Source organism: Aerococcus agrisoli, from assembly GCF_003797145.1.
Lineage (GTDB): Bacteria > Bacillota > Bacilli > Lactobacillales > Aerococcaceae > Aerococcus > Aerococcus agrisoli.
In genome coordinates this window covers 1-44055 of sequence record NZ_RKMG01000018.1, presented here as the reverse complement: position 1 = coordinate 44055, position 44055 = coordinate 1, and the positions used below count along the sequence as shown (strand labels likewise).

Genomic DNA, 44055 nt, shown 5'->3' with positions numbered 1-44055 from the left:
CACCAAAAGTCTGAGACCCTTTTATTTTAGAAAGCCTTCAAAAGCCGTATTCATAGGTGTCTTGACAACTTGTATATACAAAAATGTACTTCTTTATGAAATTAATTTTTTGTATCCGCTTACCAAGAATCGTATTTTTATGGGATTTATGCGAATGAACCTTAAGAAATGTTAAAGTACAATGAAACCGTTTTTGTTTTTTGCAATGATAATTGTGGAATATGTAAACGCTTTGCGTTATAGTTGCATTGTAATGAAAGCGCTTAGTTGCACTGGATTTGATTATATTCTAGGAGGATTTTACATGAGTGAACAAGAAAAATACATTATGGCAATTGATCAGGGGACAACGAGTTCTCGTGCGGTAATTTATAACCATAAGGCTGAGCCAATCGCGAGTAGCCAAAAAGAATTTGAACAAATCTTCCCTAAATCTGGTTGGGTTGAACATAACGCCAATGAAATCTGGAATTCTGTTCAAGCAGTAATTGCTGGAGCATTCATCGAAGGTGGCGTTCGACCAGATCAAATCGCTGGTATCGGTATTACCAACCAACGTGAAACTACAGTTGTTTGGGACAAAGAAACTGGTAAACCTATTTACAATGCAATCGTTTGGCAATCTCGTCAATCAGCGCCAATTAGCCAAAGCTTAATTGAGCAAGGTTTGAAAGACGATATTCAACAACGCACAGGTTTAGTTGTCGATGCTTACTTCTCTGCAACAAAAATTCGTTGGATTTTAGATCACGTTGAAGGTGCTCAAGAACGTGCTGAAAAAGGTGAGTTACTTTTCGGTACAATTGATACTTGGATTTTATGGAAACTAACTAATGGTGAAGTGCATGTAACTGACTATTCAAACGCATCACGTACGATGTTAATGAACATCTCTACTTTGGAATGGGACGACGAAATGTTACGTCTATTAAACATTCCAAAAGTAATGTTACCTGAAATCCGTTCAAACTCTGAAGTATACGGTCATACAGTTGGCTTCCACTTCTATGGTCATGAAGTACCAATTTCTGGTATGGTAGGGGACCAACAAGGGGCATTATTTGGACAATTAGCAACTGAACAAGGTACAGTGAAATCTACTTATGGTACTGGTGCTTTTATCGTTATGAATGCTGGTAATGAGTTAAAAATTTCTAAAAATAACTTATTAACGACTGTTGGTTATGTTATTGGCGATGAAGTAACTTACGCTTTAGAAGGTTCTGTATTCGTTGCTGGTTCTGCAATTCAATGGATCCGTGATGGTCTTGAATTAATCGGTAACGCAGCTGAATCAGAAGCTTTAGCTAACCAATCGCAAAATGAAGATGAAGTATACTTAGTACCTGCTTTTACTGGTTTGGGTGCACCATACTGGGATTCAGATGCGCGTGGTGCGGCTTTCGGTATCACACGTGGTACAACTAAAGCTGACTTTGTAAAAGCTACGCTACAATCAATTGCTTACCAAGTACGTGACATTACTGATACAATGAAGAAAGATACTGGTATTGATGTACCTTTACTAAAAGTTGATGGTGGTGCCGCTATGAACGGCTACTTAATGCAATTCCAATCTGACATCACTGGTATTGAAATTGCCCGTGCTGCCAACCTTGAAACAACTGCTTTAGGTGCAGCATTCTTAGCTGGTTTAGCTGTTGGTTACTGGAAAGATATTGATGAGCTAAAATCATTTAACAAACCAGCCCAAACATTTGAACCGAAAATGAATGATTCTAAGAAAAAACGCTTATACGGTGGTTGGGTAAATGCTGTTCGTGCGACACGTGCTTACTCTCAATACTTCAACGAGGAAGAAACAGAAAACAAGGATTAGTACGACCAGGAGGAATGACAAAATATGTCAAAATTATCATATAAAAGTAGACAAGCAACAATTGAAGCATTAAAAGAAAACCAATATGATTTGTTCATTATCGGTGGTGGTATTACTGGTGCGGGTGTAGCGATTCAAGCTGCCGCATCAGGCTTAAAAACAGCTTTAGTAGACATGCAAGATTTTGCTGAAGGTACATCTAGTCGTTCAACAAAATTAGTCCATGGTGGTATTCGTTACTTGAAAAACTTCGACTTAGAAGTGGTTTCTGATACAGTTACTGAACGTGCTACAGTGCATAACATTGCACCACATATTCCGCAACCAGACCCAATGTTGATGCCGTTATACGATGAGCCAAAAGTTACCTTTAACCCATTACGTTTACAAATTGCTATGGATATTTATGATTCATTAGCAGGTGTAAAAGATACCAAATACGCCAATGAAATGTTAACGAAAGAAGAAGTTTTAGCACGTCAACCTGATTTAATGCAAGAAGGTTTAATCGGTGGTGGTAAATACTTAGACTTTAACAACAATGATTCACGTTTAGTTATTGAAAACATCAAACAAGCCAATGATGATGGTGCTGACTTATTAAGTCATGCTAAAGTAACCGGTTTTGAATATGAAGACGGCAAAATCGTCGCAGTTCACGTTGAAGATAAAGTTTCAGGTGAAAGTTTTACAGTAAAAGCACATATCGTGATCAATACAACTGGTCCTTGGTCTGATACTATCCGTCAATTAGATGGTGAAGATGATAAACCAGCACAAATGCGTCCAACGAAAGGTGTTCACTTTGTTGTTGACCGCGCTAAATTAGACGTAACTCAACCAATTTACTTTGATACTGGGGAACAAGATGGCCGTATGGTATTCGTTTTACCAAGAGAAAATAAAACGTACTTTGGTACAACAGATACTGACTATACTGGCGACTTTGAACATCCAACAGTTACACAAGAAGACGTGGACTACTTGTTAAAAGTGGTTAACCACCGTTTCCCTAAAGCTGGATTAACAATCGACGACATTGAAGCTTCTTGGGCTGGATTACGTCCATTGATTGACTCAAATAACGCATCTGACTACAATGGTGGTGACTCAGGTCGTTTATCAGAACGTACATTTGATGAATTAGTTGAATTATTCGATGGTTACCGTGAAAAAACAGTTGATCGTTCAACTGTAGAAGATAAATTGCAAAGTATTTCTTCTAATACTTCAGAACGTGGCGATGCTAGTCCATCTAGCGTATCTCGTGGTTCAGATTTATCAGTTTCTGCAAGTGGTCTATTCACCTTAGCGGGTGGTAAATTGACTGACTACCGTAAAATGGCAAAAGGGGCTATGGAAAAAGTAATTCCTGCCTTAACAGAATTGACTGGTAAAAACTTCACATTAGTTCAATCAGCAACATATCCTGTTTCAGGTGGACAATTTGACCCAAGTGCTTATGATACTGCTATGGATCAATTTGCCAACATCGGTGCTGCAAGAGGTCTTGCTTACGGGGATGCCTTGAAATTAGCCAAATTGTACGGTTCAAATATGTACCGTGTATTAGCTTACTTACCAGTTGCTAAAGACTATGCTGAGAAATATCGATTACCGATTGATGTAGCAGTTAGCCTAATCTATGCAATTGAAGAAGAAGCAGTATACACACCATTAGACTTCTTTGCTCGTCGTACAACCTTAATGTTATTCCAACACGATAAAATGCTTGCTGTTAAAGATGGCGTACGCCAAGTAATCGCAGAATATCTTGATTTAGATGCTGATGTTGCAGAAGCGCAAGCTAAAGCATTAGACGAAGAAATTGCCAAATCAGAATTACAATATCTAAAATAGTCATTTTTAAAGACATATGTACAATTACAGTGTATAATGAAGAGTAAAATTTTTTTGAGGAGGAAGAAAAATGCAAGGTTTTATCGGAGAATTAATCGGTACTTTCTTATTAGTACTATTAGGTTGTGGGGTTAACGCTGGTGTTAACTTAAACAAATCAAATTCACACAACTCAGGTTGGATTGTAATCACTATGGGTTGGGCATTCGCTGTTACAATCGGTGTTTACGCTTCTGGTTTCTTATCAGCAGCACACTTAAACCCAGCAGTAACAATCGCATTTGCAGTTAATGGTTCATTTGCTTGGGGCGAAGTTGTTCCTTACATCGCTGGTCAAATGGTTGGTGCTATCTTAGGTGCCGTAACAGTTTGGTTAGCTTACCACGAACAATTCGAAGCAACTGAAGACAAAGGTGCTATCTTAGGTACATTTGCTACTGGTCCACAAGTACAAAATACTGTATGGAACTTAGTAACTGAAATCATTGGTACAGCTGTTTTAGTTATTGGTGTTATGGCATTAGGTGCTAACCAATTAGCAGACGGTTTAAACCCAATTCTAGTTGGTGCTATCGTAGCAGCAGTTGGTCTATCATTAGGTGGTCCTACTGGTTACGCAATCAACCCAGCTCGTGACTTAGGTCCTCGTATTGCACATGCATTCTTACCAATTTCTGGTAAAGGTGACTCTAACTGGTCTTACGCATTAGTGCCAATCGTTGGTCCAATCATCGGTGCTATTGTTGCAGCATTACTATACAACACAGTATTACCATTATAATTTCAAAATAATGTAAAAAAAGCGTCAGCCTTCGAAAAGGTTGGCGCTTTTTTAGTATGCATATTTTAGTGAATGGGGTGGATGTCTTTTTCTAAATAAACAACATCTAGCCATTGATCAAACTTATAGCCCATATTTTTACAACGGCCATATTCCGTGAATCCATGTTTTTGATGGAATTTTAAAGATGTTTCATTTGTACCTGTTACCAGGGAAATGATTTTATAAATAGCAGGGTAATTTGCTAAAATTTCATCCTCTAAGGCGTGGTATAACTTACCACCAATACCATGTGCTTTGACATGAGGGTCCAGATAGATAGAAATCTCTTTTGTAGGGCTGTAGCCTTCATATGAACCAGAATCACTTGTATAAGCATATCCAATCACTTTGTCATCAAATGTAGCGACAAGGAAAGGATTCGTACCTTGGCGTTCCTTAATTTGTTCTTCCTTTAAAGATACGTCTGTTAGGTCAATTCTAAATGAATAGGTAGTCGTTTGAATATAGTAGTTATAAATATCAGTCAATGCAGGTGCATCTGACAATACAGCTTCACGAATATTTACTTGGTCAGCAGTAATGGTTTGTGCGTTTGAAATTATTTCTGTCATTAAAATCTTCCTAACTTATCAATATGGTAATACTGTTTTATTTTACCACGGGAAAGGAATGATGACTAATATGAATTATTGTTGGCGATTGATAGGAATAGGTTATCAAAGGTGGACATAGAAAAGGTATTTTAAATATGCTTATCGCTTTAAATAATATATGTTATGTAAACTAAAATATCAATAAACAAAAGCGAAGCTTTATACAGCAAGATTTATTACCTTTAGGAACATATGTTTGGTATAATGAATTCTATGATAAATGTAATGTCTAAGGAGTTTTATTATGGACCAAGAATTTCATCCAGATGATTTCTATCATCGCTACGCTGAGTATTTATCTCAGAAGCAATCTAAGACTAAAGAATCTTATTTAAAAAACATTCGACCCTTTTTAACTTATCTCGACAAGCAATCCATCACCAATCCTACATATCATGATGTTGAACGTTATTTTGATGATTTAATTAATCAACCTAGTCAAACACACATCTTAATTAATGATGTCGATTATGATGAATTATCTGATGAACAACGACGCGCTTTAGATCAATTTCGTTATAAGGATCGTACCATTAAGTCATATCGTAACATGCTGAATCAGTTCTTTAAATGGCTTGAACGTGAAGGTTTATATGAAAATATCGTTCAACGTGCTAATAATAACATCCCAGTACCACATGGTCATGCTAAGGATGCCTTAGATATTGAGGATGTTGAGAAATTACTCGCTTATTTAAAGGATGCTAATGATACACTTGTTGGCAAACGTGATTATGCCATTGTATTACTTGCTGTGACCACTGGTTTACGTACAATTGAGCTGAGCCGTGCTAATTTTGAAGATATACAACGTCGTGGCCTAAATACGGTTATCTATGTTCAAGGTAAAGGACGTCGTGAAAAAGATGAATTTGTCATTATTCCGCGTAAAACTAAGGAAGTTATCCGTGATTATACCAATTTTAGAGAAAATCAAGGCTACATGATTAACAATGATTTAGCGCCATTATTTGCGTCTCATGGTAATCGTAATAAAGGCGGACGTATGTCTACCAGGTCGATTTCTAGACTGATTTCAGCTGCTTATGAAGCCGTTGGTATCCATTCGTCTAAGATTACGCCACACAGCCTACGACATACTGCAGCTACCTTAAGCTTAATTAATGGTGGTAACTTACGTGAAACGCAAAAAATGCTACGACATTCTAGTGTACGTACCACAGAAATCTATGCTCAGGACTTAAATGAAGACTTAAATACATCTAGCCAACTCATTGAAGATCTGATTGATCAATCAAAAATCCTTAAAATGAACGAAGATATAGCCAAACATGATGATTCAGAATAAGCCAAAGCCCCCTCTCCTAAAAGTTGATTTGAGGGGGCTTTTATATATGCAAAAAGATTAACCGTGTCAAAGCTTGCTATAATAGGCTTTTCGATGCAGTCATATTGAGAGGGCTATTTTTACCTCCTTCTATGTCCGCTAAGGGTAATTAGCAGACATAGAAAATAAACAAAAAGCAAATAAAAACAATTTCTTTTTACATAAATTAGCAACCTAATACATTTGCTAATTTAATTTGACCGCATTTGAAATGTTATAAATGTAATTTTTAAATCATGTTACCCTATTATCTAATGATAAAGCAACTTCAAAATTATACGATATCCAGTACAGATGTTGCCCCATTTTCCATATTTCCCACCATTTTATTTATTTTCCGAAATAATGGCAATTTCATTTTATTTCCGTTATAATGGCAATTCAAGGAGGAGTTTATATGACTACACCCTACATCGCACTTATCGGCGACCTAGTAGCTTCAAAATCAATTGAAAATCGTGATGATATGCAGAGTAAAATCCAAACAGTCTTTGACCAGTTAAATCAGACTTATCAAGCGCACTTCGTATCTAAACTGACACTTACCCTTGGCGATGAGTTTCAAGTGCTTATGCAGCCCAATAAAGCTGTCTGGCAGCTGATTGACGACCTACAACGCCTAATTCCCCACCCCATACGTTTTGGCATTGGCTACGGCGAAATAACGACTGAAATCAATCCTGATATTAGCCTAGGTGCGGATGGACCAGCTTATTGGCATGCGCGTAAGGCAATTAACCAACTAAAAGACCACAATTGGAATGGCATTTTACGGCAACAATTTATTGGCCGAGGCGATCAAGATGACACAATCAATACCATCTTGTTGCTAACTGACACCATTCGCGCAAATTGGACCCAAACCCAAGCCTACGTTTTTAATGGCTTATTAGCAGAAGGCATATACCAAGGCAATTTTAGCCAGCGCGACCTAGCACCCAAATTAGATTTATCAGAATCAGCCTTGAGCAAACGATTAAATTCCGGTCACATCAAAATCTACTTACAAGGACGAACAAATCTCGGCCAATTATTGGAGGTGGCAAATGATGAACAATAACGAAATCACCTTGCTACTATTCATCGCCCATTTCCTAGCCGACTATCATTTGCAAAGCGAAACGTTAGCTATGGATAAAAGTAGTAACTACCGGTCATTAGCAAAACACTTGGGTATCCATGCAATCGTCTTATTGACAGCATGCCTCATTACCCTCAACGTCGAGTTACTTTCGCTATTTGCCAGCGTTTGGCTTAGTCATGTAATTATTGACCACATTAAAATTTATCTTCAAGCACGGGTACAAGCAACCCTTAACACTGATAAATATTTTTATATTGCTGATCAAATCTTACATATTGTAGCCATTCTATACTTGAGTAACGTGGTATTTGCAGATCTAAATCATGAAATTACTTTTTTACCAACCATCTATATTCAGTGGTTACTACTACTTGTAATGGTGACAAAACCAGCCAACGTGACTTTTAAAATGTTATTCAGTCAATATCAAAATTATGAGATTTCACCGAAACAATCGACTACGGTTGCCGGTGCAGGTGCCATGATTGGAAATTTAGAACGCATTTTGTCGGCGGTATTTTTATCCCTAAATGCCCTGTCATCAATTGGTTTGATCTATACGGCTAAATCGATTGCCCGATTCAAGTTAATTGAAGAAAGCCAAGGATTTGCTGAATATTACTTGATAGGTACCCTGTATAGTATTCTGTTTGTATTAATTTCGTATTACCTAATTTTTTAATCGCAACAAAAAACATCCATCTCAATGCCAAATGGCACAAGATGGATGTTTTTCTTATTGTTTGAATAGTCGAATATTATAAGAAGTATGGGTCGTTCATTGGCTCAATGACTGACTTAGGATCGTCGTAGTTTGTATCGCGTCCTTCAGCTGGTAAATCTTTGGCAGATTCTGGATCAGCTGGTGTAGAAGGTACGTTTAAGTCTTCATAACCACGTGCATTGTCGATTTCGTTTTGTTCACGAGAATCATGTGTCATTGGTGTTAAATCAACATCATTGATATCAATACCTAAGGCTTTGGCTACACCTTCACCATAAGCTGGGTCTGCTTGGTAGCAGTGGTTGATATGACGATATTTAATTTGCCATGTTGAGTCACCCATATTACGCGCTGTATTTTCAAATAATACAAGTTGTTGTTCTGGCGTCATACGACGGAAGAATTCACCAGGTTGAGTGAAGTAATCGTTGTCGTCTTCACGGTAATCGTAGTAACCTGGTTCACCAGCATCTTGTTTAGGATCATGGTTTTGTGGATTATCTTTCCATGCACCGTATGAGTTTGGTGAAGTATTTTGTTCGCCACCTTCATGCATCATACGACCTAAACCACGTCTATGGTATGGGTTGAAGTCTTTCACACCACGTGGGTAGTTGACCGGGATTTGGAAGTAGTTTGTACCTAGACGGTAACGAGCAGCATCTTGGTATGAGAATAGACGTGCTTGTAACATACGGTCTGGTGAAGGACCTACACCTGGTACCATGTTAGATGGTTCAAAGGCAGCTTGTTCAACATCCATATGGTAGTTTTCAGGGTTTTTATTTAATTCAAAGTAACCAACTTCTTGTAATGGGAATTGGTCTTTGTACCAAACTTTTGTTAAGTCAAATGGGTTATAGTCTAAATTACGTGCTTCTTCTTCAGTCATTAATTGTACATACATTGTCCAACGAGGATATTGACCTTGTTCAATGGCGTTAAATAAATCACGTTGATGTGATTCACGGTCATTCGCAACAACTGCTGCTGCTTCTTGGTCAGTTAAGTTTAAGATACCTTGTTGAGAACGGAAGTAGAATTTCACCCAGATACGTTCATTGTCTTCGTTAATGAATGAGTATGCATGTGATGATGAACCGTGCATGTATCGATATGAAGATGGAATACCACGGTCAGACATTACTTTCGTTACTTGGAATAATGCTTCAGGTAATGAAGTCCAGAAATCCCAGTTTGTATTAGGGCTTCTCAAGTTAGATCTTGGGTCACGTTTAATAGCATGGTTTAAGTCCGGGAAACGTTTTGCATCACGGATAAAGAATACCGGTGTATTGTTCCCTACTAAGTCCCAGTTACCTTCTTCTGTGTAGAATTTAAGCGCGAAACCACGGATATCACGTTCTGCATCCCCAGCACCTTTTTCACCAGCAACTGAAGAGAAACGCGCGAACATTTCTGTTTCTTTCCCTACTTCTGAGAAGATTTTTGCTTTTGTATATTTTGTAATGTCATGCGTTACAGTAAAGGTACCGAAAGCACCAGAACCCTTAGCATGCATGATACGTTCTGGAATATTTTCTCTTGAAAAATGGCCAAGTTTTTCTTGTAACCAAACGTCCTCTAATAAACTTGGGCCGCGTTTACCAGCTGTTTTCGTATCTAAATCGTCAGTAACGGGAATCCCAGCATGTGTATGCATTTGGCCGTTATGACCGGATGTCTGCTGATTACGACTTTCTTGTTCAGGTCCTAATTGGTTCTTGTCCATTGGATTTTTCATAATGAATTCCTCCTAGAATTTGTAATTTTCAGACTTTCTTTCGAAGAATGGCAACAAGGCTATCTTCATATATCCACTATAACATAAGGATATATCTTAAAGGTTGAATTTAGTTTGGATTATTGCAAATGAATGAAAAAAGCAATGGCAGAATTGTAAGATTCCACCACTGCTTTTGTATGCTTTTATTGATATATTAAAATGCTATTTTGCCTTTAATCCATTTTGATAAAACAATTCTTGTTCATCTTCTGGCACCATTGAACCACCAGTTGCCCAGGCAATGTGTGTCATATTGTCAATTTTATCAGTAAGGTCATGTGCTTCAAGGTATTTACGCCCTGCTTCTGTATTGAATAAACGTTCAGGACCGACTAGACCAGCAGTTGCTGCGGGTTCTACAAAAATATCTTCAACATCTTTCAGCGTGGATAGCATACGGTTAGCTTCTTCATCTGTTAAAGTGTAGCCACCATTGAAAATATTTTGCATCAATTCTGCAACAATTTGAGAGGTTCTTGGGACAGCTAAGCCATCCATTACTGTTAAACCATCGATACCAAAATCATAGACTGAAATTTCAGCAAATTTTTGTGAAATCAACCCTAATAACATTGAAGGTACATGTGTTGGTTGCGCAAAGAAACAGTGTACATTATCACCATAAATTTGTTTTAACCCATATGTTACCCCACCAGGGCTGCCGCCGACACCACATGGTAGATAAACCATTAATGGGTGGTCTTCATCCACAACAATGTCTTGATCGATTAATTGTTGTTTTACACGGGATCCTGCTGTTGTGTAGCCAAGGAATAATTGGATGGAATGTTCATCATCGATGAAGTATGCGTATGGATCTGTTTCTGCGGCTTGACGCCCCTTGTTTACGGCTTCTGTAAAGTTGGTTTTATGTTCAAACACTTGGACACCATGACTTCTTAGATAGTCTTTTTTCCATTGTTTGGCTTCATGTGACATATGCACTTGCACATTAAAACCAATTTTCGCAGACATGACACCTGAAGAAATACCAAGGTTACCTGTTGTACCTACGACAACGGTATATTGTTTGAAGAAGTCTTGGAAAGCTGGAGAAGCAAATTGTGTGTAGTCGTCCTCGTAGCTATTTAAAAGCCCTTCCTCAAAGGCTAAAGCTTCCGCATGGTGTAATACCTCATAAATTGCCCCACGAGCTTTAATCGTACCAGCAATTGGTAATAAATCGTCACGTTTCAGTAAGAATTTTCCAGGAAAAGAAAATTCATATACATCTTCCAATGTTGATTTAAAATCTGAAATTTCTGAGATTGGCGATTCGATTAGACCATCCAAAGCTTTTGTATCTTCAAAAACAGTTTGGATGAAAGGTGCGAAACGTTTTAATCGTGCTTCGGCATCCTTAATATCTAAAACAGAAACGTCTAATTGCCCTTTTAGATTTTTAAACGGTATATGGTGATCATTCAACCATAATACGGGTTTTCGGTCGCGTATATCCCCTAAAATCCGCTCATTGTCTTGCTCAAAACGGGCATCTGTGATTTTTGCTGACATATCTATCCACCTTTTCGTATGTATTTTTAATGTAATTCAACTTAAAGAGTATAGCTAACTTAGGGTCTATAGTCAATGTTTCTAGGGAATGAAAAGGTTTTCTGAGAATGCTTGATTTTTATTTTTAATTAGAATATAATCAATTTCAAAGAGGTGTTTATACATGCAAAAAATTATTTTATTATTCACTACATATGGTTATGGCTATTACAATTAGCGTTCGTGTCCACTGGATATGAGCGCGCCTTTGCATGCATATCATATCAATAGTGGCGGTAAAATAATTTTCTGTAAACCGCTCCTGGTCGTATCGAGCGGTTTTTTTCTTTGTAGAGGAACCACCGGTGTTGACTGGTAGGTTCCTTTTTTAATAAAAAAAATTTTTGGGAGGTTTTTATATGGAAAATCGCGTCATTGGTGCCTTTAAAGCCAATCAAGTGATTGCCCTGTCGATTGCGACATTGTTATTTCTTGCTGCTATCGTCAATGCTGTCATGAACGCTGGCTTTTTGGGTATACCAGTAATCACATTCTCGGTATTAGCTATTTTCTTAGCGAGTATCATACTTTGGCTTTTTGTAGCCATCGATTGGCCAAGTGTCTTATGTTTAATTGCATTAGGTTTCTTACCAAATATGACCTACGGTGCTATATTCAAAGAATCATTTGGGAATGCAACGTTTGTCTTTTTATTTTTCACATTTATCGTTACCTATGCTTTGGAGCAAACGCTATTTTTGAAACGGGTATCCTCTTGGGCAATTAATAGTGCTTGGGCACAAGTAAGTCCATGGCGTTTTATCTTTGCATTTCTTTCTGTAATGTTATTGATTTCAACCTTCGTATCGCCTACAATCTTATTTATGATTGCTTTTCCAATTTACGAAGAAATTGTGCAACAATTTGGATTTGAAAAAGGCAATAAACAAGCTTCTAAAATTTTGATTGCACTTTTCTCAACCATTGCAATTGGGACTGCGATGACCCCAATTAACCACGTATTTGCGATTACTGCCATGGGTTTATATGAAACTTCTCAAGGCGTTGGTTTATCAAATGGCGATTACATGTCGTTTGCTGTACCAGCAGGATTAGTAATTTTTTCTATCCTACTCATCTCGTTGAAATTTATCTGGCGCCTAGATTTATCTGAGGTAACTTTGAGCAAAGTAGCTTCATTAGAAGATTTACCAAAGGCGGATAAAAAAGAAAAACGTGTTGTTAGTATCTTTATGTTCGTTATCTTTTTATGGTTAATGCCTGAATTATTAGGATTTTTATTACCTGGCATTGCGAGCTTCTTAAAGACTGCGGGTATTGCTTTCCCACCAATGATTGGTACCCTACTTTTAGCAGTAACTAGCGTTGATGGAAAACCTATTATCAAATTGCAAGATGCGATTGCCAAAGGTGTATTCTGGCCAAGTTTATTAATTGTTGCGGCCACTCTTTCTTTAGGATCAGTATTGTCAATGCCAGAGATGGGCGTGATTAGTTTAATTGAAGCCTTTTTAACACCATTAATTTCAGGATTGTCTCCTTTACTAATGGTAACCGTCTTCTTATTATGGGCAGGTATTCAAACGAACTTCTCATCCAATTTAGTAGCAGCTTCAGTCGTTTCTACGATTGCCATCACTGTCGTAACTTCTATGGGTGATGCCCAATCAATTTGGCAGTTCTAACTGCCCTAGTCGGTTTCATGGCATCAGCAGCTTATATGCCACCACCTGCCATGCCTTATGTAGCTATTTCAATTGGTTCTGGTTGGACGAGTGCCAAAGATACCTTCTTATATGGTTTATACCTATTAATTGTAACGACAGCTAGTGCCGTTTTAGTCGCGTATACAATTGGTAGCCAGCTTTTAAGTAATTTAGTTTAATAAAAATGTTGAATGACACTGGGATTTATAAAGGAGATTAATGATGTTAGAAAAACAACGTAATGAAATTGACCGTATCGACCGTGAAATCGTAAAATTATTTGAACAACGTACCAACACAGTCGAAGAAGTAGCAGAAATTAAATTAGCCAATGGCAAAGAAATTTTAGATGCTGGTCGTGAAGCAGCTGTAATTGAAAAGGTGCAATCTTACTTAGAAAATCCAGCTTTAAAAGACGAGTTAGCTGACCTATACACACAAATCATGCGTATTTCACGTGGACATCAGCAAGCCTGGATGGCCAAACAAGAAGAAAAATAAAATAATAAATAAAAAATCCACTGATTTCATTCAGTGGATTTTTTTCTGTCTATTTTAAAATGAGTTCTTTTAACCATTTTTCAACTAGTGGCACCCATTGTGCGGCAGTTTCGTTGATTTGATTTGGCATAACAGCAGATAATTCATTTGCTACGGATAAACCATGTGGACCAGCTTGGAAAATATGCATGGCAAATGGAATTTCATGTTCTTCCAGAGCCATTGCTAATGATAATGAATCGCGCACATTTACGACATCATCGTCACGCGTACCCCAAATAAATGTTGGCGGTGTTTTTTCATTCACTGTTCCCGGTACAGAATATTGTTCAACCTCTTCCTCACTTGGCATCGGTTTACCAAAACAAGCTAAAGAGATAGCTGTCGCATAAGCTTTGACATTTGGATCAGGATTAGCAATATTTTGACGATAGTAATAAGCAATATCCGTTAAGGCATAGCCAGAAATATTGAATGCTGGTTTCAAATCGCTACCCTTTAAACTCGTCGCATTTTGAATCAAGTCTGTGTGCCAAACATTACTGTACATACCTGTATTGTGGCCACCTGCTGAAAAACCAGCTAAACCAATTTTATCCGTATCAATATGCCATTCACTCGCATGTTGATGCAAAATTTCAAAAGCTCTAGCCGTTTCTTTCAAGGCATGTGGGAAAACTACGTCAGGTTTCACTGGAAATTGACCTTCTGCAATAATCTCAGCTGTCGTTTTCCCTTGACCATAGACTGAATAACGCAATACAAAGGCATTAAAGCCCATTGCATTGAATGCCATAGCTACTGGTTCCGCCTCGCGGTCAGAACAATACATATAAGAACCACCCGGGCAAATAATCACGGCAGGTCTTACCAAATCCACATTCGAAGTCCGAATAGGATCAATCACGTAAGTTGTTAACGTCACATCCTCACGGTCATCGTATAATTGAATGATTTCACTTTGCATGGGTTTCGCTCCTTTAAAATTCGTTAATGCAAGTATAACATTTGCCCCTCTTTCGTGAAAAAGAAAACCCCCATGATTCATTAAGAAATCCATGGAGGATAGTGCATTTTATTAAAATAGCATTATTCAGCTAGGCCAACACTGCGGACAAAACGCAAGAAGCCTTCTTTGCCCTCGGCGGTGTCTTTGTAAATACCCGCATCCTCTAGTACACGTGCAAATACCTGCCCTACTTCATCACGTACCATTGCTGCTACATTTTGATCATTAATGTCATGGCGCTTTTTGATTTCATCAGCCCACGGCAAATGGTAGTCAGCAATTTTGTTATCTTTCCCTAGTAAGTAACCTTCAACTTCAGCTAACTCATCTTTTAATCGTGGCGGTAAAATCGCCAAACCCATCACTTCAATTAGGCCGATGTTTTCTTTTTTGATATGTTGGACATCTTTGTGTGGATGATATACCCCATCTGGATGTTCGCTCGATGTGTGATTATCTCGTAAAACCAAATCAAGTTCAAATACATCCCCTCTTTTACGGGCAATTGGTGTAATTGTATGATGCGGTTCGTCCCCCGTATAAGCAATTACATCTTGCGCTGGATCCTCATATGATAGCCAAGTTAAGCGAATTTTCTCCGCTAAGGCAACTAAATCCGATTGCACTGTCCCCTGTAACCGGATGACAGACATAGGCCATTTGACAATCCCCGCTTGAATATCAGGGAAATCCTTGAAAGTAAATTGGCTTTCAAACGCTGCTTTAGCCATTGGAAACTCATGGCGCCCTGTTTGATAATGGTTGTGTGTTAAAATTGACCCCCCTACTATCGGTAAATCTGCATTGGATCCTGCAAAATAGCCCGGGAATATATCGACAATTGCTAATAATTGTTCAAATGTTTGTTGCGAAATCACCATTGGCACATGTTGGGTATTCAACACGATACTATGCTCATTGAAGTAGGCATAAGGTGAATATTGGAATCCCCATTCTTCATCCCCTAATTGCATGCGAATGATGCGATGGTTTGCACGTGCTGGATGATTAATACGGCCTTGATAGCCTTCATTTTCCATACATAATTGGCAAAGCGGATAGGAAGACGATTTGGCTTGTTTAGCAGCAGCGATGGCTTTAGGATCTTTTTCTGGTTTAGATAAATTGATGGTTATTTCCATGTCCCCATACTTGGTCGCACTGGTATAAGCAATGTTCTTAGCAATGGCGGCGACTTTGATGTAGTCGTTACGTTGGCTTAGATCATAAAAATCTTGAATTGCTTGGTCAGGACTATCTTGGTAAGTGGTCCAAAACTGGCGGTTGACGACACTTGGGACGGGTGTAATGAAGTTCATTAATTCAGCGCCTAAAGTGTCTCTTTCTTCGGCTAAGTCCCCTACTTTTCCATTCGCAACGGCAAGGTCTAATAAGGCATCACGCAAAGGAATGATTTTGCTAAGCGTGGTTGTTTGATTGGCGCCATCTTCGCCTACTAGCGCAAGCACGCGGTTACGCAAGTAGAAGTGGTCGTCGTTTGTGTAGTCACTATTTGCGATAACCTGTGTGATAAAGGCATCTACGAGTGTTGGCATGTCATCATCTCCTTGTTAATACGCGGGCACCGGTTGAAATTTCTGCAATATAAAATTGTGGTGGGTAGCCGATGGTTTCGGTGTAGACTTTACCGACTTGGTCTTGGAAGTCATCTACTTTGTCTTTTGCGACAATGGCGATACCACAGCCACCAAAGCCTGCGCCGGTCATACGAGCACCTAATACGCCTTCTTGCGCCCATGCTGTATGGGCTAAGGTATCTAATTCAATACCGGTTACTTCATAGTCATGCTCTAAGGAAACGTGAGAGGCGTTGATTAGACGGCCAAATTCTGCTAGATCTCCAGTTTGCAATGCTTGTCGTGCAAGTGCAGTTCGTTGGTTTTCCCAGACAGCGTGACGTGCACGTTTCAATCGATTGGCATCTTTGATGAGATATGCATATTGATCAAAGGTATTGGCATCAATAGCACCCAAGGAATCGATGTTTAATTCCTGGTTCAGTTCAGCCAGAGCTGTTTCGCATTCCGTGCGGCGTTCATTGTACTTGGAATCCGCTAGTTCCCGGCGTTTGTTGGTGTTCATAATGACAATGACATTGTCAGCTAAATCCAATGGTACGAGTTCATAATCTAGGGAATTCGTGTCTAGATAAATTGCCCGTTTATCTGCCCCCATACCGATGGCAAATTGGTCCATTATGCCTGAATTTAAACCAATAAAATCATTTTCGGTTTTTTTACCAATTTTTACTAAATCTAGTCTTTCTAAAGTTAAATCATACAATTCTTCAGCAATAATCCCAGTTAACAATTCAAGAGAAGCGGAAGATGATAAACCGGCCCCATTTGGGATATTTCCGTATACGTAAAGGTCAAATCCTGTGTCGATGGTATGCCCGGCTTCCTGCAAAAATTTGATAACCCCTTTTGGATAGTTGGTCCAGCTATCTTCTTTTGCGAAAACAAGTTCATTCAAGTTCACTTCAATGATGCCTTCATCTTCGAAATTAGCTGAATAAAAGCGGAAAATCTGATCGTCTCGTTTACGAGCAGCACCATAGGTACCTAGGGAAATGGCTGCGGGGAATACATGTCCCCCATTGTAATCTGTATGTTCACCGATTAGGTTAATTCGGCCTGGTGAGAAAAATGTTGCATCAGCTTGAGTGTCAAAAATAGCTGTAAAAGCTTGATTTAATGTTGTCGTATCCATAAGCGTTCTCCTTGATTCGTATTATAGTTCTATTATATGTCATTAGAAAAATATATTCGATATTTTTACTAAACTTTTACTAATACAAATCAATCTATGCTATAATAAAGAAAATACATCACAAAGGAATTAAGGATATGGCGACTTTAAAAGATATTGCAAAATTAGCAAAAGTTTCGCAAGCGACTGTTTCTCGTGTATTAAATCGCGACGAAACCCTTTCTGTTGGCGAGGACACGAAACATCGTATTCTAGCCATCGCTGATGATTTGGGTTACACCAAACATCAAAAGACGACAAACCAACCTAAGAACAAACAAAAAATCGCTGTAGTGCAATGGTACAGTGAACAAGAAGAATTAAATGACCTATACTACTACGCGATTCGTATTGGTATTGAAAAACGTGCGGATGATTTAGCCTATGACATTGTCCGTTATTTCAACAATCAAATTATGGATATAACTGAAGATATCGCTGGTATCATTGCGATTGGTAAATTTTCAAGCCAACAGATCAAGGATTTAGAGGCGTATGACCGCAAACTTGTTTTTGTGGATTCTGACACCCTTAATGCGGGCCACCCTTGTGTCACGACGGATTTTGATAATGCTGTGGTTCAAGTCTTGGATCACTTTATACAACATGGTTTAACAAATATCGGCATGATTGCCGGTGAGGAAAAAACCACGGACGGCAAGGAACAATTGATTGATCAACGTTTTAGAACTTTCCGGAATTATGCATCAGAACTTGGTGTCTATCAAGCGCGTAATACTTATATTGGCGATTTCTCTGCACAAGCTGGCTATGAATTAATGAAACAAGCCATCACAGAGCTAGGAGATGACCTACCGCAGGCTTTCTTTGTTGCCAATGATACCTTAGCTATTGGTGCATTACGTGCCCTACAGGAAGCTGGTATTTCCGTTCCTGGACGGGTAAGCTTGATTTCGTTTAATGATACACCATTAGCGAAACAAATCTTCCCTGCCCTTTCAAGTGTCACTGTCTTTACTGAAGAAATGGGCCGCATCGCTGTGGATACTTTAAATCGTCAGTTGATTAATCCTGAAGTTGTGCCAACAATGACACGCCTTGCAACCCGATTAAGTTTACGCGACTCCAGTCTATAAATATGTTATTTGTATCATTTCAGCATCACAAAAAAGGTAACTAGCAATGATATCATTGCTAGTTACCTTTTTTCATATATGGATCTAATCAATTAAACAAGTTTTACGCTGAAGGCGTCCCAGGCTTCTAAAGTGACTTTGCTTAAGTCACCTGGTACAGCAGTGTTAGCAATGACGATTTCGTCAGAAGTGCCGTTAAAACTGAAGTCTTGCGCTTCATCAGATACGTTCACAACGATTAGGTACGCTTCGTTCGGCGTTCTGCGGATGTAGGCAAATACCTTGTCTGCAGTGTCTAATAATTCAAAGTCCCCATCGATTAACCAGTCTGCGTTTTTACGTAATTGGACAAGTGCTTGATAGGTGTAAAAAATACTATCTTGGTCAGCTAAGGCATTTTTCACATTAATATCCTTATAGTTGGGATTAACTGGTAACCAAGTTGTTTCAGCGCTTGAAAAGCCTGCATTCTTGGTGTCATCCCATTGCATCGGCGTACGCGCATTGTCACGTCCAATTAGGCGAATACTGTCCATAATTTGCCCGATAGATTGGCCGTTTGCTTGAGCTTCACGCGCATAGTTTAAGGACTCGATGTCATCCAATTCACTCAAGCTATTAAATGGATAATTGGTCATGCCGATTTCTTCACCTTGATAAATATAAGGCGTACCGCGCATTAAATGTAATAGAATAGCCAAAGCTTTAGCAGATTTGACCCTGTTTGGTCCAGTTGCACCCCAAATAGATAAGACACGTGGTAGATCGTGGTTATTCCAGAATAAAGAGTTCCAACCTTGGCCAAGCCCTAGTTCCGTTTGCCATTTGTTGAAGATTTTCTTCAAGGCAGGCACATCTAATTCATCTTCGAAATCCCATTTTGGGGCATCCGGTTTATGTTGCAAGCCAATATGTTCAAATTGGAAAACCATCGATAACTCATTGCTGTCAGGATTTGAATATAGTTGGGCAATTTCCGGTGTAGCGCCCCAAGTCTCACCAACAGTCAATAAGTCATGTTTACCAAATGAGGCAGCATTCATCTCCTTAATATAGTCATGTAATTTTGGTCCATTATTGACGATGCCTTGATCAGGAATTTTACCAATCATATCGATGACATCCATCCGGAAACCACCAATGCCTTTATCAATCCAGAAATTCATCATGTCATAGATTTTTTGACGTAAATCTGCGTTTTCCCAATTTAAATCAGGTTGTTTTTTACTGAAAAAATGTAAATAGTATTGACCCGAAGCCTCGTCTTTTTCCCAAGCTGATCCGCTAAAAATGGATTCCAGGTCATTGGGTTCATCGCGCCAGATATAATAGTCACGTTCAGGGCTTGATGGATTGCTACGTGCTTCCACAAACCAAGCGTGCTCATCTGATGTATGGTTGACCACTAAGTCCATAATAATACGAATGCCTCGCTTATTCGCTTCATCAAGTAAAACTTCCATATCATTCATATCACCAAACATTTCAGCGATTGCCTCGTAATTGGCGATATCATAGCCGTTATCATCCATTGGGCTATCATAGACTGGCGATAACCAGATAGCTGTGATGCCTAAGTCCTGTAAATAATCCAATTTGCTGGTTATCCCTTTTAAGTCTCCTATACCGTCACCATTCGCATCGGCAAATGATTTAGGGTAAACCTGATAGATTGTTGCCTTATGCCACCAACGTTTTTCCATTCCACACACTCCTTATATTCGTGTTGTCTTTTATCTTAAGTTTATTTTATCAGTTTATGCAAGCGTTTGCATTAATTATCTCAAAAATAGCTGGGAAGTTTCGTCCCCAGCTTATCTTTTTATTATCCATTAACGAATCGCTTGCTCAGTTTCTAAATCAAAGAAATGACCTTTTGTAATGTTAAAGGTTAAGGCTACTTTGTCTCCTGGTACGAAGGTATCACGCGCAGATACACGTGCTACGTATTCAGTTTGACCAAGTTTTAGATATAACATCGTTTCAGGACCAAGTAATTCTGAAACCACTACCTCACCTGTTACTGTGTCTTCAGGATACGCTTCAATCGCGATGTTGGTATCAAGAATATCTTCTGGACGGATACCAAAAATCACTTCTTTTCCTAAGTAGCCACGTTCGCGTAATACTTTGGCTTGCCCTTCTGGAATCGCAATATCTAATCCATCTTTATTGGTAATGCGATTTTCGCCAACGGTAACTGTGAAGAAGTTCATTGACGGACTTCCGATGAAGCCTGCTACGAATTTGCTGACTGGTTCATTGTATAGCTCTTGTGGTGTACCAATTTGTTCGATGCGACCAATTGTACCTGATCCATCAGCATTTTTAGTTGCGTTCATGATAACGATACGATCTGCTAAAGTCATGGCTTCTGTTTGGTCATGGGTAACATAGATGGTTGTTGCCCCAATTTTACGTGTAATTTTCGCAATTTCTGTACGCATGGATACACGTAACTTCGCATCAAGGTTTGATAAAGGTTCATCCATCAAGAATACTTTGGCATCGCGGACAATTGCACGACCCATGGCTACACGTTGACGTTGCCCACCTGATAAGTCAGCTGGTTTACGTTGTAAGAAATCAGTTAAGCCTAAAATTTCGGCTGCTTCGTTGACACGTTTATCGATGTCAGCTTTGTCGTATTTACGTAATTTTAGTCCGAAAGCCATGTTCTCGTAAACTGTCATGTGTGGGTACAAAGCATAGTTTTGGAATACCATCGCGATATCACGATCTTTAGGTGATTTGTTGTTGACTACTTCGCCACCAATTTTTAATTCACCCTGGCTAATTTCTTCTAGGCCTGCAACCATACGTAGTGTTGTCGATTTACCACAACCAGATGGTCCGACAAAGACAATGAACTCCTTGTCTTTAATATCTAAATTAAAGTCTTCTACAGCGTAGTCAGTGGCATTTGGGTATTTTTTATAGATATGATTAAGGTTTAATTCTACCATGTTATACTCTCTTTCTATTCAAAATGAACGGGACGGTCGTTTTCAAAGACACTAAAGCGTAAATCAAGTAAGTTAATATTGGCTTCAGCTGTCACTGATTTATCGGCATTATAGCGGGTAATGATAATGGTGTTGGCATCCGGTGTTGCCACTTCGATACCACCATCTAGATCAAAGGCTTCACTCTCATTACGGAAGGTAAATAATTGCAGTAATTTTTGCACTAGTGGTCGTTGAACTTCGCGACCGATTTCTTCATTTGTATAGTAATGGCGATTAATGTTTCGCCCTTCTTTGGTATTCTCTAGTAGCTCCAAGTCATTTTTCCCAGCGAGTAAGCCCACATAATAGACTTGCGGAATACCAGGTGCAAATGCTTGAATCAAACGAGCTAAGAAATATTTCTTGTCATCGTCACCTAGTGCAGAATAATAAGTCGTATTGATTTGATAGATATCTAAATTATTATATTCGGCAGAAGAATACTTCCGTTTGACATTAGCCCCTACTTTATAGAGTTCATTAGAGGTAAAATCAATTTCCTCATCCGTTAAAATATCCTTCACGTCGACAACCCCTATACCGTCATGTGTATCCAGGGTGGTGAATTGTTTCATGGGACTCATCTTCAACCACTTAGCCAATTGGTGTGTCTTGCCCGAGAATAAGGAATGCAAGGTAACCATTGGTAAAGCAAAGTCATAGACGAAGTAGCCGTGATCAGCAAGTTTAAAAGGAATGGTATAGTGTTCATGGATTTCTGGTAGAATATCGGCGCCTGCTTCTTGCGCAATGGCTTGCACACGATCAAGCAAGTCCCAAATTTCTGGTTCCACGAAAAAGTCATTGGTATCCAGTTTTTTAATTGCGTAGGCAAAGGCATCAAGTCGGATTAAGTCGCAGCCGTTAGCAACAAGGTTTTCAATTGTATCTTTGATGAAATCCATGGTCACTTGTTTGGTAACGTCAAGGTCGATTTGTTCTTCCCCAAAAGTATTCCATAAATGTTCCGTAGAGCCATCGGCGAAGGTGATTTCCTGCATTGGTGCTTTATCCTTACGTTTATAGATTAAGTCGATGTCGGCCTGTGTAGGTCGTCCACTCGGCCAGAATTTTTCCCAGCGTAGGAATAAGTCAGCATAGGCAGATGCGTCCTTTTTCGCTTGGAAGTCTTTATAATAAGTGGACTGGCGGGAAATGTGGTTGATCATAAAGTCGAACATTAAGTAATATTTGTCGCCTAGGGCTTTGACGTCATCCCAATCACCAAATGCTGGGTCGACTTGGCCATAATCTACGGGTGCAAACCCTCTATCCCCTGTTGAGGGGAAGAATGGTAGTAGATGCACGCCGCCAATGGCTTTGCCAAAGTGTTGGTCGATATTTGCCTTTAAATCTTTTAAGTTGCTGCCTAAACTGTCGGAATAGGTAATTAGCATGGTTTTATTTTGGAAAGTCATGTGAATACTCCTTTACTTCGTTGTAGGCTATTTGACTGCCCCGTTGCTCATACCAGAGATGATATTCTTTTGGAAGATCAAGTAAACAATTGTAATGGTGATGATACCCACTACGTATGAAGCGAAACTTGGACCGTAATCGTTGAAGTATTGTCCCGTGTAGTTGTATTGGAACAATGGTAGGGTCCACATTTCGGCATTTTTGTTCAAAATTAGTAACGGCAACATGAAGTCATTCCAGAACCATAAAGCATTGATGATTAGGGTTGTTGCATGCATTGGTTTAAGCATCGGGAAGATGATTTTACGGTAAGTGGTAAAACGGTCAGCCCCATCAATCATTGCTGCTTCATCTAGACTATCTGGTACGCTCAGTTTGATATAACCCACATATAAGAAAAGCGTTTGTGGAATAGCGTAAGTTAGATACAAGAGGATTAAGCCCCACATGTTGGCTAAGCCTAAACGACTCATCATAACAGTGATTGGGATCATGATTACTTGGAAAGGTACAAAGATACCTAAGATTAATAATGAATACATAATCGCAAAGGCTTTATGTTTAGACATATTACGTGCTATTGAATAAGCTGCTGCTGGAATGAATAAAGTAACAAGGATGACAGATAAAACTGTAATCACTGCTGAGTTCCAGAAGTAGTGGCCAATACCGTCCGCAATCAACCGTGCATAGTTATCAAAGGTTGCTGGGTTTGGAAAGGCAAAGAAATGTTGCATGATATCTTGTGTAGTTTTAAATGATGAAAATACTGTCGCTAAAAGTGGAATCAAGATTAAGATTGCCCCAACGATTAGGAGGACGTATTTCCAAATTTGATTGAATCGTTCTTCATTTTTCATAAGGTCTTCCTCCTAGATTTCAAAGCGACGTGACAAGCGAATTTGGATTACTGATACAACAGCAATAATTAAGAATAAGACAATGGCGATGGCATTCGCGTAGCCGTATTGGTTACTCTTAAAGGCGTAGTTATAAACTAGTAAACCAATTGAAGTGGTTGAATTGCTTGGGCCACCACCTGTTAAGGCAAAGATTTGGTCAAAGGCTGTTAAGCCACCTTTCAATGCCATAATGAATACCATTGAGATACTTGGTAGTAAATATGGCAATTCGATGTTGAAGAAAGTTTGTTGGCTGTTAGCCCCGTCAATAGCGGACGCTTCAATAATTTCTTCCGGAATACTTTGTAAACCAGCTAAGAAAATAATGATTGGCATCGCTACCCCTTGCCATAATAGAACGAAGATAGCTGCGAAAACCGCACCACTCGTTGAACCTAACAAGGATTCTTGTAACCAGCTAATATTCAAAGCTTGGCCAATAGTAGGTAAACCGTAGTTGAATACTTGTTTGAAAATCAAAGATACAGTCAAACCTGATAGAACTGCTGGGAAGAAATACCATGCTCTAAAGAAGGTACGTCCCTTGATTTTAGAATTTAGTAAACGTGCAATTAAGATGCCAATGACGATTTCACCAACAATTAGTGAAAACGTCAAAATTAGGGTAAAACCAATTGCTTTCATAAACTTGCTATCTGACATTAAAATAATGTAGTTATTTAAACCAACAAAGTCGAAATTATAGGTTAGCCCTGTCCAGTTTGTAAAACTATAGAAGGCACCTTGAAACATTGGAAAATAGAAGAAAATAGCTTGTAGCAGCAAGGGGATAATTAAAAATACCCAACCCCAATATTTATTGATTGTTTTTCTCATGTGATCTTTCCTCCTACTCTAGGTCTGCTTTCATCGGATTGAAGAAGGCATTTAATTCATCAGCTAATCCTTCTAAATCTTGTGTCATTAAGTAGTTTGCTGTGGCCGTAAAGAAATCTTCCTCACTGGTCCAGTGTTGTGCCATCCACACATAGTGTTTATCAGTGAAGGCTAATTCATTCAAGGCTTTAAGTGGTGAATCGGTATCTTCCTCAACCCCGATTACAGCAACTGGTGAACCATCAACATCATAGTATTTTTGCATTGGTTCTGGTGTTGTCATATAAGCCACAAAAGTTTCTGCTGCTTCTAAGTTTTCTGTTTCAGCTGCAATAGATAAAGCCAAGTCACCCGCACCTACCGTAGCACTTTGTCCGGGTTCTTCACCTGGAAATGCAAAAGTAGAAATTTCAAATGCAGGATCTTGTTGACGCATTGCGGCTAATGCCCATGAACCATTGGTCGTCATTAGGGCTTCTTCTGTTGTGAAGGCTACAATGGCATCGTTGTAAGATGCACCCTTCCAGTTTGCTTGTTGATTACCTTCTTCAGCAATTAAATCAAGTCTAGATGCATCCGCTTGTAAAATCTCATCATCAGCTGAAATGCTATTTGGTTGAGAATAACGTAGGTACTCATTCGCTGCATCCGCACTACCCGTTGTTGTAATCAATGATAATTGATGGTAACCATTCAAGGTCCACCCTTCCGTACCGGCAATGGCAAATGGTGTTTCACCTGCAGCCTTGATATCATCAACTAATTGGACAAATTCATCCCAAGTTTCAGGTGCTTCTAAGCCCAACTCTTCAAATTTTGTTTTGTTGTAGTAAATCCCTGATACATTGGCAGTTAGCGGTACATTATAAACTTTGCCGTTGATTGCATACTTATCAGCATATTGATTTTTTAAATTATCTAGATAGTCTTGACCAGTCATATCATAGAAGAAACCAGCATTAGCCCATTCTTGGAAATCAATATTTTGTGGGTACAAGTTAATCACATCTGGCACGTCACCTGATAGCATCCGCGTTTTTAACACTGTACCAGCATCCGGTACACTGGTCATTTGTACGTCGATATCCGGATGCAACTTTTCAAAATCTTGAATGATTTCTTCAAGTGTTGCTTCCATTTCTTTCTTCTGATTGAAAAATTCAATCACCACTTTGCCATCAGCGTTTGTTTCTTCATTGTTACCGCATGCGGCTAATGCAAGTACGCTAGCTGAGGCAATGCCCAAATAACTAAGCTTCTTAAACCATTTCATTCGACTTTCCTCCTAATTGATTGCTTTAAAATGATAACGGTGGGAAACAAAATCTTCTTTCATCGGTGCTTCATACCAACCCATCCATTCTAATTCACTACCAGTTACGACTTCCTTGGTCGCAACATTTTCATAGACCTTGTCTGATTGAAGACCACGCAATTTCACTTGATGAATGGATTGTTGTGCTGTGTTTAAAACGCCAAAAGTAAAGACTAGAATTTCAGATTTATCGTCATTGGTAAACATCCATGCCGTTTCATTGCCTTCGAATGGACTTTCTAATCGTGTGAAGTTACCATATTGCACTAATGGACGAATATCCTTGTAGACTGCAACTTGGGCTTTGACCAAATCTTTCTCAGCCTTACTCAATTGTGTTAAATCTAATTCGTAACCTAACACACCACTCATTGCGACATCACCACGCGTATCAAAAGGTGTGATACGGCCTGTTTGATGATTTGGCACCGCTGATACATGAGACGTCATGAGTGACGTTGGATAAAATAACGATGTACCGTATTGAATGTTTAGTCGTGCAATTGCATCAGTATTATCACTTGTCCATGATTGTGGCATATAGTAGGCGAAACCTACATCAAAGCGGCCACCCCCACCAGAACAACCTTCCCACAAAATATCAGGATACTTAGTCGTTAAGTGCTCTAGCATTTCGTATAAACCTAAGGTATAACGATGTAGTACTTCGCCTTGGCGATCTGACGGTAAACTTGGTGAATAGATATCTGAAATATGACGGTTCATATCCCACTTGATGTAATCAATATATCCTTCATCCAAAATGCTTTCGATTTGCGCAATCACATTATCTCTGACTTCTTTACGTCCGATATCAAGTACAAATTGTTGGCGGCTTGGGTAAGGTGTTCGACCAGGTACAGCTAATCGATAATCAGGATGATTACGTAAAAGCTCTGAATCTTCAGAAATCATTTCTGGTTCAAACCATAAACCAAATTTCAAATCTTGTTGGTGTACATAGTCAGCAAATTGACGAATACCTTTAGGGAACTTGCGGTTATCTACAAACCAATCACCTAAAGAACTGTCATCATTATCTCGGTGGCCAAACCAACCATCATCAAGGACAAACATTTCTATGCCTAGATTTTTTGCTTCATCAACAATAGGTCGTAATTTTTCTTCGTTGAAGTCAAAATAAGTAGCTTCCCAGTTATTGACTAAAATTGGACGTAAAGCATGTTGGTGTTTGCCACGTGCTACACGGTCACGAATCAAGCCATGGAAGGTTTGACTCATCTGGTTTAAACCTTTGTTGGCGTAAACCATGATGACTTCTGGTGTTTGAAAGTTTTCACCGGATGCCAGTTGCCAAGCAAATAGTTCTTCATTAATCCCGATAACCACCCGTGTTTGTTGGATTTGGTCACGTTCAATCTCTAAAGCATGATTACCAGAATATACCAAAGCAAAACCATACGCTTCACCATTAAATTCATCCGTTTGTGGTTGCGCTAAAATCATGGTGTTATTCATTTGGTGACTAGAAGTACCTCGTCGACTCGCTAAGCGCGTTTGCCCATAAGATAATGACTGGCGATTGATATGGCGTTCATTTACATGTGCCCCAGGTAAGGAAATTAAATCAAAATCTTGAGCTGGTAAATCCAATGCCAAAGAAGCAATTTTATCAATGGTTACTGGTTTCGTTGAAATGTTGCGTAAGTTTACTGATCGCGTAATCGCAGAACGGTCAGCGTAAATGGTGTAAGACAAGGCTAATTCAAGACCTGCATAGGCATCTACTAACGTAACCACGAGTGTTTCTGCTTCATCCTCTGTAACTATATAAGCTGAAGGTAGCCCCTCCAGTAGCGGTTTTCCAGGAATGATTTCATAGCGATCATATACAAAACGTGTTGCTTGACTGCCATTTTCCTGACTAACTAATATAGCTGGTATACGATAATCACCTTCACCAGTACCGCTATATTCTCTCAGTAAAGTATCTGGCGAATACCCTCGCTCCAGACTATCTGGTAAATTTCCGGAGAAACCGCGGTCAATTCGAGGATATTTACGTTGACCGTGATATTGTTCAATGCGCGTACCAAAGTATAAATGACTTAATAAGCCGCCCTCTTCAACGCTTAAAAGGTAAGAGATGTGTTCGTTTCTCAGGTGAAAGACCTGTGTTTCTGCATCATATGAAATGTAATGCGCCATAATTTACTCCTTTAGTTCCATCAGTATTGGTTTACTAATTTATTTACTAAAAGTTTACCAATAAGTAAGCGCTTTACAAATGGCATAATGTTTCCTAAACATGGTATAATGTTGCCTAATTAGGGAGGCGTGAAAAATGACTTTAAATACATACAATGAATTTGATAACAATAATTTTGATTTAAATATTGATCACTATGGTTATGAGTCATGCCCGCCAAATTATGCCTTCGGTCCAAGTGTTCGTAACGACTATGTTTTGCACTACATTATTGAAGGCAGTGGCCAATTCACCATTCATGATCAAGTAACCGCTTTGCATGCAGGAGATATATTTATCCTGCCGAAAGATGTTGTTACCTACTATCAAGCAGATAATGAAACACCATGGTCCTATATTTGGGTTGGCTTTTCTGGATCTAAAGCAGAAGGCATTCTCCACCAATCTAGTCTTATGGAAAAATGTTTTGCGACAAGTCTAGCAAACTCTAAAATTTTAGAACAAATGTATCGATTAATTGCATATGCTGATAAAAAATTTACTGAAAGTAATGAATTAGAAATTATTGGTGAATTATATAAATTGTTAGCCTATTTAATTGAGGAATTTCCTAATCAAGATGGAAGAGAAGGTCATAACAACCATAAAAAGTATATGAAGCAAGCTTTAAAAATTATTCATAGCCAGTATGATACGCCATTACAGGTAGCTACAATTGCTGAAAAATTGAATTTAAACCGTAGTTATCTCTACAAAATATTTAAGGAAGAAACTGGTCAATCAATTAAAGATTACATCTTAATGGTAAAAATGGAGAAAAGCTGTGATTTGCTGACCAAGTCAAGTTTAACGATCTCACAAATCGCCACCTCGGTTGGGTTTACAGATCCCCTAGCCTTTAGTAAAGTTTTCAAGAAAACTTATCAAGTAAGTCCTATGCAATATCGGAAATTAAAATAATAAAACAAAAAATGGATCACTGCATTAAGCAAGTGATCCATTTTTGCCTCAGTTATATAAGAGGAGATTTATTTGATTATTTTAAAATTACTTGTTCGTCAGCAGCGATTACTTCTTTCGGAGCAGCTGGCGCTTCAATTGAACCAAATGGCATTTCACCAATTAATTCCCATGATTCTGGTAAGTCTAATAATTCACGGATGGCACGGTCAAAGCCTTGTTCGTAGCCAATGTTGAAATGTTGTAAAGTTGCACCTAAGCCTAATTCAGTTAATGTTAACCAAGTAGCGAATTGTGCGTTTGCAGATGCATGGTTTTTGTATACGTAACGACGTTCGTCGTTAGCTGGGATACCATTGTCAACAGCATCGCGGTCTTCGAAGAACAATACAGTACCTACTGCAGCACGTGCGCCGTCCATAATTGGTGCCATGTTAGCGAATACTTCTTCAGGTAAAACAGAAGATTGAACATCTTTAATCAAGTCCCAAAGTTTTTCGTTATTTTCACCAGATACAACTACTAAACGGCTTGATTGAGAGTTGAAAGCTGTAGGTACGTGAGGTACAACGTCTTTCAAAGCTTCAGCAACTTGTGCAGCTGTAACATCAGTGTTCGCACCGATAACGTATTGAGAACGACGAGTTTCTAATAATTCAACAAATTTTGACATGTGATTAAATCCTCTTTCTTTTTTGAAATTTCCAAAATCATTTTGTAATTTTGAACTAGTTTTATCTTACCTACTTACTTTTTAAGAGTCAATTTATTTGTTCGAAAAAACACAAGGTTATGCTATTAAAGTGAAATATCGGGCAAAATACCCCTAGTTTGTTCGATATTTCACGCATAAGTTTTGTATTTTTAGTACAAACTTGTCCAAAACGTATTCATTAAAAAGGACTGGATTTTAACCCAGTCCTTTTAATATGGATGAATATTTTATTTGTTATCACGTAACCAGTTTGTTGCTGCTGTAGCCATTGTTGCTGATCCAACGATTAAAGCTTCTTCGTTAAATTGTACCAATGGGTGGTGTACAGGATATACTTTGCCGTCAGCATCTGGTAATGGACAGCCTACAAAGAAGTAGCAAGATTCTGGTAACTTGCTTGCAATATGCGCATAATCTTCAGATGCTAAGTATGATGGCACATTTACAACGTCATATTTGTCGCCTAAAGCTTCTTTAGCAGATGCCATTACTTGTGATGAAAGTTCTTCAGTATTGATTAATGCTGGACAGTTTGCCATGACTTCAAATTCAGTTTCTGCACGGAATGCTTTACCAATATGCTCAACGATTTCAGGTAAACGTTCTGCAACATGTGCTGCTGATTCAGGGAATAATGAACGTGAAGTACCTTCTAAGATTACTGTGTCAGGAATAACGTTAATTGCCCCACCGGGTGCATTGATGTAACCCATTGATAATGAGGCACCTTTATTTGATGGTAATTCACGAGCTAAAATACCATTCGCACCATTGATAATTTGACTAGCAACGAAGACTGGATCAATACCGTTATTTGGCATCGCACCATGGGCACCAACACCTTTAATTGTAATACGGAAATTTAGTGCTGAAGCTAGCGCAGCCGTTTTATGAATTTCAACATCAACCTTGTCACCATTTGGCCACATATGTAATGCCATACCAGCATCTGGTGCAGGATTTTCTAGAATACCTTGTTCTACCATTACGCGTCCACCATTTAAGGTTTCTTCAGCTGGTTGGAATAAGAATTTAATTTGACCTTCTAATTGGTCTTCATTTTCTTTCAACATTTTCAAGACCATCAACAAAATGGTGGTATGCATGTCATGGCCACATAAATGACCATTTTCATTTTTAGAAGTACATACAGATTGGGATTTTTCAGTGATTGCTAAAGCATCCATATCAGCACGTAATAACAATGTTTTACCCTTAGCAGAATCTCCAAGTGTACCGGTAATACCATATGTGTCTCCTACATTTTGATAAGCAATCCCGAATTCATCAAGTTTTGCTTTCACTAATTTGGCTGTTTCCGGTAATTCAAAACCAACCTCAGGATTTTCATGTAATTGACGGCGAACTTTAACCGCATCATCAAATAATGCTTGTGCACGTTCTAAATAAGTCATTTCAATTCCTCCATTTTCATTTTTACATATTAATTTTACGCTTTTTTTGGATGTTGTCCAAGAATTATATGAATATATATTAGCGGCAAAAAAGACAAAGTAGACCCAATATTCAAATGGTTCCATTTTGTCTTTTTAAGTATTACGCTTTTTTATATGGTGAATGATCTTCTAAATAAGTTTTTGCTTGCGTAGCATCGTCGTTCATTTTGGCAATTAAACTTTCCATACCGTCAAATTTTAATTCTGGACGTAAGTATTGATGCCAATAAACTGTGACTTCTTCCCCATAAATTTCATGATGGAAATCAAGTAAGAAGATTTCAACAGTACGTTTGCGATTTTCACCAAAGGTAATATTGGTACCGATTGAAGCAACACCTTGATATACACTACCGTTAAGTAACATTTCTACGACATAAACACCTTCTTTTGGGATTAATGATTCACTTGGAATCATTAAATTAGCTGTTGGAAAGCCCATTTGTCGTCCACGTTTTTCCCCATGTACAACAATGCCGTCAAGACTATAAATATAGCCTAGTTTTTCATTGGCATGTTGTAATAATCCTGTATCCAAATCTTGACGAATTTCAGTCGATCCAACTTTGCCGTCTTCATCGGCTAATTGAGGCACTTCGATGATTTCGAAGCGACCTTGGCTATGATCGCGCAATGTTGTCATATTGGCAACGTCTTTTTTACCATACGTATAATCAAAACCGGCTACAACCGATTGGGCATTTAAACCAACCATATATTGATCAACAAAGTCTTGAGGTGCTTGTTTTGAAAAAGCAGATGTTAATTGGGCTACATATAAGTAATCCACGCCAAATTGAGCCATTAAACGTTGTTTTTCAACCATCGTGGTTAAATACGTTACCTCTTCTGGGCGAATTTGTTGGTACATAATACGTGGTGCCATATTAAAAGTCATCACAGCCAATGGTAATTGCAAACGCGTCGCTTCTTTGCGCGCTGCTTCAATGACTGCTTGGTGTCCTCTGTGTACCCCGTCGAAGAAACCTAACGCCAGTACAATTTTACCTGGGTAGATGTCTGCTTGTTTGTATGGATGGTGTAAATATATTGTCTCCATAAATTACCTTCCCTATCTATTCATTAGAACATTTTTGTCGGTTTAATCTTACCATCTTTTGATGGATGTAAGTCGTATAATGCCTTGATTTTATCGTCTAAAAAGACGGTCACTGGCAATTGAGCTTGTAATTCACTTGGTAAGACACTTAAATCTAATACTGAACCATTATCTATTAATTTGTGTAACATCGTTTCACTTGAAGGTACGTGCCACTGTGGATACGCTGATAATGATTCTTCAATGCTTACTAGCCATGAAAAATCGTCGTTTTCAACTGCTTCACGTAGTTGGTCAAGGGTTAGGCAGTCTTCTTGTTTAAATGGCGTAGACGCCGCTCTCGTTAGGCTAGTCATGGTAGCAGGTACACCAAGTGCTTGACCTAAGTCACTAGCTAGGGTTCGAACATATGTCCCTTTACCGCAGACAACTTTAAATTGAAAACTTTGGCGACCATCAATCAAGCTCGAAGCACTAGCCATTTCAAATGCATCGACATAAACCGGATGTTCAGGTCGTTCGACTTCTATACCTTCTCGTGCGTACTCATATAGACGTTTACCATTTACTTTAATCGCTGAAAACATCGGTGGTATTTGAACAATGTGTCCTGTTAATTGTTGCATGGCTTCTTGAATTGTTTCATCAGGGATGGCATTTTCAATTGTTTGCTCTGTCACAATTTCACCGTCTAAATCTTCAGTTGTCGTCGCAAAACCAAAAGTAATTTCACCGGTGTAAACTTTGGTTTTATCCATTAATAGTTCTACTAATTTTGTCCCACTGCCTAAGCAAATTGGGAGTACGCCATCGACATTAGGATCTAGTGTTCCTGTATGTCCGACTTTTTTCATATGTAATATTTTTCTCACCTTAAAAACACAGTCATGACTCGTCATACCGCGTTCTTTCCATAAAGGTAAAATTCCGTCCATTTACTCACCTCATATCTAGGATATTGTAACATAAGGTCACGGTCTTCCTGAAGAAAAAGTACACTGAATAAATTTTTCGCATTAAAAAAGGGACTGGGACAAAAGCCAATAAAAAAGAAGAGAACAATTCATAATAGAAATGTTCTCTTCTTTTACTAAGGTATAAATTTATNGATGAAATCGAGACCTTGGCTCGATTTCAAGTCTGGAGACCTTGGCTCCAGACGGTCCCACGGCTATAAGGAACGTACACTAAAAGGACGAAAATCGAAGATTTTAATCTTTTGTCCCAGGCACTCAATCTGGTTTTCGTATCATCCTATCGAATAAAGGAGAATACATGATCCCAAGTTTTACCATTTAAAAATTGAAACGGCGAATTATCGGAAGAAATCCCATAACCGACGATACCGCCGATCGTAAACAGGATAATACACAAAATCAAAACGATAACTGCCCAAAATAAAAATTTCTTCCAAGGTGCATCTAAATATTGATGGAATTGTTTCATATGATCCCCTACTAATCTAATAATGCGGCTAGTTCTTCATCAGTTTTGCCATCCACGTCAACACGTAAAACATTGGCACCCAAGTCTTGTAATTTCTTTTCAAAAGAATGGTAGCCACGGTCTAAATATTTTAATTCAGAAACTTTCGTCAACCCTTCTGCGCGTAAACCAGCAAGAATTAAAGCAGCAGCAGAACGTAAATCAGAAGCTGCTACGGCAGCACCTTGAAGTTTTGCTGGGCCATTAATAATTGCAGTATCTCCATTGATAGAGAAGTTCGCATTCATACGACGTAATTCTTCTAAATGCATAAAACGGTTCTCAAAAACAGTTTCTTCCATTTCAGAAGTGCCTTCTGCTAAAACTTGCGCTACGGTGTATGGTGATTGAATATCAGTTGGAAAACCTGGATATGGTAAAGTTCTCGCTTTTGTTGCTTTTAAGACAGCAGAACCTTGTACACGAACACCAGACACATCCTCTGTAATGGTTGCACCCATTTCTTTTAATTTAGAGATAAGTGGTTGATTATGTTCTGAAATGGCATCCTCGATGTAAACATCACCTTCAGTAATTGCGGCAGCTACCATAAAGGTACCAGCTTCAATACGGTCAGGAATAACAGTATGTTCTGTACCTGTTAGGCTTTCAACGCCTCGGATTTTAATTGTATCCGTACCCGCACCTTGCACGCGACCACCCATTTTATTGATAAAGTTGGCTAAATCAACAATTTCAGGTTCACGTGCAACGTTTTCAATGATAGTAACACCCTCTGCTAAAGCGGCAGCCATCATAATATTTTGCGTAGCCCCCACACTTGGGAAGTCTAAGTAAATATTGGCGCCGACTAATTTGTCCGCAACAGCTTCTACATATCCAGCAGTTGTTGTTACTTTCGCGCCTAAGGCTTCGAAACCTTTTACGTGCAAGTCAATTGGACGTGAGCCAATTGCACAGCCACCAGGCATAGCAAATTTAGCATGACCGTAACGTGATAGTAATGGTCCCATTACAACGATACTTGCGCGCATTTTGCTGACAAGTTCGAATGGTGCTTCAGTAGTTAACTCACCTGATGCATCAACAATGATTTCATTATTTTCTTCGTCAAAATCAACTGTTGCATTTAAATTGCGTAATACGTCATTCATTACGTATACGTCTGAAAGTAATGAAGCATTTGAAATGTGGCTTTGACCTTTATCAGCAAGCAAAGTTGCTGCTAATAATGGTAAAACGGCATTTTTTGCCCCATCAATTTTTACGTGGCCTTTTAGTTGGTTGCCACCTTTAATTATCATATTTTCCGTCATTTCATTATCACCTATCTAAATTTATATTTATCGACCTTATTATGTCATTTATTTTTATGCGAACATATCAAGGTTAGCATATAAGTCTAAACATTGACAATTATAAGGTACCGAATAGACGGTCACCAGCATCACCAAGACCTGGTAAAATATAGCCATCTTCGTTTAATTTTTCATCTAATGCAGCAGTAAAGATGTCAACTTGTGGATATGCGGCTTGTAAAGCTTTAACCCCTTCAGGTGCAGCAACAAGGCAAACAAATTTAACATTTTCTGGATCAACATTACGTTTAACCAATGAATCGATGGCCATGATAGCAGAACCACCAGTAGCTAACATAGGGTCAACTACGATTACTTCACGTTCATCGATATCTTGTGGCATTTTGAAGAAGTATTCTTGGGGTTCCAAAGTTTCTTCATCACGGAACATACCAATGTGTCCTACTTTAGCAGCAGGCATTAATAGTAACATACCATCAACCATACCTAAACCCGCACGTAAGATTGGTGCGATTGCTAATTTTTTACCAGAAATTACTTTTTGAGTCGTTTTCATCAATGGTGTTTCGATTTCAATATCTTCCACTGACAAATCACGTGTTACTTCATAGCCTAAAAACATAGTGATTTCATTTACTAATTCACGGAAACCTTTTGTACCTAAGTTCTTATCACGTAACATAGCCATTTTGTGTTGTACCAATGGATGATCAATTACAACAAATTTACTCATTAATGATTACCTCAATCTTTCTTTATCCTATTTTTTACATTATGCGTATTTGGCTTAAACCTAAAATAGTATACAGAATAAAAAGCGTTCATGCAAGTGTTTACATGAACGCTATAAAGATTATTGTAATGGGAATTTGCTTACTAAGTCTTTCACTTCAGCTTTTACTTCAGCGTAAACTGCTTCATCACCATGGTTTTTGATGATTTTGACAATTAATTTAGCTACTTCAGTTGCTTCTGCTTCTTTAAAACCACGTGTTGTAATCGCTGGGGTACCGATACGGATACCACTTGTTTTAAATGGGCTTAATGTTTCGTTTGGAATGGTATTTTTATTTACTGTAATACCAACTTCATCCAAAGCAACTTCAATGTCAGCACCAGTTACACCAAAATCAACAACTTTCAATAGTAGTAAGTGGTTGTCTGTACCACCAGATACCATAGGGATACCTTCAGCTTCAAATACTGCTTCAAAAGCTTTGGCATTTTTAATGATTTGTGCTTGGTAATCTTTGAAGTCATCTTGTAAAGCTTCACCAAAGGCAACTGCTTTAGCTGCAATGACATGCTCTAAAGGACCACCTTGGATACCAGGGAAAATCGCTGAATTTAGTTTTTTACCATATGCAGCGTCACCTGAAAGAATTAAACCACCACGAGGACCACGTAAAGTTTTATGTGTTGTAGAAGTAACAACATCAGCATAAGGGATTGGATTTGGATGTAATCCAGCTGCTACTAAACCAGCAATATGTGCCATATCTACCATGAAGTAAGCATCTACATCTTTAGCAATTTGACTGATGCGTTCAAAATCGATGATACGTGTATAAGCTGAAGCACCTGCTACGATTAATTTTGGTTGATGTTCTTTTGCTAAACGTTCGATTTCATCATAATCAATGCGTTCATCAACGGGGCTAACATTGTAATTAACAAAGTTGTATTTTTTACCAGAGAAGTTTACTTTAGATCCGTGAGTTAAGTGACCACCGTCTGTTAGGTTCATACCTAATACTAAGTCACCTGGTTCTAAAAAGGCATCGTAAACAGCCATATTTGCTTGTGAACCTGAATGTGGTTGTACGTTTGCATATGCAGCGCCAAATAATTCTTTCACACGGTCAATTGCTAAGTTTTCGATTTTATCTACAACTTCACAACCACCGTAGTAACGTTTTCCAGGGTAACCTTCGGCATATTTATTGGTTGCTACTGAACCTTGTGCATCTCTAACGGCTTGAGAAACCCAGTTTTCACTGGCAATTAATTCAATACCATTTTGTTGACGTTCTAATTCTTCGTTTAATAAATCAAATACAATATCTTTTTCCATTGATTGTTAGCCTCCGTTGTCATTAATAGACAAATTTTTTGGTGTTACGAAAATGAAAATTATTCCATTACCACTGAGCTTGCTTTGATTAAGCGATTGCGATATGCGCTATTTTCCTCTTTATCCGGGAATAGTTCAACCACAATTTGGGTAATTTCAGGAACATCATCGAAGGTTCTCAGTGCTGAAAATAGCGTATGCGTTGCACTGGTAATATCTTCGCCAAGAGAGAAAGTTGCTTGAGCACGACTACCGTATTCAGCAAGGGTTTGTGTTGTTGCAGCAAGAGCAAAAGGCATATTTTGATTTTCTAAATCTTGTAATACATTTGCCATTTCCTCTTGACTGACAGCCATGACAGGTTGATCTGGACTATAGTGAATATATTTCATTCCAGGTGCTTTTGGAGCAGTAGTATCATCACTAGCAATCGTGCCACCCATTAAAATTGGGTAATTGTCCACCACTGTTTCAAGCATAGATTTTGTAATGAAACCTGGGCGTAAAATAATCAACCCTCGTTCATCTGTTAAATCTAAAACAGTTGACTCTACTCCGATTCTAGTTGGATCAGCATTGACGATGCCACCAATTTTACCATCAAAGTCATGTTTGACATGTTCTACTTTAGTAGGACTTGGTTTGCCAGAAATGTTGGCTGAAGGTCCGACTAAAGGGAAACCAGTTAAACGAATCAATTCGCGTGTAGTCTCATGGTCAGGTAAGCGAATACCAACAGTATCCATACCACCTGTAACAACTGATGGGAAAGTATCTTCTTTCACAGGGACAACTAAGGTTAATGGCCCCGGCCAAAATGCAGCTGTTAATTTTTCAATTAATGCATGACGGTCTTGATCGTCATCCTTCATAAAGTCAAAAATCGCTGGTTCATCGGCAATATGCACGATTAATGGATTATCACTAGGACGTCCTTTCACGGCATAAACTGATTTCACAGCATCTTCATTATTGGCAATCGCCCCCAAACCAAAGACTGTTTCGGTTGGGAATGCGACTAATTCACCTTGACGCAATAATGCTGCGCCCTCTTCCAGTTGATTTGCCTGAATGATTTTTGTCATAACAGAGAAAGCCCCTTTCATCTTGTACTTTTATTTTAGCATGTTCTTTTGAAATTGTATCTATATTTTTTAAGAAAATATCCACAAAATACGGTCATTCCCTGTATAATCTTGAATAATGTTTGCTTTTAGCTCTGGTAAAACGGCGTTCACACGTGATAAAAGGCGATTTCCTTGTTTATATCCGAACTCCGCTATAAACTGTCCTCGCGGTCTTAAATGAGCCCGCAAGTCATCAAAAATTCGCCAATAAATGTCAAAACCACTATCTTCAGCAAACAATGCCCCTTTTGGTTCATATAAAATAGTCGACTTAGACATGACATCAGTTTCTTCTTCACCTATATAAGGTGGATTTGAAATAATCACATCGAAGGTTTCATCAGCTATTGGTTCAAACAAGTCACCAGCTAAAAAGCGTATGTCTGTTTTTTTCGCACGGGCATTTTCCTCTGCGACAGCTAAGGCTTCCGGTGAAATATCCGTGGCCGTGATTTGAAGGCTAGGATAATGCATTTTTAAAGTGATTGCGATAATACCAGTACCTGTTCCAATATCTAGCACTTTGGCATCCGGCTGTATCTCGCCTTTTTTAATTTGTTTCAGTACAAAGGATACGAGATCTTCCGTTTCTTGTCGAGGAATAAGGGTAGCTGGTGTGACTTTGAAATCTTCACCATAGAACCAGGCTTTTCCTACAATATATTGCCATGGATAATTTTCATTTACCACTTTATGAATGGCAGCTTCATAAGCTCCTTTTAATTCACTTGGTATTGTGTCGTTTTGATGCATTTGCCATTCAGAAACAGAAAAATCTGCCATATCTAACATTAAATGATAGGAAATCTCAGCTTCTTGGTTATTTTCGTTTAAAAAAGAAGAGGCCCAAGCTTGGACCTCTAAATATGTATTATTAATCATTTAACTCCTCTAATTTATTGGCTTGGTCGGCTAATAGTAAAGCGTCAACGATTTCATCCAGTTCACCATTCATGATACGGTCTAATTTTTGGATGGTTAAACCGATACGGTGATCTGTTACACGGTTTTGAGGATAGTTGTATGTACGGATACGTTCTGAACGGTCACCAGTACCCACTAAGTTTTTACGTTGTGAATCGTATTCATTTTGTTGCTCAGAAGCAAATTTTTCATAAACACGAGCACGTAAAATCATCATGGCTTTATCTTTATTTTGTTGTTGTGAACGTTGGTCTTGCATAGATACAACAATACCTGTTGGAATATGTGTTAGACGAACGGCAGATGATGTTTTGTTAACGTGTTGTCCACCGGCACCAGAGGCACGGAAAATATCAAGACGAATATCTTTTTCATCTAAATCAAAGTCAACTTCTTCTAATTCAGGCATTACCCCTACAGTAGCAGTTGATGTATGTACACGGCCTTGAGATTCAGTATCTGGCACACGTTGTACACGATGCGCACCTGATTCGAATTTCAATTTAGAGAATACGTTATCCCCTTGGATTTGAAGGGTAATTTCTTTATACCCACCAATATCGTTACTTGAAGATTCGATTACTTCTACTCGCCAACCTTGGCTAGTTGCGTAGCGGTTGTACATTTCATAAAGGTCACCGGCAAATAATTGGGCTTCATCCCCACCTGCGGCACCACGAATTTCCATGATGATGTTTTTGTCATCATTAGGATCAGAAGGAATCATCAAACGTTTGATTTCTTCTTCAAGTTGGTCACGTTCATCTTTTAACTCTTTTAACTCTTCTTTGGCTAATTCAGTCATTTCGTCATCAGTAGTTTCAGCTAGTAATTCTTCAGTATCCGCGATACCTTCGATTACCTCTTTATAGTGGGTAAATGTTTCTACTTTTGGACGTAAATCTGCTTCTTCTTTTGAAATGGCACGGAAACGTTGGTTATCATTGATAACATCCGGGTCACTCATAAGCTCTGTTACTTCAGCGTAACGAGCGATAAATGAATCTAATTGATCATTAAACATTGTTTCAACTCTTTTCTATAACTTTAACTTTGCTATTTGTACGTATACTCTATTTAATCAATATGCTTATGCATTTTGATTGTTGCGTTCAATATAAATTTTACCATCTTTTAATGGCGGATGGTGATAATGTTTACGACAAACTGGGTAATAGGCTTCGTTACCACCAATTTGTACTTGTTCACCCTCATAAACAGGTTTTCCTTCAGAAACACGCATGTTCATGGTAGCTTTTTTAGCGCAGAACCAACAAATGGTTTTCACTTCTTCAATTTTATCTGCCAATAATAGTAAATATTTAGATCCTTCAAAAAGATTGTTTAGGAAATCGTTTTTTAGGCCAAATGCCATTACAGGGATATCTAACTCATCCACAATGCGTGCTAATTGATAAATGTGTTCTTTTTTCAAGAATTGGGCTTCATCAATTAAAATACAGTAGATCTTTTCATGTGTGTCGTCCATATAACCCTTTAGGTCAAGATAAACATCTGTATCTTCTGCAATAGCTCTAGCTGCTCTTTCCTCACCAACGCGACTAGATACATTCCCTACACCTGCACGATTATCCACCGCACTCGTATAGACTAAAACATGCTTATTTTGCTCTTCATAGTTATGGGCTACTTTAATGATTTCAAAAGACTTACCACTATTCATCGCACCGTAACGGAAAAATAATTGCGCCATCTAAACACTCCTATACAAATTTTATCGATACACTCAACTATTCATTTTACTTTTAAAGACGCTTCTAGTCAATTTTTATTCCATTTTTCTCCCCTTTTATGCCTAATTAAAGTAGAAACTTTTTTAAAGAAATCTTAAATGCCTTGAATTTTTTCAGAAAAATCATGTCTTATGGTAAAATTGTTCTACGAGAGTTCGAATGAACATTGATTAATGGAGGAACGCCAATATGAAATTGAAAAGCCAATTAGCAACACTCGCTGGGAGAACAAGCCAGCAACTACTTAAAAAATTTACGAGTGGTGGGACCTCTTTACCAGGTAAGATCGCACAACGCATTGACCCTGATATTCTGAAAGCCCTTGGTGAAAACTATCGCGTTGTCATCATCACAGGTACCAACGGAAAAACAGTAACGACTGCCCTAACCGTAAATATTTTAAAACAAGCCTTTGATCATGTCATGACCAATAATTCTGGTTCAAACATGCTACAAGGGATTACTTCTTCATTTATTGAAGATTCAGGTAAGAAATCCGATAAAAAAATTGCCGTACTTGAAGTGGATGAAGCTTCCTTACGTCACATCACAGAACACATCAAACCAGAAGTAATTCTGACTACCAATATTTTCCGTGATCAAATGGACCGTTATGGTGAAATCTACACTACCTATGATTTCATTCTACAAGGTGCAGCAAAAGCGCCAAATGCGATGCTATTCCAAAATGGGGATGCCCCTATTTTCGCATCACGTGAAGTATCTAACCAACAAGTATTCTTCGGTTTTGATAATACTGACAAATCACGTGACTTCTTAGCAGATAACAATACAGATGGTGTTATTTGTCCTAATTGTGAACATGTTTTGCATTACCATGACATCACTTATTCAAACTTAGGTGACTACTTCTGTCCAAACTGTGGTGTTCACCGTCCTGAATTAACTTATAAAGTTGATCATGTTGACGAGTTAACCCCTGAATCAGCAAGCTTTACAATTGATGGCTACCAATACGAAATTCCAGTAGCTGGACTATATAATGTGTATAATGCCCTTGCTGCCTATTCATTAGGTCGTTACTTTGGTGTTTCACAAGCTGATATTGCCAAAGGATTACAAAGTGCCAAACGTATCTTTGGTCGCCAAGAAGCAATTAATGTTGATGGGCATGATTTACGTATCAACCTGATCAAGAATCCAGTTGGTTTAAATCAAATCATCGAATTAACGCTTTTAGAAAAAGCACCATTTACTTTAATTACAGTTTTAAATGACCGCCCTGCTGATGGACAAGATGTTTCATGGATTTGGGATGGTAACTTCGAAAAATTAGCCCAAATGGACAACATCGATACTACTTATGTTGCAGGTATCCGAGTAGAAGACTTAACCAAACGCTTAATGGTTGCTGGTTTTGATACAGATGCCTTAATTAAAGTAGATGACCCTAAAGCTATCGTTGAAGCTGTAAAAACGGCACCTACTGAAAAAGTATATATTCTTGCTACCTATACGGCCATGTTAAATATCCGTAAAGAACTAGCAGAATCAGGTTATGTGAAGGAGCGTATGAACTAATGACTCGAACTTTAAAAATTGCCCACTTATATGGGAACTTAATGAATACATACGGCGATAACGGTAACCTATTAATGCTTGAATATGAAGCAAAACAACAAGATGTCAACGTTGAAACTGAATTAGTTTCAGTTGGTGACGAATTTGATCCAAACAAGTATGACCTAGTCTTCTTCGGTGGTGGTCAAGATTATGAACAAAAAATTGTTGCCCGAGATATTCAATTAAAAAAAGAAGCCTTAACGAGCTACATTGAAAATTATGGTGTAACTATTGGTATTTGTGGTGGCTTCCAATTACTTGGAAAATACTATATCAATGCTGCTGGTGAACGTCTTGAAGGTATCGGTGCCTTAGATCACTATACGTTAAACCAAGATAACAACCGTTTTATTGGCGACATTGTCATTGAAAACGAACGCTTTGGACAAACTTACTACGGATACGAAAACCATAACGGTCGTACTTTCCTAGGTGAAAATACCCAAGCACTTGGTAAAGTCGTTACGGGATTCGGTAACAATGGTGAAGACCAAACTGAAGGTGTTATGTATAAAAATACATTTGGTTCTTATTTCCATGGTCCCCTACTTGTCCGTAATGATCAATTGACCAAAGAAATTGTAGCCCTAGCCATTCAAAATATGGATGCACGTCTAGCCAAAGAAAACCAAACAACTGAAGCTTAATGACTATTTAAACCTTTTGGAGGTGTTGCGATATGTGTGGACGCTACCTGTATGATAAAAGTGAACAAGTACTGCTGGATTATTACAATGAAATACGTCAGCGTGGCGTAGAAATCCCGGATGCTGCAACAGATATCATTTATCCAAGTAGTCCTGTGATTACACTCGGCGCAAATCCAGAAAAGGAAATAGTTCCTGCCCTAACCAAATGGGGTTTTACAGGTTTTAAACCAAGTCAATTATTGATTAATGCGCGTGTTGAAACAGCAAGAGACAAACCCATGTTTAAAGAATCTTTTGAAACACGTCGTATCATCTTTCCAATGTCAGGCTTCTATGAGTTTTCCGCTAATAAAAAAGCATATACTTTTTCTGAGCCGAATAATATCTTATATGTTGGTGGCTTCTATCGTATGTACAGTGACCCCAAGACTGGTCAACGGCAAGCGGAATCCATCATTATCACAACGGAACCGGATACAGTTGTTGGTCAAATACACGACCGGATGCCTTTATTGATTGCAGAAAAAGATGTGAAACAATGGATTTTAGATGACACATTTGCTTATCAATACCAACATCCTGTCCACCAAAATTTACAAGCACAAGCAGTATAAAAAAATCCTGGACCACTGAAATGTAGAGGCCCCCAAAAGTT

At 38.5% G+C, this 44055-nt stretch carries 39 protein-coding genes; 14 read left to right on the top strand and 25 right to left on the bottom strand.

Going from position 1 to position 44055, the window contains the following annotated elements; translation table 11 throughout:
• Positions 1–304: 304 nt before the first annotated feature.
• The 3 genes from glpK to EF384_RS06395 all read left to right on the top strand — a co-directional run bounded on the left by glpK (position 305) and on the right by EF384_RS06395 (position 4481).
• A complete protein-coding gene (gene glpK, locus EF384_RS06405) occupies positions 305–1840 on the top strand; it encodes a glycerol kinase GlpK (protein ID WP_123780407.1) in 1536 nt (511 codons plus the stop codon).
• Positions 1841–1864: 24 nt separating this feature from the next.
• On the top strand, positions 1865–3700 hold the full coding sequence (gene glpO, locus EF384_RS06400) for a type 1 glycerol-3-phosphate oxidase (RefSeq protein WP_123780405.1): 1836 nt from the start codon (positions 1865–1867) through the stop codon (positions 3698–3700).
• A 70-nt stretch (positions 3701–3770) separates the two neighbouring features.
• Positions 3771–4481 (top strand): MIP/aquaporin family protein, encoded by a 711-nt coding sequence (locus EF384_RS06395; protein ID WP_123780403.1) that lies wholly within the window; start codon positions 3771–3773, stop codon positions 4479–4481.
• Between the two features lie 65 nt (positions 4482–4546).
• Here the strand turns inward: EF384_RS06395 and EF384_RS06390 are convergent, their stop codons facing one another.
• The gene (locus tag EF384_RS06390) at positions 4547–5095 is read right to left on the bottom strand and encodes a GNAT family N-acetyltransferase (RefSeq protein ID WP_123780402.1); all 549 of its coding nucleotides are present in this window, start codon (positions 5093–5095) and stop codon (positions 4547–4549) included.
• A 286-nt stretch (positions 5096–5381) separates the two neighbouring features.
• On the opposite strand from EF384_RS06390, the gene EF384_RS06385 reads away from it, so the two are divergent.
• The 3 genes from EF384_RS06385 to EF384_RS06375 all read left to right on the top strand — a co-directional run bounded on the left by EF384_RS06385 (position 5382) and on the right by EF384_RS06375 (position 8251).
• A complete protein-coding gene (locus EF384_RS06385; protein WP_123780400.1) occupies positions 5382–6446 on the top strand; it encodes a tyrosine-type recombinase/integrase in 1065 nt (354 codons plus the stop codon).
• A 436-nt stretch (positions 6447–6882) separates the two neighbouring features.
• Positions 6883–7545, top strand: a complete 663-nt coding sequence (locus tag EF384_RS06380) for a SatD family protein (protein ID WP_123780398.1) — start codon at positions 6883–6885, stop codon at positions 7543–7545.
• On the top strand, positions 7532–8251 hold the full coding sequence (locus EF384_RS06375) for a DUF3307 domain-containing protein (RefSeq protein ID WP_123780396.1): 720 nt from the start codon (positions 7532–7534) through the stop codon (positions 8249–8251). The genes EF384_RS06380 and EF384_RS06375 overlap by 14 nt, the downstream gene beginning before the upstream one ends.
• Positions 8252–8327: 76 nt before the next feature.
• Here EF384_RS06375 and EF384_RS06370 read toward each other — a convergent pair whose 3' ends face one another.
• Both EF384_RS06370 and dsdA read right to left on the bottom strand, forming a co-directional pair.
• Positions 8328–10037, bottom strand: coding sequence for a catalase (locus tag EF384_RS06370; protein ID WP_123780394.1), 1710 nt, complete (start codon positions 10035–10037; stop codon positions 8328–8330).
• A gap of 204 nt (positions 10038–10241) precedes the next feature.
• Positions 10242–11594: a D-serine ammonia-lyase gene (gene dsdA, locus EF384_RS06365; RefSeq protein ID WP_123780392.1), complete on the bottom strand. Its 1353-nt coding sequence runs from the start codon at positions 11592–11594 to the stop codon at positions 10242–10244.
• A 398-nt stretch (positions 11595–11992) separates the two neighbouring features.
• Here dsdA and EF384_RS06360 point away from each other — a divergent pair, with 398 nt between their 5' ends.
• From EF384_RS06360 to EF384_RS06355, 3 genes are read left to right on the top strand one after another with little or no spacing between them, the layout of a single operon-like run.
• Positions 11993–13279, top strand: coding sequence for an SLC13 family permease (locus tag EF384_RS06360; RefSeq protein WP_233570058.1), 1287 nt, complete (start codon positions 11993–11995; stop codon positions 13277–13279).
• Positions 13267–13479, top strand: a complete 213-nt coding sequence (locus EF384_RS09835; RefSeq protein ID WP_233570057.1) for a hypothetical protein — start codon at positions 13267–13269, stop codon at positions 13477–13479. Before EF384_RS06360 ends, EF384_RS09835 begins: the two co-directional genes overlap by 13 nt.
• Positions 13480–13522: 43 nt before the next feature.
• The gene (locus EF384_RS06355; RefSeq protein ID WP_123780390.1) at positions 13523–13801 is read left to right on the top strand and encodes a chorismate mutase; all 279 of its coding nucleotides are present in this window, start codon (positions 13523–13525) and stop codon (positions 13799–13801) included.
• A gap of 49 nt (positions 13802–13850) precedes the next feature.
• On the opposite strand, the gene EF384_RS06350 is transcribed toward EF384_RS06355, so the two are convergent.
• The 3 genes from EF384_RS06350 to EF384_RS06340 form a co-directional block, all read right to left on the bottom strand.
• On the bottom strand, positions 13851–14768 hold the full coding sequence (locus EF384_RS06350; RefSeq protein WP_123780388.1) for an alpha/beta hydrolase: 918 nt from the start codon (positions 14766–14768) through the stop codon (positions 13851–13853).
• Positions 14769–14890: 122 nt separating this feature from the next.
• Entirely contained in the window at positions 14891–16366 is a 1476-nt protein-coding gene (gene galT, locus EF384_RS06345) for a UDP-glucose--hexose-1-phosphate uridylyltransferase (RefSeq protein WP_123780386.1), read from the bottom strand.
• Between the two features lie 4 nt (positions 16367–16370).
• Positions 16371–17543 (bottom strand): galactokinase, encoded by a 1173-nt coding sequence (locus tag EF384_RS06340; protein WP_123780384.1) that lies wholly within the window; start codon positions 17541–17543, stop codon positions 16371–16373.
• A gap of 137 nt (positions 17544–17680) precedes the next feature.
• On the opposite strand from EF384_RS06340, the gene EF384_RS06335 reads away from it, so the two are divergent.
• Positions 17681–18679, top strand: coding sequence for a LacI family DNA-binding transcriptional regulator (locus tag EF384_RS06335; RefSeq protein WP_123780382.1), 999 nt, complete (start codon positions 17681–17683; stop codon positions 18677–18679).
• A 92-nt stretch (positions 18680–18771) separates the two neighbouring features.
• On the opposite strand, the gene dexB is transcribed toward EF384_RS06335, so the two are convergent.
• From dexB to EF384_RS06300, 7 genes are all read right to left on the bottom strand, one after another.
• Positions 18772–20382, bottom strand: a complete 1611-nt coding sequence (gene dexB / locus EF384_RS06330) for a glucan 1,6-alpha-glucosidase DexB (RefSeq protein ID WP_123780380.1) — start codon at positions 20380–20382, stop codon at positions 18772–18774.
• A gap of 129 nt (positions 20383–20511) precedes the next feature.
• A complete protein-coding gene (locus EF384_RS06325) occupies positions 20512–21645 on the bottom strand; it encodes an ABC transporter ATP-binding protein (RefSeq protein ID WP_123780378.1) in 1134 nt (377 codons plus the stop codon).
• Positions 21646–21659: 14 nt separating this feature from the next.
• On the bottom strand, positions 21660–23105 hold the full coding sequence (gene gtfA / locus EF384_RS06320; protein ID WP_123780376.1) for a sucrose phosphorylase: 1446 nt from the start codon (positions 23103–23105) through the stop codon (positions 21660–21662).
• 27 nt (positions 23106–23132) lie between these two features.
• Positions 23133–23966, bottom strand: a complete 834-nt coding sequence (locus EF384_RS06315) for a carbohydrate ABC transporter permease (RefSeq protein ID WP_123780374.1) — start codon at positions 23964–23966, stop codon at positions 23133–23135.
• Between the two features lie 12 nt (positions 23967–23978).
• A complete protein-coding gene (locus EF384_RS06310; protein WP_123780372.1) occupies positions 23979–24845 on the bottom strand; it encodes a carbohydrate ABC transporter permease in 867 nt (288 codons plus the stop codon).
• Positions 24846–24858: 13 nt separating this feature from the next.
• On the bottom strand, positions 24859–26118 hold the full coding sequence (locus tag EF384_RS06305; protein ID WP_123780370.1) for an extracellular solute-binding protein: 1260 nt from the start codon (positions 26116–26118) through the stop codon (positions 24859–24861).
• A 12-nt stretch (positions 26119–26130) separates the two neighbouring features.
• Positions 26131–28329 carry an alpha-galactosidase gene (locus EF384_RS06300; protein WP_123780368.1) on the bottom strand — a complete coding sequence of 733 codons (2199 nt, stop codon included), beginning with the start codon at positions 28327–28329 and terminating at the stop codon, positions 26131–26133.
• Positions 28330–28465: 136 nt separating this feature from the next.
• On the opposite strand from EF384_RS06300, the gene EF384_RS06295 reads away from it, so the two are divergent.
• Positions 28466–29290 carry an AraC family transcriptional regulator gene (locus EF384_RS06295; protein ID WP_123780366.1) on the top strand — a complete coding sequence of 275 codons (825 nt, stop codon included), beginning with the start codon at positions 28466–28468 and terminating at the stop codon, positions 29288–29290.
• 76 nt (positions 29291–29366) lie between these two features.
• On the opposite strand, the gene EF384_RS06290 is transcribed toward EF384_RS06295, so the two are convergent.
• From EF384_RS06290 to EF384_RS06235, 12 genes are all read right to left on the bottom strand, one after another.
• A complete protein-coding gene (locus EF384_RS06290; protein WP_123780364.1) occupies positions 29367–29963 on the bottom strand; it encodes a nitroreductase family protein in 597 nt (198 codons plus the stop codon).
• Between the two features lie 269 nt (positions 29964–30232).
• Positions 30233–31420 (bottom strand): M20 metallopeptidase family protein, encoded by a 1188-nt coding sequence (locus EF384_RS06285; RefSeq protein WP_123780362.1) that lies wholly within the window; start codon positions 31418–31420, stop codon positions 30233–30235.
• Positions 31421–31562: 142 nt separating this feature from the next.
• Positions 31563–32522: a riboflavin biosynthesis protein RibF gene (gene ribF / locus EF384_RS06280; RefSeq protein ID WP_123780360.1), complete on the bottom strand. Its 960-nt coding sequence runs from the start codon at positions 32520–32522 to the stop codon at positions 31563–31565.
• Positions 32523–32545: 23 nt separating this feature from the next.
• The gene (gene truB / locus EF384_RS06275) at positions 32546–33457 is read right to left on the bottom strand and encodes a tRNA pseudouridine(55) synthase TruB (protein ID WP_123780358.1); all 912 of its coding nucleotides are present in this window, start codon (positions 33455–33457) and stop codon (positions 32546–32548) included.
• A 319-nt stretch (positions 33458–33776) separates the two neighbouring features.
• Positions 33777–33968, bottom strand: a complete 192-nt coding sequence (locus EF384_RS06270; protein ID WP_123780356.1) for a DNA-directed RNA polymerase subunit beta — start codon at positions 33966–33968, stop codon at positions 33777–33779.
• Positions 33969–33979: 11 nt separating this feature from the next.
• Positions 33980–35284: a UDP-N-acetylglucosamine 1-carboxyvinyltransferase gene (murA, locus tag EF384_RS06265; protein ID WP_123780354.1), complete on the bottom strand. Its 1305-nt coding sequence runs from the start codon at positions 35282–35284 to the stop codon at positions 33980–33982.
• 100 nt (positions 35285–35384) lie between these two features.
• Positions 35385–36020 (bottom strand): uracil phosphoribosyltransferase, encoded by a 636-nt coding sequence (gene upp, locus EF384_RS06260; protein WP_123780352.1) that lies wholly within the window; start codon positions 36018–36020, stop codon positions 35385–35387.
• Between the two features lie 120 nt (positions 36021–36140).
• Positions 36141–37361: a serine hydroxymethyltransferase gene (glyA, locus tag EF384_RS06255; protein ID WP_123780350.1), complete on the bottom strand. Its 1221-nt coding sequence runs from the start codon at positions 37359–37361 to the stop codon at positions 36141–36143.
• Between the two features lie 59 nt (positions 37362–37420).
• The gene (locus tag EF384_RS06250; RefSeq protein ID WP_123780348.1) at positions 37421–38446 is read right to left on the bottom strand and encodes an L-threonylcarbamoyladenylate synthase; all 1026 of its coding nucleotides are present in this window, start codon (positions 38444–38446) and stop codon (positions 37421–37423) included.
• A gap of 69 nt (positions 38447–38515) precedes the next feature.
• Entirely contained in the window at positions 38516–39370 is an 855-nt protein-coding gene (gene prmC, locus EF384_RS06245) for a peptide chain release factor N(5)-glutamine methyltransferase (RefSeq protein WP_123780346.1), read from the bottom strand.
• Entirely contained in the window at positions 39363–40436 is a 1074-nt protein-coding gene (gene prfA, locus EF384_RS06240; protein WP_123780344.1) for a peptide chain release factor 1, read from the bottom strand. Before prfA ends, prmC begins: the two co-directional genes overlap by 8 nt.
• A gap of 66 nt (positions 40437–40502) precedes the next feature.
• On the bottom strand, positions 40503–41126 hold the full coding sequence (locus tag EF384_RS06235; protein ID WP_123780342.1) for a thymidine kinase: 624 nt from the start codon (positions 41124–41126) through the stop codon (positions 40503–40505).
• A gap of 229 nt (positions 41127–41355) precedes the next feature.
• On the opposite strand from EF384_RS06235, the gene EF384_RS06230 reads away from it, so the two are divergent.
• From EF384_RS06230 to EF384_RS06220, 3 genes are read left to right on the top strand one after another with little or no spacing between them, the layout of a single operon-like run.
• On the top strand, positions 41356–42708 hold the full coding sequence (locus EF384_RS06230; protein ID WP_123780340.1) for a Mur ligase family protein: 1353 nt from the start codon (positions 41356–41358) through the stop codon (positions 42706–42708).
• On the top strand, positions 42708–43397 hold the full coding sequence (locus tag EF384_RS06225) for a type 1 glutamine amidotransferase (RefSeq protein ID WP_123780338.1): 690 nt from the start codon (positions 42708–42710) through the stop codon (positions 43395–43397). Before EF384_RS06230 ends, EF384_RS06225 begins: the two co-directional genes overlap by 1 nt.
• 32 nt (positions 43398–43429) lie before the next feature.
• Positions 43430–44014, top strand: coding sequence for an SOS response-associated peptidase (locus EF384_RS06220; protein ID WP_123780336.1), 585 nt, complete (start codon positions 43430–43432; stop codon positions 44012–44014).
• The last annotated feature ends 41 nt before the right edge of the window (positions 44015–44055 follow it).

What these genes read in the sequence shown, in the direction of transcription:
- glpK (WP_123780407.1), top strand. Translation starts at nt 305, where the DNA reads ATGAGTGAACAAGAAAAATACATTATGGCAATTGATCAGGGGACAACG.
- glpO (WP_123780405.1), top strand. Translation starts at nt 1,865, where the DNA reads ATGTCAAAATTATCATATAAAAGTAGACAAGCAACAATTGAAGCATTA.
- EF384_RS06395 (WP_123780403.1), top strand. Translation starts at nt 3,771, where the DNA reads ATGCAAGGTTTTATCGGAGAATTAATCGGTACTTTCTTATTAGTACTA.
- EF384_RS06390 (WP_123780402.1), bottom strand. Translation starts at nt 5,095, where the DNA reads ATGACAGAAATAATTTCAAACGCACAAACCATTACTGCTGACCAAGTA.
- EF384_RS06385 (WP_123780400.1), top strand. Translation starts at nt 5,382, where the DNA reads ATGGACCAAGAATTTCATCCAGATGATTTCTATCATCGCTACGCTGAG.
- EF384_RS06380 (WP_123780398.1), top strand. Translation starts at nt 6,883, where the DNA reads ATGACTACACCCTACATCGCACTTATCGGCGACCTAGTAGCTTCAAAA.
- EF384_RS06375 (WP_123780396.1), top strand. Translation starts at nt 7,532, where the DNA reads ATGATGAACAATAACGAAATCACCTTGCTACTATTCATCGCCCATTTC.
- EF384_RS06370 (WP_123780394.1), bottom strand. Translation starts at nt 10,037, where the DNA reads ATGAAAAATCCAATGGACAAGAACCAATTAGGACCTGAACAAGAAAGT.
- dsdA (WP_123780392.1), bottom strand. Translation starts at nt 11,594, where the DNA reads ATGTCAGCAAAAATCACAGATGCCCGTTTTGAGCAAGACAATGAGCGG.
- EF384_RS06360 (WP_233570058.1), top strand. Translation starts at nt 11,993, where the DNA reads ATGGAAAATCGCGTCATTGGTGCCTTTAAAGCCAATCAAGTGATTGCC.
- EF384_RS06355 (WP_123780390.1), top strand. Translation starts at nt 13,523, where the DNA reads ATGTTAGAAAAACAACGTAATGAAATTGACCGTATCGACCGTGAAATC.
- EF384_RS06350 (WP_123780388.1), bottom strand. Translation starts at nt 14,768, where the DNA reads ATGCAAAGTGAAATCATTCAATTATACGATGACCGTGAGGATGTGACG.
- galT (WP_123780386.1), bottom strand. Translation starts at nt 16,366, where the DNA reads ATGCCAACACTCGTAGATGCCTTTATCACACAGGTTATCGCAAATAGT.
- EF384_RS06340 (WP_123780384.1), bottom strand. Translation starts at nt 17,543, where the DNA reads ATGGATACGACAACATTAAATCAAGCTTTTACAGCTATTTTTGACACT.
- EF384_RS06335 (WP_123780382.1), top strand. Translation starts at nt 17,681, where the DNA reads ATGGCGACTTTAAAAGATATTGCAAAATTAGCAAAAGTTTCGCAAGCG.
- dexB (WP_123780380.1), bottom strand. Translation starts at nt 20,382, where the DNA reads ATGGAAAAACGTTGGTGGCATAAGGCAACAATCTATCAGGTTTACCCT.
- EF384_RS06325 (WP_123780378.1), bottom strand. Translation starts at nt 21,645, where the DNA reads ATGGTAGAATTAAACCTTAATCATATCTATAAAAAATACCCAAATGCC.
- gtfA (WP_123780376.1), bottom strand. Translation starts at nt 23,105, where the DNA reads ATGACTTTCCAAAATAAAACCATGCTAATTACCTATTCCGACAGTTTA.
- EF384_RS06315 (WP_123780374.1), bottom strand. Translation starts at nt 23,966, where the DNA reads ATGAAAAATGAAGAACGATTCAATCAAATTTGGAAATACGTCCTCCTA.
- EF384_RS06310 (WP_123780372.1), bottom strand. Translation starts at nt 24,845, where the DNA reads ATGAGAAAAACAATCAATAAATATTGGGGTTGGGTATTTTTAATTATC.
- EF384_RS06305 (WP_123780370.1), bottom strand. Translation starts at nt 26,118, where the DNA reads ATGAAATGGTTTAAGAAGCTTAGTTATTTGGGCATTGCCTCAGCTAGC.
- EF384_RS06300 (WP_123780368.1), bottom strand. Translation starts at nt 28,329, where the DNA reads ATGGCGCATTACATTTCATATGATGCAGAAACACAGGTCTTTCACCTG.
- EF384_RS06295 (WP_123780366.1), top strand. Translation starts at nt 28,466, where the DNA reads ATGACTTTAAATACATACAATGAATTTGATAACAATAATTTTGATTTA.
- EF384_RS06290 (WP_123780364.1), bottom strand. Translation starts at nt 29,963, where the DNA reads ATGTCAAAATTTGTTGAATTATTAGAAACTCGTCGTTCTCAATACGTT.
- EF384_RS06285 (WP_123780362.1), bottom strand. Translation starts at nt 31,420, where the DNA reads ATGACTTATTTAGAACGTGCACAAGCATTATTTGATGATGCGGTTAAA.
- ribF (WP_123780360.1), bottom strand. Translation starts at nt 32,522, where the DNA reads ATGGAGACAATATATTTACACCATCCATACAAACAAGCAGACATCTAC.
- truB (WP_123780358.1), bottom strand. Translation starts at nt 33,457, where the DNA reads ATGGACGGAATTTTACCTTTATGGAAAGAACGCGGTATGACGAGTCAT.
- EF384_RS06270 (WP_123780356.1), bottom strand. Translation starts at nt 33,968, where the DNA reads ATGAAACAATTCCATCAATATTTAGATGCACCTTGGAAGAAATTTTTA.
- murA (WP_123780354.1), bottom strand. Translation starts at nt 35,284, where the DNA reads ATGACGGAAAATATGATAATTAAAGGTGGCAACCAACTAAAAGGCCAC.
- upp (WP_123780352.1), bottom strand. Translation starts at nt 36,020, where the DNA reads ATGAGTAAATTTGTTGTAATTGATCATCCATTGGTACAACACAAAATG.
- glyA (WP_123780350.1), bottom strand. Translation starts at nt 37,361, where the DNA reads ATGGAAAAAGATATTGTATTTGATTTATTAAACGAAGAATTAGAACGT.
- EF384_RS06250 (WP_123780348.1), bottom strand. Translation starts at nt 38,446, where the DNA reads ATGACAAAAATCATTCAGGCAAATCAACTGGAAGAGGGCGCAGCATTA.
- prmC (WP_123780346.1), bottom strand. Translation starts at nt 39,370, where the DNA reads ATGATTAATAATACATATTTAGAGGTCCAAGCTTGGGCCTCTTCTTTT.
- prfA (WP_123780344.1), bottom strand. Translation starts at nt 40,436, where the DNA reads ATGTTTAATGATCAATTAGATTCATTTATCGCTCGTTACGCTGAAGTA.
- EF384_RS06235 (WP_123780342.1), bottom strand. Translation starts at nt 41,126, where the DNA reads ATGGCGCAATTATTTTTCCGTTACGGTGCGATGAATAGTGGTAAGTCT.
- EF384_RS06230 (WP_123780340.1), top strand. Translation starts at nt 41,356, where the DNA reads ATGAAATTGAAAAGCCAATTAGCAACACTCGCTGGGAGAACAAGCCAG.
- EF384_RS06225 (WP_123780338.1), top strand. Translation starts at nt 42,708, where the DNA reads ATGACTCGAACTTTAAAAATTGCCCACTTATATGGGAACTTAATGAAT.
- EF384_RS06220 (WP_123780336.1), top strand. Translation starts at nt 43,430, where the DNA reads ATGTGTGGACGCTACCTGTATGATAAAAGTGAACAAGTACTGCTGGAT.